The following is a 47747-nucleotide window of genomic DNA, read 5'->3' as shown; positions in this document are numbered from 1 at the left end:
GGCATGGGCATGCCCAAGGTGATCTCCGCGCAGGTGGAAGAGATGGTCAACGCGGCCAACCTGTCCTTCGGCCTCTACCCGATGCTGACCGCCGGCGCCTGCCTGTCGCTCAACGCCCATGCCAGCGACGAGCTGAAGGAAAAGTACCTGCCGAACATGTACGCGGGTGTCTGGGCCGGGTCCATGTGCCTGACCGAACCCCATGCCGGCACCGACCTCGGCATCATCCGCACCAAGGCCGAACCCCAGGCCGACGGCAGCTACAAGATCAGCGGCACCAAGATCTTCATCACCGGCGGCGAGCACGACCTGACCGAGAACATCATCCACCTGGTGCTGGCCAAGCTGCCGGACGCCCCGGCCGGTCCGAAGGGCATCTCGCTGTTCCTGGTGCCCAAGGTGATGGTCAACGCCGACGGCTCGCTGGGCGAGCAGAACGCGGTGTCCTGCGGCTCCATCGAGCACAAGATGGGCATCAAGGCCTCGGCCACCTGCGTGATGAACTTCGACGGCGCCACCGGCTACATCGTCGATGCGCCGAACAAGGGCCTGGCCGCCATGTTCACCATGATGAACTACGAGCGCCTGGGCGTCGGCATCCAGGGCCTGGCCTCCGGCGAGCGCTCCTACCAGAGCGCCGTGGAATACGCCCGCGAGCGCATCCAGAGCCGGGCGCCGACCGGCCCGGTCGCCAAGGACAAGGCCGCCGACCCGATCATCGTGCACCCCGATGTACGCCGCATGCTGCTGACCATGAAAGCCGCCAACGAGGGCGGCCGCGCCTTCTCCAGCTACGTCGCCATGCAGCTGGACACCGCCAAGTTCAGCGAGGACGCCGCGGTGCGCAAGCGCGCCGAGGAAATGGTCGCCCTGCTGACCCCGGTGGCCAAGGCCTTCCTCACCGACCTCGGCCTGGAAACCACCGTCCACGGCCAGCAGGTCTTCGGCGGCCACGGCTTCATCCGTGAGTGGGGCCAGGAGCAACTGGTGCGCGACGTGCGCATCACCCAGATCTACGAAGGCACCAACGGCATCCAGGCCCTCGACCTGATGGGCCGCAAGGTGGTGGGCAGCGGCGGCGCGTTCTACCAGCACTTCGCCGACGAGATCAAAGCCTTCGCCAGTGGCGCCTCCGCCGAGCTGAGCGAATTCGTCGAGCCGCTGAAGGCCGCCATCGCCAATCTCGACGAGCTGACCGCCTGGGTCCTGGACCGCGCCAAGACCAACCCCAACGAGATCGGCGCCGCCTCGGTGGAATACCTCCACGTGTTCGGCTACACCGCCTATGCCTACATGTGGGCGCTGATGGCCCGCGCGGCCCTGGGCAAGGAAGTCCAGGACGAGTTCTACGCCAGCAAGCTCGGCACGGCGCGCTTCTACTTCGCCCGCCTGCTGCCGCGCATCCACTCCCTGACCGCCTCGGTCAAGGCCGGCAGCGAGTCGCTCTACCTGCTGGACGCCGCGCAGTTCTAAGCGGCACTCCAGACACACAAAGCCCCGCATCTGCGGGGCTTTGTGTTTTGGGGGGCGCTCCTACAAGGGCAGAGTGCCTGCATTGATGCGCTGAATTACCATGTGCCATCACACAAGGAGGTTGGCTCAATGGCGCGGGTGCTGATTCTGGGCGGGTACGGCAATTTCGGTAAGCGGATCGCCGAGAACCTGGGCAAGGCCCATCCGGGGTTGGCGATCATCATCGCCGGACGCAGCCTGGAGCGCGCAGCCAGGCGTTGCGCCGATCTGGCGTCAAGCGCTGCCCCAGGTGCCCGTTTCGAACCGGCGCGACTGGATATCGATTCTCCCGGCTTTCCCGCCGACCTGGCCGCCCTCGCGCCCACCGTCGTCATCCACACCAGCGGTCCTTTTCAGGGGCAGGACTACCGCGTTCCGCGTGCCTGCATCCAGGCCGGCGCCCACTACATCGATCTGGCTGACGGCCGTCGCTATGTCTGCGATATCCGCAGACTGGATGCAGAAGCCAGGGAGCGGGATGTGTTGGTGGTCAGTGGCGCCAGCTCGGTGCCGGGCTTGTCGTCCACGCTGATCGACCACTTTCGGGACGAGTTCTCCCAACTGGAGTCCATCGACTTCGCCATCGCCCCCGGCAACAAGGCCGAGGTGGGAGAAGCCACCCTCAAGGGCATTCTCAGCTACACCGGCCATCCCTTCCCGGCGCTGGAGAACGGCCATTGGCGTGACCGCCGTGGCTGGATGGACGCGCGGCGCGTGGATTTTGGCGGGCCAGTGGGCCGGCGCTGGCTGGCCAATGTCGACATCCCCGACCTGGAACTCTTCCCCGAGCGTTATGCCGGCGTGCGCACGGTGCATTTCCAGGCGGGCCTGGAGTTGCCGCTGCTGCATCACTTCATGGTGGCGATGGCTGGCCTGGCCAAAGCTGGCCTGGTGGCCGACTGGTCGCCCTGGGCTGCGGCCATGCTCAAGGCTCGGCAACCGTTGGTGGCCTTTGGCACGGATATTGGCGGCATGCGTATCGAGCTGACCGGCGACGGGCACGACGGCCGGCCGAAGCGCCTGACTTGGAGCCTCTACGCCGAGAATGGCATCGGTCCCTACATTCCGACGCTGTCGGCGATCATCCTTGCCGGCAAACTGCTGCGTGGTGAGCTGGCGGAGCGGGGCGCAGTGCCCTGCCTGGGACTCTTCAGCCTGGCGGATTTCGATGTCGAAGCGGCGCCGCTGGGCATCTACCACCGGGTGAGCCAATGAGTGCCTACCTGCTGCCGAAGTTCTTCCACGTGCTGGGCGCCACTGTGCTGATCGGTACCGGCGCCGGCATCGCCTTCTTCATGCTGCTGGCCTCGCGCAGCGGCGACTCGCGCCTCGTGGCAGGCACTGCACGGCTGGTGGTGATTGCCGACTGGGTGTTCACCGCGCCGGCGGTGCTGTTGCAGTTCGCTACCGGCATCGCGCTGATGGAGATCACCGGCTATGGCTACGGCTCGCCCTGGTTCCTGGCCGCCCTGGCGCTGTTCCTCTTCATTGGCGCCTGTTGGCTGCCGGTGGTGGTGATTCAGTACCGCCTGCGCCGGGTCGCCCATGCGATGGTCGCTGGCGAGCCGGCAATCGAGTTCCACAAGTTGATGCGCCGCTGGGTCCTCCTGGGTATCCCGGCGTTCAGCGCCATCCTGCTGCTGCTCTGGCTGATGGTGGCCAAGCCCTTGCCCGTGGTCTGACGCCATGCATGCCTGGACCTTCGCCCGTCTCGCCCTGGTCGCACTCTGGCTGGCCACGGCCCTGGTCTCGGTCTCCAGCGGTCGGCAGATTGGCTACGACATTCTCGCGGGTGGGCATATCGAGGGCGTCCTCGCAGATCTCTGCATTTACGGGGGCGCCGCGCTTGATCTGCTCCTGGGGCTCTGGCTCCTCAGCGACAGGGCAACGCTGGCCTGCCTGAGGGTGCAAGGCGCGGTGGTGCTGCTCTACAGCCTGCTGCTAAGCCTGATCGACCCGAGCTACTGGGGACATCCCTTCGGGCCCCTCACCAAGAACCTGCCGGTGCTGGCGCTGATCCTGCTGCTGCACCAGCGTCAGGCACGTGGCTCATTGGCGGAATGATGGGATTACCCTGCTCGACGCAGCCTGCGAATTTCCACCCTACGCAAGGTGCCGTGACCTGTAGGGTGGAAAACGCTTTTCTTTCCACCTTGGGGAGTGCCATGGGATTACAACGCTCCACCCGCGACGGATTGTTGCGGGTGTTCCTCGTCCTCCATCGGCTTCCGGCCAGCGCGAGTAATAAGCCGGTCAGTACTCATTGCCAAATCGTGTAGGCATTGGCTTACACGCCCTGGTGTCTATGGCTCCTACCGGGCCCGAGCGGCGATGGCTAATCTTCACCTCATTGGACGTCGCGCAGGAAGCGCACTGCAAAACAGGGATACGCCGGATTTCCGCCAGGATGGCGGTCGGATCAGGGATGTCGGGACACAGTCTGCAAAACCTCGCTTCGGCGGGGTTTTTCTTTTTCCGGTGTTCGGTTGCGAAAGCTACGGTGAAGCGCCTGGTAGGAGCGAGCTTGCTCGCGAACGGGGCGGCATTCGCCGGCAAGCCGGCTCCTACAGCAGCACGTCCTTCTTCGGACTCACCACCCCTTCCAGTACCGAGCGCAGCAAATCCAGCGTCGCCTGCTGGCGCTGCGCATCGCGAAACACCAACCCGACCTTCAACGGCACGCGCGGCTCGCTGAGCGGCTTCCACAGCAGCCCCTGGTTGGCGTGCATCTGCCGCGCGCGGCCGGGCAGCACGGTGGCCAGCATGGTGTGCGGCAGGCTGTCGAGGATGCCGGCCATATGGTTCAGCTCCGCCTGCACATGGGGGCGGCGGCCGAGCAGGGCGAGCTGTTCCTGCCAGATCTGCCGCACGCGGAACTCCTCGCCCAACATCAGCATCGGCAACTCGGCGGCCTGGCCCAGGGAGACTTTCTTGAACTCCTTCAGCGGGTGCTCGGTGGGGATCACCAGCTGCAACTCATCCTCGTAGAGCAACTGGCTGTGCAACCCTGGCTGGCGCGGCGGCAGGAAGCCGATACCGATATCCAGGTTGCCGGTGAGCAGGCGCCGCTCGATATCCAGCCCGGACAGCTCGTAGATCTGCACCACCAGTTGCGGCTGCGCCTCGCGCAAGCGCTCCAGCAGCATCGGCACCAATGCCGCGTTCACCGTCTGCAATACGCCGATGGCCAGGCTGCGCGGGGCTTGGCCACGGAAGCTGCGCAAGGCCTCGCGGGCGCGCTCCAGACCGTCCAGCAGCGGCAGGGCGTGGTTGTACAGAGTGTGCGCGGCCAGCGTCGGCAGCAGGCGCTTGCCGCTGCGCTGGAAAAGGCTCACGTCCAGGTTCTGCTCCAGCTGGCGGATCTGCTGGGAGAGTGCCGGTTGCGACAGATTCAGGCGCTCGGCGGCGCGGCCCACATGGCCTTCCTCGTAGAGCGCGACGAAGTAGCGGAGCTGGCGAAAATCCATAAGCATCTCTTATCGAAAAAGCTGGAAAATCGAAATGGCCACGGTTTCTTGTAGCCCATAGCCTATGCCGCGTAGAGACTGTTTATCGCGCTGGAGAGGGCGAATGTCCGGGTTAGTGGTCCATGGTGTTTTCATAGGTAAAGCTGAAGATATAGGTGGCGGCTTGTGCAGTGCAATCGACAAGCAGCCGGTCGACCGCCGCCTCTGGCTCTGGCCCCAGGGCCTGGGCAGCGACGAGCAGGGCGACCCGCGCTTCCACGGCGGTCCCGAACGTGCGCTGCACCATTACCCGGCCGAGCATTACAGCCACTGGCGCAAGCATTTCCGGCACCTGGACTGGAAGGCGCCGAGCTTTGGCGAAAACCTGTCCACCTTTGGCCTGACCGAAGACCAGGTGTGCATCGGCGACATCTTCCGCTGGGGCCAGGCCTTCATCCAGGTCAGCCAGCCGCGTTCGCCCTGCTATCGGCTGAGCCGCCGCTGGGACATGCCCGGCCTGCCCGAGCAGGTGCAGGAGAGCGGCCGCTGCGGCTGGTTCTACCGAGTCATCCGCCCCGGCTTCGTCAGTCGCGAAGACAGCCTGGAACTGATCCAGCGCAGCTATCCCGGCCTGACCGTCGCCCACGCCATCCAGAGCTTCTTCCACTACCCGCTGGAACATGCCGGACTACAGCAATTGCAGCAGTGCGAGGCGCTGTCCAGCCGCTGGCGCGACACCGCCGCGCGCCGTCTGGCCACCCAGCAGGTGGAAGACTGGACCGCCCGACTGTTGGGCCTGCCGCTGGAGGGCATGCGCGCATGAGCGACTACCGGATCAGCCTGCATCGCGACCAGATACTGCTCGCCGAACTCAGCGTCAGCCAGGCGCGCTACGTCGAGATGGCCCGTGAGCTGCGCGAGCGCTTCCCCCGCGAGGAGGGCTTCAGCCTGCATATCCAGCGCCGCCGCGAGCTGCGCCGGATCCTCGAACAGGGTCCGGAAGGCCTGCGCCTGCTGGGTATCGAGTACCGCCACGAAGAGGTCCCCGAGCATGCGTGACCCTCTCCCCAGCCTGCGTCTGATGAAGGCCGTGGAGCGCCATCATCACGCCCTGCAGGAAGGGCTGCTGCGCAACGCACCGCAGCTGTGCTGCCAGCGCTTCACCCCGGCGCTGACCGTGAGTCGCGCTAATGTCGATGAGATGCTCAAGCGCCTTAGCCGCGCCTTCGCCCTGGCCAAAAGCAAACCCCTGGAGAGTGCCTGACATGCGCGTTGCCATCCTGCAGCATGCCCCCTTCGAAGGCCCCGGCCGCATCAGCCAGTGGCTCGACCTGCGCGCCGCGCGGGTGCGGACCTACCCCCTGTACGCCAACGCCCGCCTGCCCAGGGTGGATGACCTGGACCTGCTGATCGTCATGGGCGGCCCGATGAGTGTCCATGACGAGGCCGAACTGCCCTGGCTCAAGGCTGAGAAGCGGCTGATCCGCAAGGTGCTGGATGCCGGCAAGAGGGTGCTCGGCATCTGTCTCGGCGGCCAGCTGCTGGCCCAGGCCCTGGGAGCGGAAGTGCGCAAGGGCGAAGCGGAAATCGGCTGGTGGCCGATGGAGAAACGCGTCGAGGCGGATCGCTCACCCCTGGGGCGGATGCTGCCCCAGCGTTTGCTGGCGATGCATTGGCACGGCGAAACCTTCGACCTGCCGCTAGGCGCCATTCCGCTCTACGGCTCGGCGGCCTGTGCCAACCAGGGTTTTGTCTGGGAAGAGCGCGCCATTGGCCTGCAGTGCCATCTGGAGAGCACGCCGGACAGCATCGAGGCGATGCTGGAAGCCTGCGCGGCGGACCTGGAAATGCCGGGCTCGGTGGAGGACGCAGCGGCCATCCGCGACGGCTTCCCCCAGTGCAGCGCCCTGGTGCCGACGCTGTTCCGTTTGCTGGATTACCTCACCGGGCCGCATGCGGCGTTGACCTGATTTTCCCACCGCAACGTTGGGTCTCGTTCCTCGACGCCAACCTACGGCAGGACTTCGTCCTGCATGGCGAATGAATTCGCCCCTACACGCCAGGCTCGAGGTCGCGCGGCGTCGACGTAGGTTGTGGTAGAGCGAAGCGAAACCCAACATTCAGGCAGGGCGAAATGTTGGGAATCGTTCCTCGACACCACCCTGCGGGGCGGCCTAGCCGCTCATTCGTGAATGAATTCGCCCCGACAGGATTCCGGCCCAATTACAGCAGCGGCCGGTACAACTCCGCCCGCCGATCCTGAAGGTAGGTAATGCTCGCGCGCGACTTCTCCAGCAGGTCACGACGCAGGTCGGCAAAGGCCAGGGTCTCCTCACGGCCGCACACCGCCGCCTGACTGCCATCCGGCGCGCTGACGCTGGAGAGGCCGCAGTAGCGGATCTCCCCCTCGCCACCGCAATAGTTGGCGTAGGCCAGGTAGCACTGGTTCTCGAAGGCGCGGGCACGCACCAGCACTTCGCAGACGAAGTCGTAGGGCTCCATATTGGCCGTCGGCACCAGCACCAGGTCGGCGCCGGCCAGGGCCAGGCGGCGCACGTTCTCGGGGAACTCCACGTCGTAGCAGATCAGCATCCCCAGCTTCCAGCCGGCCAGCTCCAGCAGCGGGAAGTCGTCGCCGCCAGCGCTGAACATGCTGTTGTCCAGTTCGCCGAAGAGGTGGGTCTTGCGGTAGTGGCCCAGGCGTTGGCCGTGGGAATCGACCAACTGCACCGAGTTGAAGATCGCCCCTTCAGCGCTGCGCTCCGGATAGCCGTAGAGGATGGCGATGCCGTTCTCGCGGGCGATTTCCGCCACCCGCGCGGCCCAGGGGCCGTCGCGGGGCTCGGCCAGGGCGCTGACCGCGTCCAGGCCGATGTTGTAGCCGCTGAGGTACATCTCCGGGCTGACCAGCAAGTCCGCGCCGCGTTTGGCCGCTTCGCTCGCCCGCTGCTGCAGGCGTTCGAGGTTGGCCGCCGGTTCCAGCGGCAGGGGCGGGCACTGGTAGAGGGCGATGCGCATGGAGATCTCCTGGCTCAGTCCGGCAGGGCGATGGGGCCGAGTTCGGCGAACAGGTCGCCGGGGCCTGGGTTCTGCGCCGACGTCTTGCCGCCGAAGTGCTTCATGATGCCCCACACCGCGTTGAGCGAGGTCTGCACCGCGCCTTCCACCCAGGCGGGGGTCCAGGAAACGTCGTCACCGGCGATGAAGATGCCGCGCTGCTCGGCAGGCATTTCGTCCTGCATGAAGTGCGCGTACATCCGCTGGTTGTAGCGGTAGTGGCCCGGCAGAGCGCCCTTGAAGGCACCGAGGAAGTGCGGGTCGGACTCCCAGGAGATGGTGATGGGGTCGCCGATGATGTGGCCGGCGATGTCCACGTCCGGGTAGATCTTCTTCAGCGCGTCCAGGGCCAGTTTCACGCGCTTCTCCACCGGGTGCGGCAGCATCTTCAGCGCATCGCTCATCCAGGAGTAGGACAGGCAGATCACCCCCGGCTTGTCGTCGCCGTTGTCGAACAGGTAGGTGCCACGGGTGAGGCGGTCGGTCAGGGTCATGCTCAGGGTGTCGCGGCCGGTCTGCGGGTCCTTGTCCTTCCAGAAGGGCCGGTCGACCATCACGAAGGTCTTGGACGACTGCATATAGCGGGTGCGGTCCAGCGCCATCCACATCTTCTGCGAGAAGAGCGATTCCTCGCACTCGATCTGGGTGGTCAGCAGCCAGCTCTGGCAGGTGGTGAGCACCGCCGCGTAGTGGCGGGTGTCGCCCCAGTTGTCGGTGACCGCCAGGCGGCCATCTGCGGCGCGGGCGATACGCTTGACGCCAGGACGCGGTGCGCCGCTGTGCAGGGATGCCAGGCTGGTGCCGGCCGGCCAGTGCACGCAGCGCTCGGGCTGGTGGCGCCAGATGCCCAGCGGCACTTGCTGCACGCCGCCGACGACCAGGTGCTGGTTGTCGTCGCAGGCGGTCATCACCACGCGGAAGATTTCCAGCATCGAGTTGGGGAAGTCCGAGTCCCAGCCGCCGGTACCGAAGCCCACCTGACCAAACACCTCGCGGTGGTGGAAGGACAGCTCGGCAAAGGCCTTGGAGCTGGCCACGAAGTCGTAGAAGGTGCGGTCGTCCCAGAGCGGTACCAGGCTGTTCCACAGCTCCTTTAGGCGCTTCACGTCGCGGTCGCGGATGGCTTGCTGGATATCGCCGAAGCGGGCGCCGTCTTCCAGGGCGTCGGCCCAGGCATCGGCCACTTCCTGGAACAGCGCCGGCAGGTCGGAAAGCTTCTCGGCGTAGTAGGTCTTGCCCTCGATATCGATCACCGTGCTGCCCGAGGCCGGGGTCAGCGGGTTGGGGAACGGCTTGGTCTCCAGGCCGAGCATGTCCACGTAGTGGTAGAAGGCGGTGGAAGAGGCGGGGAAGCGCATGCCGCCAAGTTCGGCGGTGATGCCGTCGGTGCCTTCAAAGGTTTGCGAACGCAGGCGGCCGCCCATCTTCGAGGCTTCGTACACCACGGGCTTGAGGCCCAGCTTCATCAGCTCGTAGGCCGCGACCAGGCCGGCGATGCCGGCGCCGACGATCGCCACCTCGGCGCCGTGATGCTCGGCGGGAATGCTGCCGAGGCCAGCCGGGTGCTGGATCCAGTCATCGAAGGCGAAGGGGAAGTCCGGACCGAAGATGGTGATGGGTTTCTTGCCGTCGGCGGGGTGGCGATTGTTGTTGTTCATGACTGATGGACCTTGATGGCGGAAGCGAATGAAGCTGCCAGCGCTGGGCAGTGGTGGGGCCATTCTAGGGAGCGCCGATTTCGTCCATAAGACGCAGAGTGTCGTCATTTGGCAGTCTTGCCATGCAAAACGACGAAGATTATTTGCAGAGTGACGAATGTGCCGTGAACTGGACTATCCATCAGCGTAGCGCGCGTTTGTTCCGTGATGCAGAACTGCAGGTTGGGCTGAGTTCCGCCAAGCCCAACGATCCCTCTGCGTAGATGTTGGGCTTCGCTCCGCTCAGCGCCAACCTACGGGGCGCTTGGTGCCAGCGGCTGCCCGCGGTCGAGCTTGCAGCTGAGGATGATCGAGGTGGTGGTCTTCTCCACCCCGTCGACGCCGCCGATCAGGTCCAGCAGCTGATCCAGCCGTTCCGGCGAGTCGGCGCGCAGCCAGGCCACGTAGTCGAACTCGCCGCTCACCGCGCAGAGCACCTGGACCTCGGCCATGCCGGTGAGGCGCCGCAGCACTTCCTTGCCGCTGCGCGGCTTCACCGTGATCCCCACATAGGCCTGCAGGCCGCCATCGGCCACGCGCTGGCTCAGGCGCACGCCGTAGCCGGTGATCACCTGGGCCTTCTCCAGCCGCGCCAGGCGCGAGGTCACAGTGGTGCGCGCGATGCCCAGGCGTCGTGCCAGCATGGCCACGCTCTCGCGGGCGTTGATCTGCAGGGCGGCGATCAACTGGCGGTCGATTTCGTCGAGGGCGGCGGGGTGCAGGTCGGACATGGACAGGCTCGGTGCTGAGTAGTGCTAAGAGGTTAGCGGGTGCGCAAGGCTACCTGAAGGACGTCGCCCGGATGAACCCCGATACCCACTGGTCGGCAGTTGGACCGAGCCGTTCGCGGGCGACCAGACTGAACAGAACATGGCAGGCGCCGCGCCAGCCACAGCCCACTCATCCATTCGAGAGTCGCACCATGAGCATTTCCTCCTCCTGCCGCTGGGCGTTGCTCGGCTCACTCGTCTGCCTGCCGGCCCTTGCCGAAACCGTCGTGCCCCTGCAGGGCCAGACGTCACAACAAGTCCAGCAGGACATCGCCAACTGCCAGGCCCAGGCCGGCAGCACCACGACCACCACCACGCCACAGACTGGCGGCCGTGTCCGGGGCGCCGCCACGGGCGCCGTGGCAGGCGCCGCAGTCGCGCAGTCGCGCAGCAACGACTTTGACCGGATCGATGACGACGTGCAGCAGGAATACCGGCAGGAGCGTGCCAAGGACGCCGCGGTCGCCGGCGCCGTGGTCGGTGGTTCACGCCAGCGCCAGGAGCGCCGGCAGGACCGTCGCGCCAACGAGCAGACCAGCAGCTCCGCGTCTTCGGCCTACACCAGCTGCCTGCAGCAGCGCGGGTACCAGGTCACGCCCTGAGCTACCAGCTCAACGCGAAGCTATGCCCCGACCCCGGCTGCAGGCTGCAGCCGCGGTTGGCGCATTCCCGTCCGAGGGTCTCGAACAACCAGCGGCGCTCTTCCCGCCCGGCGTGGCCTAGCTGGAAGCGGTGGATGTGCGTGGGCACCAGGTCGAGGGCGAGCAGGCGCCCTTCGGCGTCGAGGGTGGGGAAGTAGAGCAGGCCGAGTTCGCCGTGGTAGACGCCGTAGTCCTGGATGCCTTCGTAATCGTTCAGCAGGTCGCCGCAGCCATAGAGGATCAGGTGCTCGTGGTACAGCTCCAGGCCCTTGATGTGGTGCGAGGAGTGCCCGTGTACCAGGTCGACGCCGGCCTGGTCGATCAGTCCGTGGGCGAAGCGCACTTGCTCCTGCGGGATTTCGAAACCCCAGTTGCCGCCCCAGTGGATGGACACTATCACCCGGTCCCCGGGACGCTTGTGCGCGCGGATGCGTTCGGCCAGCCCATCCAGGCTCTGCACCGACAGGTCAGGCAAGTGCGCGACGCCTGATCGCCGCGCCAAGGCTGCCCAGCTGGCTGGCGCGCCGCAGTCAGGCGTACAGAGGCCGAATACCAGCAGGCGGGTGCCATCGGCCAGGGGGAGTACGGCGGGCGCCTCGGCGGCCTGCCGGTCACGCCCGGCGCCGGCGCAGGCGATGCCGCTGCGCGCCAGGGTCGCCAGGGTGTCGGCGAGACCTTCCCGGCCCCAGTCCAGCACATGGTTGTTGGCCAGTACGCAGCAATCGATACCCGCCGCGAGGATGGCCGGGAAGTTCGCGGGATTCATGCGGTAGTTGATGCCCTTGGCTTCCGGCCGACCGCGCCGGGTCACGGCGGTTTCCAGGTTGATCAGTCGCACCTGGGGTCGGCGCCGTTCCAGATCCTCCAGCGCATCGCCCCAGATGTAGGCGTAATCGACCGGGCGGGGCAGGGGGCCGTGCAGCCGCTCGGCCAGCCGCACATAGCCGCCGGCATCCTTGAGGTAGGGCTCGTGCAGCCGCGGGTCGCCGGGATGCGGCAACACCGCGTCTATGCCGCGTGCGGTCATCACGTCGCCGGCGAGAAACAGCTTGAGGCTCTGGGCTGCAGCGGGCATCGGCCACCTCCCGGGTATCAGCAACAGCCTAATCCCGGGATGGCGTGCTTGGCAGCATCCGCTAGGCGGTTCCGCCCCTGGCCCGCAGCAGCTGTTCGGGCAGATCACTGGTGTTCATGGCAGAACCCTCTCCTGGCGGCCGTCGTACGGTCTGGGAGCGATAGACCGGGTGAGGCGCCCGGGCATGACCGTCGGGCTGGCGGAGATTGTTGCATTCGACGGAAAGGCCCTTTCAGCAAAGCGGTCTTTTTCGCCCGCCGCGTCTGGAGTCTCATGTGCACCAAGGGCCCTGAATGCATCGCCAGCCGATGCCCTGGCCTCCCGAACGAACAGAGGAGCACTTCCATGAAACGCACGATCGCCACTACCGCCCTGTTGCTCGCCGGCCTGGCCAGCACGGGCGCTTTCGCCGCCAAGTCGGCAGAAGCGGTTCCCTACCGCTACGGCATGCCGCTGGATGTCGCCCGCGTCATCTCCATCGACGAGCCCAACTCGTTCACCTGCGAAACCGTGCAGGCGAAGATGACCTACATCGATTCCAACGGCACAGAGAAGTCCGTGACCTACCTGAAGGAATCCAGCGCCTGCGCCAATAGCTGACGCAGGTCGCTTCGCGGCAGTTTTCCTACCCCACCACCTCCGCCACGAAATCCTCGAATGACGTCGCCGTGGTATTTCCCGGCCGCCGCCCCTCCAGGGATTTCACCGTGCCTTCGTTGATGCCTCGGGCCAGCTCCGCATAGCGCCCGGCCAGATCGGCGGAGAAGCCCGCCTCCTGCAGCACCCCGGCCATTTCCTCGTAGGGCAGCTGCACATAGGGCAGCTCAGGCCGGCCCAGGCGTTCGCCGAGGATGCGCGTGCACTCGGCATAGCTGATATCGCGCTGGCCCAGCAGTTCGCGTACCTGTACGCCCTGCCAGTCGCGGGCGAGCAGGGCGGCGATAGCGGCGTCGGCGATGTCCTTCGAGGCGATCATCGGCACCGGCACATCCGGTCCCACGCCATCGGCCACCAGGCCGTGTTCCTCGATCATGTACAGGGCCGGCAGCAGGTTCTCGAAGAAGGCGCCGGCGCGCAGGATCAGCAGGTCGATGCCGGGCAGATCGCGCAGGCGCAGTTCCTGCTCATGCATGCTGGCGATAGGGCCATTGCCTGAGGCCAGTTCGGCGCCGACGCTGCTCAGCGCCACCACGCGGCGCACGCCGCTGTCGCGGATGGCCTGGACTACCGCCTCGCCCACCGCCGCCTGTTGCGCCATGTAGTCGGCCACCGAAGGATCGTAGGGCAGCAGGGTGTAGACCGCCTTGGCACCGCGGAACGCCTCGGTGAGATAGGCCGCATCGTTCGGTTCGCCGGCCAGCACGTCGACGCCGGCGCGCTGCAGTTCCGCCAGCCGCTCGGCCGAACGGCCCAGCGCGCGGACGCGCTCACCGGCCTGCAGCAGTTGCTCGACGATTCGTTTCCCGGTGTGCCCGGTGGCGCCCATTACAGTGATCATCTCGTCCTCCTGTCGTCGCGCTTGTCGGTCCGGCACATGCCTGCGCGCTTGAGTCCATTTTTGTTCGAGATGTCTGGACGGACAATGATTGGAAGTCGACGATTCATGATCATTCGTCCGGGAACGCTGGACGATCGGTTTCCCGCAGGCGCAGAGTGCCTTCCATGGACCCGAATCAAGCCTGGATTTCCCGCGACCCCCTCGGCGAAGCGCTGCACCTGCTGCGCATGAGCGGCACCCTCTATTGCGCCTCCGAATTCACCGCGCCCTGGGGCCTCGGGCTGCCGGCGATGGACGATTGCCTGATGTTCCATGTGGTGACCGCCGGGGAGTGTTGGCTGGAGGTGGGCGGGCAGGAGCCTCTGCTGCTGCGCGGCGGCGACCTGGCGCTGGTGCCCCATGGTCATGGGCACAACCTGCTCAGCGCGCCGGGTGTGAGCGCCGTGCAGCTGTTCGACCTGCCGCGGGAATGCTTGAGCGAACGCTACGAAATCATTCGCCATGGCGGTGGCGGCGCGCCTGCCAGCCTGGTCTGCGGCGCGGTGCGCTTCGAGCATCCGGTGGCGCGGCAACTGGTGCGGCTGTTGCCGCCGTTGCTGCACGTTGAAGCGGCCAGCGCCGAGCACGGCGACTGGCTGCAAGGCACCCTGCGGTTCATGCGTGATGAGGCGCGCGCCATGCGCCCCGGGGGCGAAACCGTGGTGACGCGTCTGGCCGACATCCTGGTGATCCAGGCCATCCGCGCCTGGATCGAGCGCGACCCCGCGGCGCAGACCGGCTGGCTCGGCGCCCTGCAGGACCGCCAGATCGGCCGCGCCATCGGCCTGATCCACCGCGATCCGGCGCGAGACTGGAGCCTGGTGTCCCTGGCCGAGGCGGCCGCCATGTCACGCTCGGCCTTCGCCGCGCGCTTCACCGCCCTGGTGGGCGAGCCGGCCATGCAGTACCTGACCCGCTGGCGGATGAACATGGCCCTGAGCTGGTTGCAGGAAGACGAAGTGGCCATCGCCGCCCTGGCCGAACGCCTTGGCTACCAGTCGGAGGCGGCCTTCAGCCGGGCCTTCAAGCGTTGCCACGGGTTTTCGCCGGGGGCTGTTCGGCGTGTCTGACGGCCATTTCTGAACGGCGCAAACGAATCTAAATAAGAATTTGTCAGTATTCCCTTAAATATTGAGAATTGTTACCATTTGATTCTTATTCGAATAAGGAGCTCATGGTGGCAATCTCGCGTATCAATCCGGCATCGCTGCCGATGCTGGGCATGCTGGTTATCCCGGTCGTACAGGCAGAAACCAAGGACGTAATGGCCATTCCGGCGACCGCCGTTACCAGCTCCTATGAACAGCAGAGCTACAAGGCCACCGAGAGCAAGAGCGCGCTGAAGATCGACGCGCCCCTGCGCGATATCCCGCAGACAGTCAACGTGGTGCCCGCGAGCGTGATCAAGGATCAGGGCGCCCAGTCCATGGAAGACGTGCTGAAGAACGTGCCCGGCGTCGGCCTGTCCAACGGCGACGGCCAGCGCGACCAGGTCACCATCCGCGGCTTCAGCGCCATCGGCGACATGTTCATCGACGGCATGCGCGATGACGCCCTGTACTTCCGCGACCTCTCCAACATCGAGCGGGTCGAGGTGATCAAGGGCCCGGCGGCCGTGCTCTATGGCCGTGGTTCCTCCGGCGGCCTGATCAACAGTGTGAGCAAGAAGCCCGGCTTCGATCCCAAGCACGAGGTCGGCGTCAGCTTCGACAGCGAAGGCAAGCGTCGCACCCAGTTCGATGCCGGCTGGGCCGATGAGCAGCAGCGCGACAAGGCTTTCCGTGTCACCGGCGCATACGAGGACAGTGATACCTTCCGCGACGACGGCTACATCGACCGCAAGGCCATCGCGCCTTCGGCCTACTTCCGTCTGTCCGACGACCTGGAACTCAACCTGGGTGCCACCTACCTCTATGACAAGCGCCTGATCGACTTCGGCATTCCCGCCCTCGGCGATCGCCCCGTGCACGTCGATCGCGAGAAGCGCTTCGGCTCCGGCGACGAGGACCAGGACTACGCCCGCAGCGAGGTGTTCTCCTTCACCGCGAGCCTGGACTACCGGATCAACGACGATCTGACCCTGACCAACGCCACCCGCTACTACCACTACGATCTGGACCGCAATAACACCCTGGCCGACAGCAGCCCGACCCGCTTCGTCACCGCACCCAATGGTGAATTGCTGGTGAAGCTGAACCGCGGCAACGTCGCCCGCGACGAATACGGCGTGTTCAACCAGACTGACCTGAAGCAGCAACTCCAACTGGCCGGCATGCAGCACAACCTGCTCTACGGCATGGAGCTGGGTTACCAGGACAAGTACCAGCGGACGTTCAACCAGAACAACGTAGCCCAGGTGCCGGTGTACCGCGACGGCCTGGTGCCGGTTCCGGAGCATGCCAACACCCTGAGCGCCAAGGGCACCAACTACCAGGAAACCGCTGGTTTCTACGTGCAGGACCTGATCGAACTGACTTCCCAGTGGAAGGCGCTGCTCGGCGTGCGCTATGACATCTTCGGCCAGGAGTTCGACGACAGGCGCGTGCAGAACGTCGACCTCGACCGCACCGACAAGACCTGGAGCCCGCGTGCCGGCCTGGTGTATCAGCCGGACCAGATCCAGTCCTACTACGTCTCGGTCAGCCGTAGCTACCAGCCCTCGGCCGAAGTGTTCCAGCTCAGTCCGGCTACCGAGAATCTGGAGCCGGAAAAAACCACCAACTACGAGGTGGGTGCCAAGTGGGACCTGCTGGACAGTCGCCTGTCGGTGACCGCGGCGATATTCCGCCTCGAGCGCACCAACATGAAAACCGCCGACCCGGCCAACCCGAGCCTCACAGTGCTCGCCGGCGAGCAGCGCACCGATGGCTTCGAGGCCACCTTCAGCGGCCAGCTCACCGACAAGTGGCAAGTCTACGGTGGCTACGCCTACCTGGATGCAGAGATCACGAAGTCCAACAGCAAGACCAACGGCGTGCCCAACGAAGGCCAGGTGCCGACTCTGACCCCGCGCAACAGCGCCAACCTCTGGGTCGTGCGTTCCCTGACCCCGGAATGGCGTCTGGGCATGGGCGCCAACTACGTGGATGACCGCTACACCGCCCTGGACAACAAGGTGGTGATGCCCAGCTACACCACCTTCGATGCGGCGCTGCTCTACAACGTGCCGCAATGGGACATGGCGCTGCGCCTGCACAACATGTTCGATCGCAACTACTACGCTTCGGCCCACGGCTCGGTGGACCTGATCACCCCCGGCGCGCCGCGCACCCTGGAGCTCAGCGCCAACTACAGGTTCTGACCTCTGCTCCAACGCAAAACGCCCGGCAGTGCCGGGCGTTTACGTTTCAGGGGGCAAGCATTTGTGGGGGCGACTTCAGTCGCTAAGCAGACCGCAGGTCTGCCCTTTGCCGGCCGAGGGGGCAGCTGCGCTGACCTTGGCGAATGAATTCGCCCCCACAAGAACCTGATCGCACACGAATGCGCCCGGAATCCGCTCAATTCGCCGGCAGCCGCTTCAGCGCTTCGCAGCTCGCCGCGTACTGCTTGTCGCAGGCACTCTGGAACAGCGCGCGGGCCTGGTAGGGATCGCGCGGCACGCCTTCCACGCCCTGGGCGTACATGCTGCCGAGCACGTGCTGGGCCATGGCGTTGCCGGCGGCGGCCGACTGGTTGAGGTACTTGAGCATGGCGCGCTGGTCGGCGAATGCCGGATCGGCGCGGCCGGTGTAGAGGAATGCCAGGCTCACCGCCGCCTGGGCGTGGCCCTTGTCAGCGGCCTGTTTCCACCAGTACTCGGCCTGCTTGAGGTCCTTCTGCGGCTTGCCGACGAAGTAGCGGCCGCCGAGCTGGAACTGGCTCTCGAGATCGCCGCGCAGGGCCTGTTCGCGGAGCTTGTCCAGTTCGCTGGCTTCCGGGGCAGGCTGGGTGGGGGCGCTGGGCGCCTGGGGCTGGCCGGCCGGCGACGTGGTGGCTGGCTGTTGCTGCTGGACGCAGGCCCCGAGCAGGGCCAGCGCAGCGATGCAGAGCAAGCGCGGAATGGCGCGTGGAGTGAACATGGGCTGGGCTCTTCCTGGCAGATCAGGGAGGAGGGTAGTTGCATACGCCTGCCCCGTCACCAGGCGTGGTGATGGTGGAGGGGGCGCATTCACCCAGGGTACCCTCCGTGGCGCCTGACGGTGGATCGGTGAAGCGTGATCCACCCTACGCAGCGGAGGTAGTCAGTGCGTAGGGTGGATGTCGCCTTTTACATCCACCATTCGAGGGTGGGCACTCAATCCCAGTTCGGCGCGAAGTCCGGATTGGCCAGGCGCTCGCCGCGATCAAGCGTGGCGATTGCTGCCATCTCCGCTTCGGACAGAGACAGGTCCAGTGCCAGCTGGTTGCTCGCCAGGTTCTCGCGACGGGTGGACGACGGAATCACCGCGAAGCCCTGCTGCAGCAGCCACGCCAGGGCCACCTGGGCCGGGGTGGCGTCGTGGGCGGCGGCGATGCCCTGGATCACCGGGTCCTGCATTACCTTGCCGTAGGCCAGCGGCATGTAGGCAGTGAGGTGGATACCGCGGCTGCGGGCGAAGTCCACCAGCGTGCGATTCTGCAGGAAGGGATGGATTTCCACCTGGTTGGTGGCGATCTCGTCCGCGCCGACCGTATCGATGGCCTGTTGCATATGGGCGATGGTGAAATTGGATATACCGATCTGCCGGGTCAAACCGCGGCGCTTGGCCTGCAGCAGGGCGGTCATGTACTCGGCCACCGGGATGGCGTCGTCGGGGCTGGGCCAGTGGATCAGGGCAAGGTCCAGCTGCTCCAGGCCGAGCTTGGCCAGGCTTTCTTCGAGGCTGGGGATCAGCCGGTCGGCGACGAGGTGTTCGGTCCACACCTTGGTGGTGACGAACAGCTGGTCACGGGCCACGCCGCTTTCGGCGATGGCCTGGCCGACCTCGGCCTCGTTGCCGTAGATCTGTGCGGTGTCGATATGGCGGTAGCCCAGTTCCAGGCCGTTGCGGATCGAGTCCATGACCTGTTGGTCCTTGAGGCGGAAAGTGCCGAGGCCGAGTGCGGGAATGCGCATGGGTAATCTCCTGTTCAGTCGAAAGTCAGTGGCCGACAACGAGGGTGGCGCCACCGCTCATGTCCAGCTCGGGGTTGTTGCGATCGAGGCGGCCGCTCCAGGCGGTCAAGGCGACGGCGACCAGTACCACCAGGGCACCGATCCAGGCGGTGTGGATCAGCCCCAGGTGGGCGACGATCTGCCCGCCCAGCCAGGCGCCGCCGGCGATGCCGAGGTTGAAGGCGGCGATGTTCAGGCCCGAGGCCACGTCCACCGCATGGGGCGTGTGGTGCTCGGCCTGGCGCACCACGTAGACCTGCAGGCCGGGCACGTTGCCGAAGGCCACAGCACCCCACACCAGCACGGTGGCCAGGGCCAGCCAGGGGTTGGCGGCGGTGAAGGCGAGGGTGAAGAGCACCGCGGCCAGCAGCAGGAATATCAGGATCAGGGCGCGGATCGGGCCGCGCTGGTCGGCCAGCTTGCCGCCCCAGATATTGCCCACCGCCACCGACACGCCATAGACCAGCAGTACCAGGCTCACGGTGCCGGCACTGAAGCCGGTGATGTCCTGCAGGATGGGGGCGAGGAAGGTGAAGGCGATGAAGCTGCCGCCGTAGCCCACCGCGGTCATCGCGTAGACCAGCAGCAAGCGCGGCTCCTTCAGCACCTTGACCTGCTGCAGCAGCGAGGCTGGCTTGCCGTGGGCGATGTTCGCAGGCACGAACAGCAGGCTGCCGATGAAGGCGATCACGCCCAGGGCGGAGACGGCGAGGAAGGTTTCGCGCCAGCCGAAGTGCTGGCCGATGAAGGTACCCAGCGGCACGCCGGTGACCAGGGCCACGGTCAGGCCGGTGAACATGATGGCGATCGCGCTGGCGGCTTTTTCCTTCGGCACCAGGCTGGTGGCGATGGTCGAGCCGATGGAGAAGAACACCCCGTGGGCGAGGCCCGTGACCAGCCGCGCGGCGATCAGCGACTCATAGCCCGGCGCCTGCCAGGCCAGCAGGTTGCCGAGGGTGAAGAGCACCATCAGCGACAGCAGCAGCCACTTGCGCGGCAGTTTGCCGGTGAGGGCGGTGAGCACCGGCGCACCGACGGCGACGCCCAGGGCGTAGAGGCTGACCAGCAGGCCCGCCGAGGGCAGGCTGACGCCGAGGTCGGCGGCGATGGTGGGGATCAGGCCGACGATGACGAACTCCGTCGTGCCGATGGCGAAGGCGCTCAAGGTCAGCGCCAGCAGGGCAAGGGGCATGGTGGGTGGCTCCGCTAGAGTTTGGATGGCGCACAGTGTGGCCACTCGACTCATGCGGAAAAACCGGGTATCAAGCCAAAGATATTTGCCCTGGAGTCATGAATGAAGACTACGCTGGATGAACTGCAGGCCTTCACTGCGGTGGTGGACACCGGCTCCATCACCGCTGCCGCCGAGCAGCTGGCGCAGACTGCCTCGGGTGTCAGCCGCGCCCTCAGCCGGCTGGAGGACAAGCTCGACGTCACCCTGCTGCGCCGCACCACCCGGCGCCTGGAGCTGACCGAAGAGGGTGAGGCCTTCCTTGCCCAGGCGCGACGCATCCTCGCTCAAGTCGAAGAGGCCGAAGAGCAGATGGCCCTGCGCCGGCAGAAACCCGCCGGCCGGCTGCGGGTCAACGCCGCCTCGCCCTTCATGCTGCATGTGCTGGTGCCGCTGGTGGCGGGCTTTCGCCAGCGCTACCCGGAGATCGAACTGGAACTGCACAGCAGCGAGCAGATCATCGACCTGATCGAGCATCGCACCGATGTCGCCATCCGTATCGGCACCCTGCGCGACTCCACCCTGCACGCCAGGCCGCTCGGCAGCAGCCGCATCCGCGTGCTGGCCAGCCCGGCCTACCTCAAGGCTCAGGGCACGCCGAATCAGGCGGAGGACCTGCAAGGCCATAGCCTGCTCGGCTTCACTCAGCCGGAAAGCCTTAACCACTGGCCCTTGCGCCATGCCCTGGGCGACAGCCTGCAGATCGAGCCGGTGATCAAGGCCACCAGCGGCGAAACCTTGCGCCAGCTGGCCCTGGCCGGTGCAGGCGTGGTCTGTCTGTCGGACTTCATGACCCAGGCCGACCGCGCCGCTGGGGAGCTGGTGCAGATCCTCGCCGGCGACACCGTGGAAGTGAGCCAGCCAATCCACGCCGTGTACTACCGCAATACCGCCCTGGCTTCGCGGATCGCCTGTTTCCTCGATTACGTGGCGGGGTGCTTGAAGGAACAGGCCTGGGCGGAGCGGAAACGCTGAGGCCGGCACCGGCGCCACCCTGTGGGGGCGAGTTCATTCGCTGAGTCACGTAGGTTGGGGCAGAGCGCAGCGAAGCCCAACATTTTGCCGGCGACCTTTTTGTTGGGCTTCGCGTCGCTCTGCCCAACCTACACAAGCTCATCATTACCAAGCAGCTCCCAGGGCTGCCCGTCTGTCCGTAATTTCATTCACCTTGACTCCGTTCTGGCCGCTCTCCATGCGGGCTTATGCTGTTTCTGTTGTTTATTTCAAACATTCAGGCTTGGCGGCGTGAATTATTTCATGTATTTTTTCATGAAATTTCAAAATGAAAAATTCACGAGGCTCCCATGTTCAAGCAGTCCGCCCAGCATGTCGGCACCTACTACGCCCAGACCTACCCCGGCAGCATCCCGCTGCGGCAGACCCAGGCGGGGAGTGAAGACACCGATATCCTGATCATCGGCGCCGGTTTCAGCGGCCTGCATACCGGCTTGCGCCTGGCCCTGGCCGGCAAGCGGGTGACGCTCCTGGAAGCCAGCCGGGTGGCCTGGGCCGCATCCGGACGCAATGGCGGTCAGGCGCTGCTGGGTTGGTCCTGCGATATGCCGCCGCTGGAAAAGGCCCTGGGCCTGGAACGCACCCGCCGTCTCTGGGAGAGCATGCGCTGGGCCGCCGAGGAGATGCGCGCCTTACCGCAGCGCCATGGCTTCGACGTGGACTACCGGGTCGGCAGTCTCTGGACCGCGGTGCAGGAGCGTCGCGTGAAGCTGCTGGAAGAGGCCCAGGAAGACGCCATCCACAAATGGGGCTACGACCAGATGCGCCTGATCGGCCGCGACGAGCTGCCCGAGTGGATCGCCAGCCCGCGTTACCAGGCCGCCCTCTACGACCCGGAGGCCGCCCACCTCAACCCGCTGAAGCTGGCCCAGGGCCTGGCCGCCGCCATCGAGGCCGCCGGTGGACGCATCTACGAACAGAGCCAGGTGCTGGACTACCGCGAAACCCCGCACGGCTTCGTGGCCCGCACCGCCAAGGGCGAAGTGCGCGGCGAGGTGCTGGTGCTGGCCTGCAACGCCTATGTCGACCGCCTCGATCGCCAGCTTTCCAGCCGTCTGCTGCCGGTGGGCTCCTACCAGGTGGCCACCGCGCCCCTGGACCCGGAACTGGCCCGCTCGCTGCTGCCGAAGAACAGCTGCGTAATCGACAACCAGTTCGTCCCCGACTACTTCCGCCTCACCCCCGACCACCGCCTGCTGTTCGGTGGCGGCTGCACCTACCTGGGCGGCCTGCCCAAGGACGTGCCGGCGGCCACCCGGCCCTACCTGGAGCGAGTCTTCCCGCAGCTCGAAGGCGTGGAGATCGAGTTCGGCTGGGGTGGCCATATCGACGTCAGCATGAAGCGTACCCCGGACATCGGTCGCAGCGGTGCGCGCTACTGGCTGCAAGGCTTCTCCGGCCACGGCGTGCTGCCCACCCTGGCCGGCGCCAAGGCGGTGAGCGACGCAATCCTTGGCAACGACGACCTGCTCAGCCTTTACCAGGCCATCGGCAATCCGCGCTTCCCCGGCGGCTCCCTGCTGGCCGCGCCCCTGGAGGCGGCCGGCAAGGCCTATTACCGGTTGCGGGATGTGATCTAAGGTCGCGCCTCTCGAGACCCGGAGCAGGAGATGCCCATGGACAAGCAAGATGAAATCGAAGGCCTCGCGATCCTGATTCGCGACCTGCGCAAGCACAAGAACGTGACCCTGGGCGACCTCGCCACCCGCATCGACCGTTCGGTGGGTTTCCTCTCCCAGGTGGAGCGCGGCCTGTCGCGCCCGACCGTGGCCGACCTCACCGCCATCAGCGAAGCCCTGGGCGTGCCCACCACCTATTTCTACAGCCTGAGCAAGCCTCGTGGGACTCCCTGGGTGACCCGCCCCGGCGAGCGCCGCACCCTGTATTACGCCGGCGGCATCACCGACGTGCTGGCCTCGCCCACCATGTCCGGCGGCTTCTCCATGCTGGAGAGCCATCTGGCGCCCGGCGCCACCAGCGGTGAGGGGCATCTGGACGACAGTTCCGAGCAGGGCGGCTTTGTGCTCGAAGGTGAACTGACAGTCTGGTACGGCGACGACGATGAGCCCGTGATCCTTTACCCCAATGACAGCTTCCAGCTGCCACCCCACGCCCAGTTCCGCTACGCCAATCTTTCCGACAAACCGACGCGGGTGCTTTGGGTATTCACCTGAAGCGAGAGCCCGCAGGACCGCAGTGATGACAACAACGACCCAGTACCCCGACCTGCTCAGCGAAGTGCGCGCCTTCCGTGCCCAGTACCCGGAAATCCGCTACATCGACCTGATCTGCCTGGACATTCCCGGCCACTTCTACGGCAAGCGTTACCCGGTGGCGATGGTGGAGAAAGTAGCCGCTGGCAGCCCGCTGAAAGTGCCGCAGAACTGCGTGCTGCTGGGCACCCAGGGCGGGCTCTACCCCATTGGCGACTACTGCTTCGCCGACGGCGACCCCGACGCACCGCGCCGCCTGGTGCCCGGCACCCTCAAGCCGGTGCGTTGGGAGAAGGAGCCCCTGGGGCAGATGCTGATCACCTCGGACGGCACCGAGGCGCCCATCGAATTCGAGCCGCGCGAGGTGCTGGCGCGCGTCCTGCAACGCCTGGAAAAGCGCGGCATCCGCCCGGTGGTGGCCTTCGAGCTGGAGTTCTACCTGTTCGACCGCAAGCTGCAGGACGGCCTGCCGCAGTTCCCCCGCGACCCGTTCTGCGAGGACGAAGACGACCAGCCGAACATGCACATCGAGCGCCTTTCGCGCTTCTCCAGCGTTTTGCATGAAATGGTCGACGCGGCCAATGAGCAGGGTGTCGCCGCCAACGTCATCACCGCCGAACTCGGCCCGGGTCAGTTCGAGATCAACTTCGGCCACTGCGACGACGGCCTCAAAGCTGCCGACTGGGCCGCCCTGTTCTGCCGCAGCACCCGTGGCGTGGCGCTTAAGCACGGCCACCGCGCCAGCTTCATGAGCAAGCCCTACCTGAATGCGCCGGGCAGTGGCATGCACGTGCACGTCAGCCTCTACGACCGGGACGGCAATAACCTGCTGGCCACTGACGAGCAGCGCCCGCTGCGCCACGCCGTGGCCGGCTGCCTGGACTTGCTGCCTCACTGCATGCCGATCTTCGCCGCCAACCACAACGCCTTCCGCCGCTACGGCGCCATGGTCAACGCCGCCAGCCGCGCCAGCTGGGGCTTCGAGGACCGCGATGCGTGCATCCGCATCCCCGAGTCCGATGGCCGCAATCTGCGCATCGAGCACCGCCTGGCTGGCGCCGACGCCAACCCCTACCTGGTGCTGGCTGCCATCCTCACCGGCATGGAACATGGCCTAGAAGCCGCCCGCGAGCCCATCGCGCCGCTCAATGATGACCGTACCAGCGGCATCGACTTCCCCACGGACATGCTCACCGCCGTGACCGCCATGCGCAGGCACCCGGCCGTGAACCAGGGCTTGGGCAGCGAGTTCGTGATGGTCTACTGCGAGAACAAGCGCCAGGAATACCTGGACTTCATGAACGAGGTCAGCGCGCGGGAGTATCGGTGGTACATGTGACAGTGGAGCCCTCGTAGGTTGGGCTGAGCTAAGCGAAGCGGAACGCCGCCCGGCCCAATGTTCACGGCCCACCCCCCTGTTGGGCTTCGCTGCGCTCAGCCCAACCTACAGGCTGCACCGAGTCGAAAGCCCGGATGGAATCCGGGGAAGAGGGTGGGGCGTCACGCCACGCCAAATGCTTCCAGCAAATCCTCCACAAATGCCACCTGCGCCTCGCTCGGCTGCCGCCCACGGTGTCGGCTGAGGTGGAACTGCACCCGATATCCCGTTTCCCCCGGCAAAAGCGCCCGCAATTGTCCTGCCGCCTCCCAAGGCGCGGCGATATGTTCGGGCAGGTAGCCGATATGCGCCCCCGAGAGGACGAACGCCAGGCTGCATTCCACCTGCTCGGTGCGGGCGCTGCTCGGGCCGCTCGGGAAAGGCTGCCGCGCTTCCTCGAAGCGATAGGGGTGGTGCACCAGGTCGCAGCCGGCCAGGTCGTCGAGGCTGACCTCGGCGCGCTCGAATAGCGGGTGTCCGGCACCACAGAACAACCGCTGCTGCTCGCTGAACAGCGGCTGGTAGTCCAGCGCCGCCTGGCCACCGGAGAAGTAGCCGATGGCGAGGTGCAACTGGTCCTGCAACAGGCGGCGTTCCAGTTCGGCGGGCATGGCGCTGATCAGCTCGAACTGCACCGCCTGGCTGCGCTGGCGGAAGCGCCCGATGGCCGCGCCCAGGCGCAGCAGCACCTGGTTGTCGAGGGATTCGGAGAGGCCGATGCGCAGCTCGCCGAGGAGCAGGTCGGCCATGCCCCGGGCTTCGCCCTTGAAGGTCTCGATGGCCCCGAACAGCTTGCGCGTGGCAGCCAGCACATGCTCGCCCTTCGGCGTCAGGCGGAAACCGGCCTTGCCGCGTTCGCAGAGACGAAAGCCCAGGCGCGTCTCCAGCTTGGCCATCTGCGTGCTGATGGTGGACTGGCCCACCCCCAACTCGCCCTGGGCGGCGCTGAAGCCACCGCTTTCCACCACGCAGACGAAAAGCCGCAGCAACTGGATATCGAGGTCGTGGAGCTGGCTGAGCATGGTGGCACCAAACATTGATGGCGGTAGATGCCAAAGTAGAACACTTCATATTTATCCAACGCAAAGCCGGGCTCAGCATGGCTCCACCTGCAATCCCCCAGGAGCCCACCATGCGTTTCCCCCTGTTGCTTGCCGCCCTGTTCGCCTGCGCCTTGCCGGTGCACGCCGAAGACAAGGCGCTGAACCTCTACAGCTGGTCCGCCTACATCCCCGAGAAGGCCCTGCAAGGCTTCAAGGCGCAGAGCGGCATCGAGGTGAAATACGACATCTTCGACAGCGCCGAGGCCCTGGACGCCAAGCTGCTCACCGGCGGCAGCGGCTACGACGTGGTCTTTCCCGCCAGCAGCGGCCTGGCCCGCGCCATCAAGGCCCAGGCGGTGCAGCCGCTGCAGCGCGAACGCCTGAAGAACTTCGCCAACCTCGACCCCGAGCTGCTGGCCAAGCTGGCCACGGTCGATCCGGACAATCGTTTCGGCGTGCCCTACACCTGGGGCACCGTGGGTCTGGGGATCAACAAGGACGCAGTGACCAAACGCATCCCCGACGCACCGCTGAACAGCCTCGACCTGCTGTTCAAGCCCGAGTACGCCAGCCGGCTGAAGGACTGCGGCATCGCCGTGATCGACTCGCCGCAGGAGGTGATCAGCATCGCCCTGCACTACCTCGGCAAGGACCCCTACAGCGCCGACAAGGCCGACCTCAAGGCAGTGCAGGAACTCTTCGCCCAATTGCAGCCGAACGTCCGCTACGTCGGCGCCGGCAAGCACATCAACGACCTGGCCAAGGGCGAGATCTGCCTGGCGCTGACCTACAACGGCGACGCTGCCATCGCCGCCGACCAGGCGCGCCAGGCGCAGATGCCCTTCGAGGTGATCTACCGCATTCCCCGCGAGGGCACCCTGATCTGGTTCGACACCATGGTCATCCCCGCCGACGCGCCGCACCCCGAGGCCGCCCACGCCTTCATCGACTACATGCTGCGCCCCGAGGCCATCGCCGAACTCACTAACACGCAGTTCTTCGCCAACGCCAACCAGGCCGCCAAGCCACTGTTGGCGCCCGAGGTGGCCGGCGACCCGGACATCTACCCGAGCAAGGAGGTGCGCGACCGCCTGTTCGGCGAGCAGATCCAGTCGCTCAAGGACCAACGCGCCCGCACCCGCCTCTGGACCAGCTTCCGTACCCAGTACTGATCAGCCTTCAGACCCTCACCCCCAGTCCCTCTCCCTGAAAGGGAGAGGGGAGCCAAATCGATGGAGCCCGAGATGGACCACGCCTACGACAACGACCAGGCCATCACCCGCGACAGCCTCTATGGCACCGCCGCCGAATCCACCTACGCCGGCATCACCAGCTTCATGCGCCGGCGCTACAGCCGCGACCTGCGCGGCGTCGACCTGGTGGTCAGCGGTGTGCCTTTCGACACCGCCACCACAAACCGCCCCGGCAGCCGCTTCGGGCCGCGCGCCATCCGCGCCGCCTCGGTCCAGATGGCCTGGGCCCGCCACTATCCCTGGGAGTTCGATCCCTTTGACCACCTGGCGGTGATCGACTACGGCGATTGCGCCTTCGACCACGGCGTGCCGCAGGACACCCCGGAGCTGATCCAGGCCCATGCTGCGCGCATCCTGGAGTCCGGAGCGGCCATGCTCACCCTGGGCGGCGACCACTTCATCAGCTACCCGCTGTTGAAAGCCCACGCCGCGAAGCATGGCCCGCTGTCGCTGATCCACTTCGATGCCCACAGTGACACCTGGCCGGACGAAGAGGTGAAACGCATCGACCACGGCACCATGTTCTACCACGCCGCCCGCGAGGGCCTGGTGGACCCGGCGCGCTCGGTGCAGGTGGGCCTGCGCACCACCAACGACGACGTGATGGGCTTCCAGGTGCTGGACGCCCGCGAAGTGCATCGACACACGCCGGAGCAGATCGCCGAGCGCATCCGTGCACGGGTGGGCGACAACCCGGTCTACCTGACCTTCGACATCGACTGCCTCGACCCGGCCTTCGCCCCCGGCACCGGCACCCCGGTTTGCGGCGGGCTGACCAGCCACCAGGCGCTGGAAATCCTCCGCGGCCTGCGCGGCATCAACCTGGTGGGCATGGACGTGGTGGAAGTGGCGCCGCCCTATGACAACGCCGAGGTCACCGCCCTGGCCGGCGCCACCCTGGCGATGGAGATGGTCTGCCTGTATGCGGCGCGGCATAAGTTGGGGATGCGCTGAAGGCCTGCAAGGGTGGAAATCGCTTTTCATTTCCACCATTCGGCGTCCGGCCGGGCCGCGAATGGTGGACCGGTAAAGCATGGTCCGCCCTACGATTATCCGGTGCGAACAAAAAAGACGCGGGCCCAGGACGGGCCCGCGTTTTCACGCACGAAACTCAATTACCGCCAATCAACCCACGCAGCCCGATCCGCCCCTCGCGGAACAGCCGCGCATCCATCAGCTTCGGCTCCCGCACTATGGGGCGGAAATCCATGCGCGCGAGGATGTCCCGCTCCAGGTCCACGCCCGGCGCAATCTCGATCAGCTCCAGACCATCGAGGGTCAGGCGGAACACGCAGCGTTCGGTGACATAGAGCACCGGCTTGGCGGATTCGGCCGCCAGCCGGCCGGCGAAGGTGCGGTGCTCCACCTGGGCTACGAACTTGCGCACCGCGCCGTCCTCGACGATGCGCAGGGCGCCGTCCTCAATGCGGATGTCCTGCTCGCCCGCGCTGAAGGTGCCGACGAAGACCACCGCCTTGGCGTTCTGGCTGATGTTGATGAAGCCGCCGGCGCCGGCCAGGCGCGCGCCGAACTTCGACACGTTGAGGTTGCCCTCGGCGTCGGCCTGGGCCAGGCCGAGAAAGGCGATATCCAGGCCGCCGCCGTCGTAGAAATCGAACTGGTAGGGCTGGTCGATCAGCGCGCTGTGGTTGCTCGCTGCACCGAAATCCAGGCCGGAGGCCGGCACGCCGCCGATCACGCCGGGCTCGGCGGTCAGCGTCAGCAGGTCGATCACCCCTTCCTCGGCGGCCACCGCCGCCACCCCTTCGGGCATGCCGATGCCCAGGTTGACCACCGCCCCCGGTGGCAGCTCCAGGGCGGCGCGGCGGGCGATCAGCTTGCGCAGGTCCAGCGGCATGGGCGCCAGGCTGTCAGTCGGTACCTTCACCTCGGCGGCGAAGGCCGCGTTGTAGGCCGTGGCGAAGGTCTGCTGATGGTTCTCCGGACGGGCCACCACCACGCAGTCGACCAGGATGCCGGGGATCTTCACCTCGCGCGGATTGAGCGAACCACGGGCCACCACCCGCTCCACTTGGGCGATCACCTGGCCGCCGGAATTGCGCGCGGCCATGGCGATGGCCAGGCTCTCGATGGTCAGTGCCTCGCGCTCCATGGACAGATTGCCGTCCTCGTCGGCACTGGTGGCGCGGATCACCCCGACATGGATCGGGAAGCTCTTGTAGAAGAGGTAGTTCTCGCCATCGATGGCCATGCGCCGCACCAGTTCTTCGGTGGTCCGCTCATTGAGCTTGCCGCCGCCGAACTCGGGGTCGACGAAGGTGCCCAGCCCCACCCTGGAGAGCTGTCCCGGCTTGCCGGCAGCGATGTCGCGGAACAGCTGAGAGATTACCCCCTGGGGCAGGTTGTAGGCCTCGATACGGTTCTCCACCGCCAGCTTTTGCAGGCCCGGCACCAGGCCCCAGTGGCCGCCGATCACCCGCTTCACCAGCCCTTCGTGGGCCAGATGGTTGAGGCCACGGCCCTTGCCGTCGCCCTGGCCTGCGGCATACACCAGGGTCAGGTCGCGCGGCGCCTGCTCGGCCTGGAAGCGTTGCTCCAGGGCGATGGCGATCTCCTCGGCGAAGCCGATGCCGACGAAGCCGCCGGTGGCCAGGTTGGCGTTGTCTGGAATCCGCGCCACAGCTTCGGCGGCGCTCATCACTTTGCTCATGGTTGTCCTCGAGCGATTGAATCTGAATTCGGGGGACCTGCTTTTCCTGTGGGGGCGATTTCAATCGCTAAGGGGCGCGCAGCGGCCCCATAAAAGAATACAAGGGCAGCCCTACGGTCTGCTTAGCGAATGAATTCGCCCCCACAAGAGCAGGTGCATGGCATTGGCGCCGGCGGTCAGAAGCTCCCCACCAGCGTACCCAGCACGATCACCAGCACCAGGGGCACTACCGGGAACAGGGCGCTGGTCATGAAGACGTACTTGTAGGAGTCGCGGTGGGTCAGCTTGCAGATCGCCAGCAAAGTGATCACCGCGCCGTTGTGCGGCAGGGTGTCGAGGCTGCCGGAGGCCAGTGCGGCGACCCGGTGCAGCAGCTCGGGGCTGATGCCGGCGGCGTTGGCCATTTCCAGGTATTGCGCGCCGAGGGCCTTGAGGGCGATGGACATGCCGCCCGAGGCCGAGCCGGTGATGCCGGCCAGGGCGCTGACGGTCAGGGCCTCGGACACCAGCGGGTTGCCCGGCGCGAGGTTGAGCAGCAGGTCGCGGATCACCACGAAGCCGGCCAGCGATGCGATCACGCTGCCGTAGCCCACTTCGGAGGCGGTGTTGAGGATCGGCAGCATGGCGCCGAAGGTGCCCTCGTTGACGCTCCTCTTCAGGTCCACCCAGCGCCGCCAGTGCATCACCACCAGCAGCAGGATGGCGGCGGACAGGGCGATGATGATCGCCCAGAGGCCGATCAGCGACTTGGCGTCCTGCAGGCCGCCGAACTCCGGCCTGGCCAGGTAGCTGGTGTCGACACCGGGCAGGTAGACCTTGGCCATCAGGAAGTTCAGCACGATGACCACCAGGATCGGCAGCAGCGCCACCCAGAAACCGGTACTCAGTTGGGCAGCCTCGCCGCGCGGGTCGTCAGCGTGGTCGCCGTAGCCTTCGCCGGCCGCTTGTAGTTTGCGGGCCTCGGCACTGAGCCACCAGGACCCCAGGGCAAAGATCACCACCCCGGCAAGCAGGCCCAGGCCCGGCGCGGCGAAGGTATCGGTGCCGAAGAAGGGGATCGGGATGGCGTTGGTGATGGCCGGCGTGCCGGGCAGGGCGGTCATGGTGAAGGTGAAGGAACCCAGGGCGATGGCGCCCGGCAGGATGCGCTTGGGAATCCCCGCTTCGCGGAACAGCGCCGCGCCGATGGGGTAGACGGCGAAGGCCACCACGAACAACGAGACGCCGCCGTAGGTGAGGATGCCGCAGGCGATGACGATGGCCAGCACGGCGCGCGAGCTGCCGATCTTGCTGACGATGCCGTGGGCGATGGCACGGGCCGAGCCGGAATCGTCCATCAGCTTGCCGAAGATGGCGCCGAGCAGGAACAGCGGGAAGAACTGGATCAGGTAGCCGCCGAGGGCTTTCATGAAGACCTGGGTGTAGGTCGGCAGCAGCAGCGCCACATCGCCGGCGAAGAGCACCGCGAGCAGGGCCAGCAGGGGCGCGAGGAGCAGGACGTTGATGCCTCGGTAGGCGAGGTACATCAGCAGAGCGAGTGAAACCAGGATACCTAGGGTGCCCATGGGGACTTCCTTCTTGTTGTTGTGTTCCGCCGCGTCGGGGCGGCTTGTGAAGGCGATAGAGCGAAAGCTGTGCCAGGAAGCGCTATGGAAGTGGCGAGAGGCTCTGGGGTGAGGGTTCAGGGGCTATTCAGCGGTTCGGGAGGGTTGAGTGGGGTGTCCAGGAACCTGGACGGGTGTCCGCGCGAATGGACAGTTAACTCTTTGGGTGTCCAGATTTGTGGACATGTCAGGCTGGCTCGATTCCTGTAGGGGCGAATTCATTTGCCAAGCAGACCGCAGGTCTGCCCAGGGGATTCCCGGGGGCCGCTTCGCGACCCTTGGCGAATGAATTCGCCCCTACAAAGTATTGCCCGACCGCAGCGTTGGGATCAGATCCCATGCACCTGTAGCTTGTTGTACAGGCTCGCCCGGGCGATGCGGAGGCGTTCGGCGGCCTGGGTGCGGTTGCCATTGCAGGCGGCCAGGGCGGCGAGGATGGCCTGGCGTTCGGCGGCGGCCAGGCTGTCGGCCAGGGGGCGGACTTCGCTGGTCGCAGGCAGTGCTTGCGGGGCGGGCAGCGGGGCGGATGCAGTCGCCGGCAGCGGGTCCACCAGCAGCGCGCGGATGGCACTGGCCGAGAGCGGGCCGGCTTCGCTGCTCATCTGCGCCCTTTCCAGGAGGTTACGCAGTTCGCGCACATTGCCCGGCCAGGACTGGGCCTGGAGCAACTGCAGGGCGCCCTCGGCCAGCTCCAGCGGCGGCTGGCCAGAGCGGCTGGCGATATCGTCCAGCAGGTGTTCGATCAGTGCCGGCAGGTCTTCTCGCCGTTCGCGCAGGGGCGGCAGGCGCAGGGCCAGGACATTGAGGCGGTAGTAGAGGTCCTCGCGAAACTGCCCGGCGGCCACCTTGGCTTCCAGGTCCACATGGGTGGCGGCGATCACCCGCACGTTGAGCGCCTTCACCTGGTTGGAGCCGAGCGGCTCCACTTCTTGCTCCTGCAGCACGCGGAGCATCTTCGCCTGCAGGGGCAGTGGCAGGTCGCCGATCTCGTCGAGGAACAGGGTGCCGCCGTCGGCCAGCTCGAACTTGCCGGCGCGGCCACGGCGGTCGGCGCCGGTGAAGGCGCCGGGCGCAGTGCCGAACAGCTCGGCTTCCACCAGGGACTCCGGGATGGCCGCGACGTTCACTGCAACGAAGGGGCCATTGGCGCGAAGCGACAGGTTGTGGATGCCCTGGGCCAGCAGCTCCTTGCCGGTACCGGTCTCGCCGCGCAGCAACACCGTGGCGTCCAGTTGCGCGGCACGCCTGGCCTGACGCTTGACCTCGCTGGCGGCGGCGCTGGCGCCGATGAAACCGGCGATGGTGTAGCGCGCGCGGCGGGCCCGGGCCAGTTCGCGCTGGGTGGCGGCCAGTTGGGTCTGCAGCTGGTTGTACTTGGCCATGACCGGCTGCAGGTGGCGCGCACGGTCGAAGAGCACGAAGCCCAGGGCGCCGACCAGGGTGCCGTCGGCATCGCGCAGGGGAATGCGGGTGACCACGAAGTGCTCGTCGCCGAAGGCCATCAGGTCGAGCATGCTCGGCTGGCCGTTCTGCACCACCTCGCGCAGACGGCTGGCCGGCAGCACTTCCTCGATCTCCTTGCCGAGCACGCTGCGCGGGTCGTGGATGCCGACCTTCTCGGCGTACTTGTCGTTGATCCAGACGATCCGCGCCTGGCGATTCACCGCGATGGTGCCTTCGCATTGGGCGTTCAGGTGGTCGAACAGCAGCGGCATGGCCACTTCGCGGAATCGCTCGGGGGACACGCCTATGACCAGGCCGTTCTGGTCGAGGTCTTCGCTGGCGATGGGCATGGCGGGGGCATCCGGCTGAAACATCGGGCAGCGATTATGGAGGCGCACTGCAATGAACGCCTAGTCTGTAGGAATGTCGGTTACTAGGCAGATGATTTTTCCCTCAAGGAGCTTGTACATGGACCTGATCCGCATCCTTATCGCCATCCTCCTGCCACCGCTCGGCGTATTCCTCCAGGTCGGCTTCGGCGGTGCCTTCTGGCTGAACATCCTGCTGACCCTGCTGGGCTACATCCCCGGTATCGTCCACGCGGTGTACATCATCGCCAAGCGCTAGGAACGGGCTCGATCTCCCGTAGGTTGGGTCGGGCGGCGTTTTGCGAGCGCAGCGAAGCCCAACATTTGGCGTGGCGTATCGTTGGGCTTCGCGTAGCTCAGCCACAACCTACGATCAGCCTGGCATCGTTCGGGGCTAATCCACCAGCTTGATCAGCAGGATGCCCGCGGTGACGACGCAGGCGGCGAGGATGCGGCGGATGCCGAAGGGCTCCTTGAACACCAGGCTGGCGATGACGGCGGCTATGATCACGCTGCTCTCGCGTAGGGCGGCGACTTTGGCCACGTTGTCCAGGGTCATGGCGAACAGCACCAGGCCGTACGCCACGCAGTAGTTGAAACCGCCGAACAGGCCGAGCCGCCAGTTGTCGCGGGCGAAGCGCAGCACCAGCGGGCCCCGGCGCATCCAGGCCAGCACGGGGATGGTCATGCTCTGCATCAGTGTCAGGTAGACCACGAACTGCAGCACGCTGTCAGCGCGGCGCACGCCCTGGGCATCGATCAGGGTGTAGAGCGCCACCCCGGCGCCGGCCAGGGCGGCACAGCCCAGGGCCTTGAGGGCGCGGGACTCCAGGCGGGTGTGGAGCAGGCTGAGGATGCCGGCGGAAATCAGCACGATGCCCAGCAGCATGGCGCCAGACATGTGTTCGCCGAACACCAGCCCGGCGCAAAGTGCCACCAGCAGTGGCGGCAGGCCGCGTACCACCGGGTAGACCTGGCCGAAGTCGCCGAACTGGTAGGCGCGGATCAACAGCAGCCGATAGAGCGTGTTCACCACCACCGACAGGCCGATCAAGCCCCAGACCACCAGTGGCGGCGGGCTGACCAGGGGCAGCAGGGCGATGCTGAAGCAGAAGGCCACGCCGTCCACCAGCGCCATGGACGAGAGGCGATCGCTGCCGGCCTTGATCACCGCATTCCAGCTGGCGTGCATCAGCGCGGAAAGCAGGACCACCAGGGTGGCGAGGTCGGTATCGGCGAGCACGGAGAACTCCAGGGGCGATGAAGCGGGGGGATGCGCGTAGCGTGCGGCGTCATCGTTCCATCATTCAAATCGTTTATCGTTATCCGTCGAATAAGTCCTGCTGATGGTATTGCGATGAATCTCTTCCAGCTCCGCGCCTTCGATGCGGTGGTCCGCGAGGGCAGTTTCACCCGCGCGGCCGAGCGTCTGTGCATCAGCCAGCCGGCGGTGACCGGGCATATCAAGGCCCTGGAGGAGCACTACCAGGTGCGCCTGTTGCGGCGCACCGCGCGCCAGGTCGAGCCCACCGAGCTGGGCCGGCGCCTGGCCGCCATCAGTCACGCGCTGTTCGCCCTGGCGGAACAGGCCGAGGACCTGCTGGACACCAGTTTGTCCCTGGAATCCGGCCGCCTGGACCTGGCCGCCGACAGCCCGCATCTGGTGATGCCACTGCTGGCGCGGATGCGCGAGCGCTATCCGGGGGTGAACATCAACCTGCGCCTGGGCAACACCCAGGAAACCCTGAGCGCGCTGAATGGCGAGCGGGTGGACCTGGCGGTGATCAGCGACATGAGCGAACGTCCAGGCCTGCACCTGCAGCCGCTCGGTGAAGCGCGCCTGTGCCTGCTGCTGCCGGCCGCCCACCCCTGGGTCGGCACGCGCGAGGAAGTGGCCCTGCATGAATTGCGCAGCGAAGTGCTGCTGCAACGCGAACCCGCCTCCCTGACCCGGCGCACCTTCGAGCGCGCCTGCAACGTACAGGGGCTGGAACTGCGCGCCGCGCTGGAGCTGAACAGCCGCGAGGCGGTGATCGAGGCTGTGGCGGCGGGGCTGGGGGTGAGCATCGTGTATTCGCTGGAAGTGCCGCGCGATCCGCGGGTGGTGGCAATGCCGCTGCAGGGCGAGGGGCTGGTCAGCCGGCACTTTCTCGCCTGCCTGGAGCGGCATGCGGAGTTGCGGGTGGTGAGGGCGTTCTTCGAGGTGGCAGGCAACGCCCTCTCCCCCGGCCCCTCTCCCTGAAGAGGAGAGGGGTGACTCGCGCTTGAACGAACGACGGCAGCCGGGGGCACGGAGTCATGCCAATTGAGCGGTCAATTTGCTGCACGGATTGGCTCCCCTCTCCCTTCAGGGAGAGGGGCTGGGGGAGAGGGCGGCGGTCGGTAACCCACCCTCCCCCTGCGTCTTACTGAATCAACTTGCTGACTTCGCCATCCGGGAAGTAGCTCTCGTAGATCTTCTGGTAGGTGCCATTGCGGCCGATATTGCCCAGGGCGTGGTTGAAGCGTCCCATCAGTGCGTCATTGCCCTTGCGGAAGGCGATGCCGGCGCCCTTGCCGAAGTATTCCTCCTCGTCATAGCTCGGGCCGTTGAACGCGAAGTCCTTGCCGCCCTCGCTCTTGAGAAAGTTCTCCTTGAGGTTGATGGCGTCGGCCATCATCGCGTCGACGCGGCCGGAAATCAGGTCCAGGTCGGCTTCCTGCTGCGAGCCGTACTGCACCATCTGCACGCCACGCGGTACGAGCTTCGCCTGGACGTAGCGGGCATGCACGCTGCCGCGCAGCACCGCCACGCGCAGGCCGTCGAGCGGACCTTGCGCAGTGATCTCCGGGCGATCCTTGCGGGTCACGAAGCGCGCCGGGGTCTTGTAGTAGCTGCGGCTGAAATCGACCACCTTGAGGCGTTCGCTGGTGACCGTCATGGACGACATGATGCCGTCGATCTTCTTCACCCGCAGTGCGGGGATCAGGCCGTCGAAGGGCTGTTCGACCCAGGTGCAGCGCACCTGCATGTCGGCGCAGAGGGCGTTGCCGATCTCGATCTCGAAACCGGCCAGGCTGCCGTCGGGTTTCTTGTAGGAGAAGGGCGGGTAGCTGGCCTCGACGCCAATACGCAAGGTTTCGGCATCCTGGGCCAGGACCTGGCCGCTGGCGAGCAGGGCCAGCAGGCTGGCGACAATCTGTTTTCTCATGGTGGTGAACCTCGGGTGTTGGAGTTCATTGGGTGAGGTAGCGACCGTCGCGGGCGACCAGTCGGCCCTTGCTGATCACGCTGCGGCGGTGACTGCGGGAAACCACGGCTTCGGCGATATTGCGCACCGGCATCAGCACGCCGCTGGCGTGGCAGCCGGGCTCGAGGCCGTAATGGGAAAGGCCCAGCGCTCGCGCTCCGTTGACGGTGGCTGCGCGCAGGCATTCGGCGATTTCATGGTCATTGCGCAGGTTGAAGCGGAAGGCCAGCAGCATGGCGCGTTCGAGCATGTCGCCGTTGCCCATGGGGGACCAGGAATCGCGGATGCCGTCGGAGCCGAGGCAGAGGTTCACGCCGCGCGCCGCGAGCGCCATGAAGGGGGGAACTTCGATGTCCGCCGGCGCGGTGCTGAGGATGGAAATCCGCTGGCTCGCCAGGCGCTCGGCAATGGCCTGCAGGCGTCCTGGCCCGGCTTGGCCGAGGCAGAACGCATGGCTGACCATGACCCGCCCTTGCAGTCGATAACGCTCGGTGAAATCGATGATGCGCTCGATCTGCCACAGGCCCAGTTCGCCTTCGTCGTGCAGGTGGATATCGACCCCGCGCTGGTGCGCGCTGGCCAGTTCGAACACCCGGGTCAGGTGGGCGATCGGGTCGTTGTCGATACCGCAGGGGTCGAGACCGCCGACGTTTTCCGCGCCTTGCAGCAGGGCCTGCTCGATGGCGTTGGTGGTGCCCGGATCACGCAGCAGGCCGGTCTGCGGGAAGGCGACGAACTGCATGTCGATCAGGTCGCCGAAGTCTTCGCGGACCCGCTGCATGGCCTGGAGGTGCTGCGTGCCGAGTTGCGCATCGACGTCCACATGGCAGCGGAAGTGCAGCGAGCCGTGGCCGATGCATTCACGGATCAGCGCACTGGCGCGCTCCTCGATCGGCGTGTCGATGCCGCGCAGGGTGGCGCGCTCGTTGTCGATGCGCTGGCTCAGGCTGTCGCCGGCCGTATGGCTGTGCCAAGCCTCGCCCCACAGGGTCTTGTCGAAATGCGCGTGGGCTTCCACCAGCGGCGGCAGCATGAGCTGCCCTTCGCCATCCAACAGCACGGCGTCGCTGGCGCGGTGAGCCGGCGGGCTCAGCTCGACGATCCGGCCGTCAGCGATGGCGATATCCACCAGCGCGCCGCCCCATGGGCGGACCTGGGTTATCCATTGGGTCATCTGGGTTCTCTCGAAAGGTGCTTCAGCGGGTTTGCGGCCACAGGCGTTCGCCGCCGTGCGGGTCGTCGCGCCAGGCCTGCAGCGAGCGCGTTTGCAGGTCGAAGTAGTCGCGCGTGCGCGCATAGCCGTGGCCGCCCATGCGGCCGATGGCGTCGAGGCCGAGCTGGTCGATGTAGAGGGTCTGCGGGTCGATCAGGTCTTCGCGGACGTGGGCCATCAGCACTTCGCCGAGGATGATTTCCCGCGACTGGCCGATGGACAGGCCCATCATCCGCCGGCATTCCAGGGCCACCGGCGCCTCGGCGATGCGCGGGCAGCCGACGCGGCTGCCGGGCAGGGCGCTGAGGCCGGCGGCGAGCAGTTCGTCGAAGCCGGGCTCGAAGGGCACGGCACAGACGTTCATCGCCTCCACCAGCGCATCGTTGACGATGTTCACGGTGAATTCCTGGTTCAGCAGGATGTTGCGCGTGGTGTCCTTGGGGCTGAGGTCGGCGTGGTTTTCCACCCCCAGGGCGAGGATCGGCGGGTCGGCGGAAAGGGCGTTGAAGAAGCTGAAGGGCGCGGCGTTGGCGCGGCCATTGGCATCGACCGTGGTCACCAGGGCGATGGGCCGGGGCACCACGCTGCCGATGAGGATCTTGTATTTCTCGCGGGGGCCCAGTTGGGCGAAGTCGAAGCTCAGCATGGTGATGTTCTCGTTATTGGTCGGGCGCGCTGGCGAGGGTGCAGAGGGGCCGCGCCTCGCTCCAGGCATCGGCGAAGGGAATGGCCGGCTGGAACAGGCCGCGCCAGTCGGGCTGGCCGAAGGCGCGATCGGCGTGGCTCTGCATCAGCTTGTGGAACTGCCGTTGGGCCTGGCGCTGGAGGCTGGCGTAGTCGACGCCGTTTACCTGGCCGTCGTGCATCACGCAGCGGCCGTCGATCCAGCTGGCGATGCAGTCGTCACCACGGCCGGCGAGGATGAGGTTCTTCAGCGGGTCGAACAGCGGCCCCAGGTGCAGGCCGTCGAGGCTGAACACCGTGATGTCGGCCTTGGCACCGGGCGCCAGGCGGCCGAGGTCGTCGCGGCCAAGCGCCTGGGCACCGCCCAGGGTGGCTGCGTTGTAGAGGTCGAGGGCGCTGGTCCGTTCGCTGCCGCCTTCCTTGAGGCGGGCGATGTTCAGGCCCTGGCGCATGTTGTCCAGCAGGTCCGCCGGCCAGGTGTCGGTGCCGAGGGCGAAGTTGACGCCCAGGGAGCGGTAACGGCCGAAGGAGTCCAGCGCTTCGCCGTCGCGGGCGAACACCACCGGGCAGTGCACCAGGCTGGCGCCGCTGTCGGCCAGGCGCGCGAGGTCGTCGTCGCCTTCGATGTAGATGCCGTGGGGCAGCACGGCTCGCGGGCCGAGCAGGTCCAGCTGTTCCAGCCAGGCGAGCGGCGCCGTGCCGCGCAGCTGCTTCACCAGCGCCACTTCATTCGGCCCCTGGCAGCAGTGCAGGCGCACCGGGGCGGCCAGTTCGCGGCTGAGGGCGGCGGTGCGTTGCAGCAGGGCGGGCGTGCAGGTCTGGATGCGGTCCGGCAGCAAGGCACCACGGATCAGGCCGTTGTGGGCACCGTCGAAGTTGCGGAAGAAGCGTTCGGCGGCTTCCAGCCCGGCCAGGCCGCGCGCCTCGTCCCAGTGCTCGGCGCGGCTGCCGTCGGCGCGCAGGTACTGCATGCCGCTCATGTAGCAGGGGCCGAGGTAGGTGCGCAGTCCCAGTTCGGCGGCGACCCCGGCCACGGCGGCGAATTCGTCGTAGGTTTCCGCCCACTTGCGGTAGTACATGGAGGTGATCGGCATGGCGGTGGTGATGCCATTGCGGATCAGCTGGGTGAAGGCGTAGCGGTACTTGAAGACTTCCTCATCGAAGCTGTAGCTCTCCCGCGGGCCTTCGGCGAGGTACTGCTCGGACCACATGCGGCCCATCCGGCGCTCGTCACCGTTGTCCAGGCAGAGCACGGTGGAGTCAAGGTCGCCAAGGGCGTCCAGGTCGATGAAACCGGGGCCGAGCAGGGCGTTGCCGTAGTCGATCCACTGGTCGACAGGGCCGGGGAAACCCCTGCCGACGAAGAGAATGCGTGCGCCTTCGATCACCACTTCGCCATCGCGCCAGAGCACGTGGCGCTGGCCATCGAAGCCGACCACGCAGCTGGCCTTGAGGCCGATGCGTGGAAGATTCACAGGCGGCTCTCCAGCAGGCGGCCCTGCGCGGCGATCAGTTTTCCGGCGCGATACACCTGGCGTGGCGGCCGCGCCACCACGGCTTCGCCGAGGCTCTGTGCCGGTATCAGCAGGAAATCGGCAGTGCCGCCGATGACCAGGCCATGCTCGGGCAGACCCAGGGCCTTCGCGCCATGGAGGCTGGCGGCGTCGAAGGCGGCAGCCAGTTCCTCGTCCTTGTTCAGGTCGAAGCGGAAGGCCAGGAGCATGGCGCGTTCCAGCATGTCGCCGTTGCCCATGGGCGACCAGGCGTCACGGATGCCGTCGGAACCCAGGCAGAGGTTCACGCCCGCCTCATGCAGGGCGAGGAAGGGCGGCACGGCGCAGTCGGCCGGTGCCGAGCTCATCAGCGAGATGTCGAGATCGGCCAAGCGGCGGGCCAGGGGTTCCACCTGACTCCAGGGCGCCATGCCCAGGCAGTAGGCGTGGCTGATCATCACCCGGCCCTGGCGGTTGAAACGCTCGGTGTAGTCGGCGATGCGGGCGATCTGCCAGAGGCCCAGTTCGCCCTTGTCATGCAGGTGGATATCCGCGCCCCGGTCGAATTCGGCGGCGAGATTGAAGACGATGTCGAGCTGGGCGATGGGGTCGTTGTCGATGCCACAGGGGTCGAGCCCGCCGACGTTCTCCACGCCCAGGCCAAGTGCCTCGCGCATCAGCTCGGCGGTGCCGGGGCGGCTGACCAGGCCGGTCTGCGGGAAGACCACCAGCTCCAGGTCGATCAGGTCGCGGTAGCGCTCGCGCAGGGCCTGCATGGCCTCCACGTGGCGCAGGCCGAATTCGGGGTCGATATCCACATGGCAGCGCATGGAAAGCGAGCCGCGGGCGATGCAGTTTTCCAGCAAGGCGCCGGCGCGCTCGGCGATGGGCGCGCTGACCTCGCGCAGCACGCGGCGCTCGTTGGCAATGTAGTCCTTGAGCGTCGGGCCTGCGCTGTTGGGGCGCCAGGGCTGGCCCCAGAGGGTCTTGTCCAGGTGGATATGGCTTTCCACCAGGGCGCAGGTCATCAGCTGGCCAGCGCCGTCCAGTTCGCCGGCGGCGAGCGGTGCGGCGCTGGCCGGGCGGCGCTCGGCGAAGCGGCCGTGCTGGATGAGAAAGTCTTCGGCCGCGCCGCCGAAGGGGCGGACGTTGCGCAGCCAGTAGGTGTCGGTCATGGGGACCTCGAAAGCAGTTCGAAAGGTGGAGTTCCCGTAGGAGCGAGCTTGCTCGCGAAGAGTCGGGCGCCGTTCGCGAGCAAGCTCGCTCCTACAGGAGACCGCTGCGCGGCCCTTGGCGAATGAATTCGCCCCTACAAGGGGACGGTATTCGTCCTCAGCCCTTGAGCTTGGACCAGATGCGGTCCTGCAGCTCGCGGGCCTGGTTACTGCACTCCTTCTCGGGGCGCAGGCGCTCGGCGTATTCGTTGGGCATGTTGATGGCGTCCATCACCTGCCATTTCTTGTCGAGCAACTGGTCGCTTTCGATGCCGTTGGCGTAGGCGATGGCGTTGGTCACTGCGGCGGCGTTTTCCGGCTTCATCATCCAGTCGATGAAGATCTTCGCGTTACCCGGGTGCGGGGCGCTCCTGGGCACGGCGAAGTTGTCCTGGAACATGGCCACGCCTTCGCGCGGGTAGACGTACTTGATGGTGCTCTTCTGCAGGGTGGCGCGGGCGGTGGAGCCGTTCCAGTTCTGCATCATGACGACTTCGCCCGAGGCCATGCGGTCGACGGTGTTGTCGGAGCTGTACATCTTCAGGAAGGGCTTCTGCTTCTGCAGCAATTCGAGGATGCGCTTGGCGTCCTGCGGGTTTTCGGTGCACTCGTTCACGCCCAGGTAATGGCTGGCGGCGTTGATCAGGCTGCTGGGGGTGTCCAGCGCGGCGAGTTTGCCTTGCAGTTCGGGGCGTGGCTCGAAGAATTCCTTCCAGGACTCGTCCAGCTTGCCGCCCGGGACCTGCGCGCTGTCATAGGAGAAGCCGGTGGTGCCCCAGAGGTAGGGCGCCGAATATTTGCGGCCGGGGTCGAAGTCGGGGTCGCGGAAGGCCGGTTTCACATGGGCGAAGTTCGGCAGGCTGGAGGCGTTGATCTCCTGCAGGTAGCCCTGCTCGATCAGGGTGCGCATGATCGAGTGCGACGGCACGATCACGTCGTAGGCGGCGCCACCGGCCTGCAGTTTGGCCAGCAGGGTTTCGTTGCTGTCGTAGCCGTCCATGGTGACCTTGATGCCGGTCTCCTTCTCGAATTTCGCCAACAGCTCCACTGGGTAGTAGTCGGTCCAGTTGTAGAAGAACAACTCCTTGGGCTCCTCCGCCTGGGCGAAGGTCGCGGCGAAACAGCTCAGGGCGAAACCGGCTACCCCATGACGCAATGCTTTCAACTTCATTGTTTTTCTCCGGGTTGAAGAACAGGTTGGGCAGTGGTGGAACGAGGTTCAGGCGGCGGGCTTGCCTCGCTGGCCGAGCCAGTAGGAGAGCACCACCAGGACGATCGAGATCACCAGCATCACCGTGGAGATGGCGTTGATCTCGGGGGTTACCCCGGCCTTGATGGCCGAGAAGATGTAGACGGGCAGCGTGGTCGAGCCGGGTCCGGCGACGAAGAAAGTCATGATGAAGTCGTCCAGGCTGACCACGAATGCCAGCACCGCACCGGACAGCACCGCCGGGAACAGCAGCGGCAGGGTCACCCGGCGGAAGGTGTGGAAGGGATTGGCGTAGAGGTCGTTGGCCGCTTCCAGCAGGCTCTTGTCCAGGTCGTTCAGCCGGGCGCGTATCGGCAGGTAGGCAAAGGGGATGCAGAAGCCGATGTGGGCGATGATCACCGTCAGCAGGCCCAGTTTGATGCCCAGGGCCATGAACAGCAGCAGGGTGGCCACCGCGGTGACGATCTCCGGCAGGATCAGCGGCAGGTTGATCCCGCCTTCCACCATCTTCTGCCCGTAAAAGGGCTTGTAGGTGGCCAGCGCCGCCAGCAGGGCGATGGCAGTGGCGCAGACGGTGGCGATGCCGGCGACGATGATCGAGTTCAGCGCCGCCGCCTGGATCGACGGGTTGGCCAGGATGCGCCCGTACCAGGCGAAGGAGAACTCGGTCCAGACGGTGGCGGTGCGGTTGGCGTTGAAGCTGTAGGCGATCAGCACCAGGATCGGCAGGTACAGGTAGGCCAGTACCAGCAGGCTGGTCTCGCGGGTCAGCGGCAGTTTCTTCAGGTGGTTGGCGATCATCAGCGGGCTCCCTGGCGGAAGGCCTTGGCGGCCTTGCGGGCATAGAGGGCGTAGAGCACCAGGGCCAGCAGCATCAGCCCGAGCAGGAGGAAGGACAGCGAGCTGCCCAGCGGCCAGTTGCGCGCGGTGCCGAACTGCTGCTGGATCAGGTTGCCGATCATCAGGGTCTTGCCGCCACCGAGGATGGCGGGGGTGATGAAGGCGCCCAGACTCGGCACGAACACCAGCAGGGAACCGGCCACCACGCCGGGCATGGACAGCGGCAGGATCACCCGGCGCAGCGCCTTCCAGCGGTTGGCGCCGAGGTCATAGGCGGCTTCCACCAGGCGCCAGTCGAGTTTCTCCAGGGTGGAGTAGATCGGCAGGATCATGAACGGCAGGAAGCTGTAGACCAGCCCGACCACCACGGCGAAATCGTTGTACAGCAGGGTGATGCCGCCGGCCTGGGGGAGCAGCGCGTTGAGGCTCTGGGCCAGCCAGCCGTGCTCGCGCAGGATGATCAGCCAGGCGTAGTTGCGGATGAGCAGGTTGGTCCAGAAGGGGATGGTGATCAGCAGCACCATGATGTTGCGCGAGCGCTCGCTGAGGCTGGTCATCCACAGGGCCACGGGGAAGCCGAAGAGGAAGCACAAGAGGGTATTGCCGCCGGCCTGCAGCACCGAGCGCAGCAGGGCCTGGGCATAAACCCAGTTGAGTTCCAGATTGCCGTCGAAATCCTCCTGGAAGAACAACTGCACGTAGCTCTGCCATTGCCAGTCGGCGCTCCAGTCAACGCCGCCGTAGAGATTGCGCGGCAGCAGGCTGATATAGCCCATGATGCCGAGCGGGATGGCGATCAGACCGAGCAGGGTGAGCAGCACCGGCGACAGCAGCAATAGCCGGTTGAGGCTGGGGGAGGTGGCGCTGACGCTCATCTCAGGCCTCCATCAGCAGGCAGGCGTGGGGCGGCAGGTGCACGGCCACGCTGGAGCCCACGGCACGGGCGCTGGTGGCGCCTTCGTTGCTTTCCCGCAGCATCACCTTCACATCGTTGGCCAGGCGGCACTGGTAGAGGGTGGCGGTGCCGACGTAGAGCACGGCTTCCACCACGCCGCGCAAGTGGTGCGGCTCGGACGGGTCCACCAGCTTCGAGCGCTCGGGGCGAAACGCCAGCTGGGCCGTGCCGGCGCGGGTGCCGGCGTCGGCGGTGCAGGGGATTTCCACCGGCAGACCATCGGGACGGAACAGGTTGCCGTTCTGCGGGCACTGGCGCAGCTGGCCGGGGAGGAAGTTGATGTCGCCGATGAAGTGGGCGACGAAACGGTGCTGCGGGCGCTCGTAAATCTCGTTGGGCGTGCCGATCTGCAGGATCTTGCCGCTGGACATCACCGCGATGCGGTCGGAGAGGGTCAGCGCTTCTTCCTGGTCGTGGGTGACGAAGATGAAGGTGATGCCCGCCTCCTGCTGCACGCGCTTGAGTTCGACCTGCATTTCCTTGCGCAGCTTCAGGTCCAGCGCCGACAGCGGTTCGTCCAGCAGCAGCACGTCCGGGCGCGGTGCCAGGGCGCGGGCCAGGGCCACCCGCTGCTGCTGGCCGCCGGACAGCTCGGCGGGGCGGCGGCGGGCCAGGTGTTCCATCTGTACCAGGGCCAGCATCTCCTTGACGCGCGCCGGAATGGCGTCGCGCTCCAGGCCCTGCATCTCCAGGCCGAAGGCGATATTCTCGGCCACGCTCATGTGCGGGAAGAGCGCGTAGCTCTGGAACACGGTATTGACCCGGCGCCGGTAGGGCGGCAGCTCGTCCACCCGCTGGCCGCCGATATGGATGCTGCCGGTGCTGACCTGCTCGAAGCCGGCGATGGAGCGCAGCAGGGTGGTCTTGCCGCAGCCCGAGGGGCCGAGGAGGGTGAAGAATTCGTTGTGGCGGATGCTGACCGAGACGTTGTCGAGCGCGGGCGCCACCTCGGGATCGGTGGTGTAGCGCTTGCTGACGCCTTGCACCTCGATGGAGGACGTGTGCTTCATAATGGTGCATTCCTCTTGTTTTTGTATGCAAAAATTGAATGCAATCTAGAAATACTCGGATTATGCTGACAACGCAACCGGGATTTGCCGCCCATTCGTTTCGGGCGGAATCAGCTTGCGAACGCATTTAGGAGTCACGAATGGCAGACAAGAAGCTGGAAACCACGGTGGACCGCGTCTACGAGGGGGTTTACCAGGCCATCAGCAACCGCTCGCTGCGGCCCGGCATGAAACTGGGCGAGTCGTCGCTGGCGGAGTTGTTCAACGTCAGCCGCACCTCGGTGCGGGCGGCGTTGAAGCAACTGGAGGCCGATGGCCTGGTCTCCACTGAACCGAACAAGGGCGCCTGGGTATCGCTGCCCAGCGACCAGGAGATCCGCTCGCTGTTCGAGACGCGGCGGCTGATCGAGATTGGCATCGTCACCGAACTCTGCCGGCGGCGGGACAGCGCGGCCATGCGGGACCTGCGCGAGCACCTGCTGCTGGAGGAACAGGCCCGCCGCAGCCACGACCACGAGCGGCTGATCCATTTGCTCGGCGAGTTCCACATCAAGCTGGCCCAGGCGCTGAACAACCCGGTGCTGCTGGACTGGTTCCGCAAGCTGATCTCCCGCGCCTCGCTCTACGTGGCGGCGCTGGACGACGAGCGCCACGACGCCTGCCGCGACGATGAGCACCTGCGCCTGATCGAGTTCATCGAGGCCGGCAACCAGAACGCCGCCATCGAGTTGACCTGCTTCCACCTGGCCGCCATCGAGACGGCCATCCTCGAGTCGGCCGGCAAGCTCAAGGCCAACTACCACCCGCTGAAACACCTGATCGAGACCTGACCTCGGCCATGAAGATCCAGCTGATCAACCCGAACACCAGCACCGCGATGACCGCCAGCCTGGCCGAGTCAGCGAGGCCCCTGCTGCGAGCCGGCAACCAGTTGCTGGCGGTGACCAACAGCGCGGGACCGGCCTCCATTGAAGGCCACTACGACGAGGCACTCAGCGTGCCCGGCCTGCTCCAGGCGATCCGCGACGGCGAGCGGGATGGCGCCGAGGGCCACGTGATCGCCTGCTTCGGCGACCCCGGCCTCTTGGCCGCGCGGGAAATCGCCCGGCACCCGGTGATCGGCATCGCCGAGGCGGCCATGCACCTGGCCACCTGGGTCGCGACCGGGTTCAGCATCGTCACCACCCTGGGCCGGACCAAGGTCATCGCCCGCCACCTGGTGGAGCGCTACGGCTTCCACCAGCACTGCCGGGGCATCCACGCCGTGGAGATTCCGGTGCTGGCGCTGGACCAGGACCCGCAAGGCCTGCAGCGCCTGATGCGCGCAGCCTGCCTGGAGGCGCTGGAGCGCGACGAGTCCGGTGCCATCGTCCTCGGCTGTGCAGGCATGAGCCATCTGGCGATCAGGCTGCAGGACGAACTGGGCGTACCCGTGATCGACGGCGTGAGCGCCGCGCTGAAGATGGTGGAGATGCTCGGGGAGTTGCGGCTCAGTACCAGCAAGCGGGGTGACCTGGACTTCCCACTGCCCAAGCGGTATGCGGGCTTTCTGCAGGGCTTCGCGGTTGGGGCCTGATCGCCGACGCCACGGGGGCTCTCCCGTGGGTGCCAGGTTGCCGGGCGGCGGATCCCCGTGGGCGGAATGTGGACGTTGAACGCTTCCAGAAGAGAGCTTCTGTCCAGTCAGAAAAACGCAAAAGCCGCGCAATGCGCGGCTTTTGATTTGGTGGGCCCACACGGACTCGAACCGTGGACCAAAGGATTATGAGTCCTCTGCTCTAACCGACTGAGCTATAGGCCCCAGAAGGCCGGCGGATTATACAGGCGCTTTTTTCTGGGCGCCAATCGCGGGGAGCGGGCTGAGGAATTTTCTCGCGAAGGCCTCGGCTGGTAAGGCTGAGCTGACGATGAAGCCTTGAATCTGGTCGCAGCCTTCAGCCGCGAGGAAGTTCTCCTGGGCCTTGGTTTCGACACCTTCGGCGATGACGGTGAGCTGCATGCTGCGGCCGAGGGCGATGATGGCGCGGCTGATGGCGGCGTCGTTGGGGTCGTCGGGCAGGCCGCGGACGAAGGATTTGTCGATCTTCAGCACGTCCAGCGGCAGGCGCTTGAGGTAGCTCAGGGACGAATAGCCGGTGCCGAAGTCGTCGATGGCCAGCTGCACGCCGAGCGTCTTGAGGCTGTGGAGCACGCTGAGAGCTTCTTCGGCCTGGCTCATGATGAAGCCTTCGGTAATTTCCAGCTGCAGGCGCTGGGCTTCCAGGCCCAGGCCCCGGATCAGCTGCTGCAGGCGCTCCACCAGCAGCGGCTGGCGCAGTTGGGCGCCGGCGAGGTTGACCGAGAGCGGACCGAAGGGGGCGTGCTGTTCCTGCCATTGCTGCATCTGCCGGCAGGCGTGCTGCAGCACCCAGTCGCCAAGGAGCAGGATGAGGCCGGTTTCTTCTGCGAGCGGGATGAAGCGCTCTGGGGGGATTTCGCCGAACCGCGGATGGTGCCAGCGCACCAGGGCCTCGGCGCCCACCAGGCTCTGGTGCTGCAGGCTGAGCTTGGGCTGGTAGCACAAGGACAGTTCGTTGCGCTCCAGCGCGCGGCGCAGCTCGGTCTCCAGGGCCATGCGCTCGGTGGCCTGGCTGGTCAGGTCGCGGGTGTAGAACTCGATGCGGTTGCGGCCGCGGGCCTTGGCCCGGTACATGGCGGCGTCGGCGTTCTTCACCAGGGTGGCGACGTCCAGGCCGTGTTCCGGGAAGAGGCTGATGCCGATGCTGGCGCTCATGAAGAACTCGTGCTGGCCAGCGGGGAAAGGCACCACGAAGCAGGCCAGCAATTTGTTGG

At 66.2% G+C, this 47747-nt stretch carries 45 protein-coding genes, 1 tRNA gene and 1 pseudogene (1 of these 47 cut by a window edge); 22 read left to right on the top strand and 25 right to left on the bottom strand.

Features of this window, described 5'->3' with window-relative positions; translation table 11 throughout:
• From E8F12_RS04320 to E8F12_RS04305, 4 genes are all read left to right on the top strand, one after another.
• The coding region (locus E8F12_RS04320; RefSeq protein WP_280323468.1) for an acyl-CoA dehydrogenase C-terminal domain-containing protein at window positions 1-1473 on the top strand (1473 nt) is incomplete at its 5' end.
• A gap of 129 nt (window positions 1474-1602) precedes the next feature.
• The gene (locus E8F12_RS04315) at window positions 1603-2727 is read left to right on the top strand and encodes a saccharopine dehydrogenase NADP-binding domain-containing protein (protein ID WP_280324062.1); all 1125 of its coding nucleotides are present in this window, start codon (window positions 1603-1605) and stop codon (window positions 2725-2727) included.
• The gene (locus E8F12_RS04310; RefSeq protein ID WP_280324061.1) at window positions 2724-3194 is read left to right on the top strand and encodes a DUF2269 domain-containing protein; all 471 of its coding nucleotides are present in this window, start codon (window positions 2724-2726) and stop codon (window positions 3192-3194) included. Before E8F12_RS04315 ends, E8F12_RS04310 begins: the two co-directional genes overlap by 4 nt.
• 4 nt (window positions 3195-3198) lie before the next feature.
• Window positions 3199-3576, top strand: a complete 378-nt coding sequence (locus tag E8F12_RS04305; protein ID WP_280324060.1) for a DoxX-like family protein — start codon at window positions 3199-3201, stop codon at window positions 3574-3576.
• A 500-nt stretch (window positions 3577-4076) separates the two neighbouring features.
• On the opposite strand, the gene E8F12_RS04300 is transcribed toward E8F12_RS04305, so the two are convergent.
• The gene (locus E8F12_RS04300) at window positions 4077-4979 is read right to left on the bottom strand and encodes a LysR substrate-binding domain-containing protein (RefSeq protein ID WP_280324059.1); all 903 of its coding nucleotides are present in this window, start codon (window positions 4977-4979) and stop codon (window positions 4077-4079) included.
• 103 nt (window positions 4980-5082) lie between these two features.
• Here E8F12_RS04300 and E8F12_RS04295 point away from each other — a divergent pair, with 103 nt between their 5' ends.
• The 4 genes and pseudogenes from E8F12_RS04295 to E8F12_RS04280 all read left to right on the top strand — a co-directional run bounded on the left by E8F12_RS04295 (window position 5083) and on the right by E8F12_RS04280 (window position 6928).
• Window positions 5083-5781 carry an MOSC domain-containing protein gene (locus E8F12_RS04295; RefSeq protein ID WP_280324058.1) on the top strand — a complete coding sequence of 233 codons (699 nt, stop codon included), beginning with the start codon at window positions 5083-5085 and terminating at the stop codon, window positions 5779-5781.
• Window positions 5778-6017, top strand: a complete 240-nt coding sequence (locus E8F12_RS04290; RefSeq protein ID WP_280324057.1) for a hypothetical protein — start codon at window positions 5778-5780, stop codon at window positions 6015-6017. The genes E8F12_RS04295 and E8F12_RS04290 overlap by 4 nt, the downstream gene beginning before the upstream one ends.
• A gap of 58 nt (window positions 6018-6075) precedes the next feature.
• Window positions 6076-6222 (top strand): annotated as a pseudogene (locus E8F12_RS04285) (aspartate aminotransferase family protein); the annotation flags it as partial.
• Window position 6223: 1 nt separating this feature from the next.
• Window positions 6224-6928: a type 1 glutamine amidotransferase gene (locus E8F12_RS04280; protein ID WP_280324056.1), complete on the top strand. Its 705-nt coding sequence runs from the start codon at window positions 6224-6226 to the stop codon at window positions 6926-6928.
• A gap of 253 nt (window positions 6929-7181) precedes the next feature.
• On the opposite strand, the gene E8F12_RS04275 is transcribed toward E8F12_RS04280, so the two are convergent.
• The 3 genes from E8F12_RS04275 to E8F12_RS04265 all read right to left on the bottom strand — a co-directional run bounded on the left by E8F12_RS04275 (window position 7182) and on the right by E8F12_RS04265 (window position 10443).
• A complete protein-coding gene (locus E8F12_RS04275) occupies window positions 7182-7976 on the bottom strand; it encodes a carbon-nitrogen hydrolase family protein (protein WP_280324055.1) in 795 nt (264 codons plus the stop codon).
• A gap of 14 nt (window positions 7977-7990) precedes the next feature.
• A complete protein-coding gene (locus tag E8F12_RS04270) occupies window positions 7991-9673 on the bottom strand; it encodes an NAD(P)/FAD-dependent oxidoreductase (RefSeq protein ID WP_280324054.1) in 1683 nt (560 codons plus the stop codon).
• Between the two features lie 293 nt (window positions 9674-9966).
• Window positions 9967-10443, bottom strand: a complete 477-nt coding sequence (locus tag E8F12_RS04265; RefSeq protein ID WP_280324053.1) for an Lrp/AsnC family transcriptional regulator — start codon at window positions 10441-10443, stop codon at window positions 9967-9969.
• A gap of 191 nt (window positions 10444-10634) precedes the next feature.
• On the opposite strand from E8F12_RS04265, the gene E8F12_RS04260 reads away from it, so the two are divergent.
• Window positions 10635-11084: a hypothetical protein gene (locus E8F12_RS04260; protein WP_280324052.1), complete on the top strand. Its 450-nt coding sequence runs from the start codon at window positions 10635-10637 to the stop codon at window positions 11082-11084.
• 1 nt (window position 11085) lies between these two features.
• Here the strand turns inward: E8F12_RS04260 and E8F12_RS04255 are convergent, their stop codons facing one another.
• Window positions 11086-12198: a CapA family protein gene (locus E8F12_RS04255; RefSeq protein ID WP_280324051.1), complete on the bottom strand. Its 1113-nt coding sequence runs from the start codon at window positions 12196-12198 to the stop codon at window positions 11086-11088.
• 345 nt (window positions 12199-12543) lie between these two features.
• Between E8F12_RS04255 and E8F12_RS04250 the strand changes: the two genes are divergently transcribed.
• Window positions 12544-12798 carry a DUF2790 domain-containing protein gene (locus E8F12_RS04250; RefSeq protein ID WP_280324050.1) on the top strand — a complete coding sequence of 85 codons (255 nt, stop codon included), beginning with the start codon at window positions 12544-12546 and terminating at the stop codon, window positions 12796-12798.
• A gap of 25 nt (window positions 12799-12823) precedes the next feature.
• Here the strand turns inward: E8F12_RS04250 and E8F12_RS04245 are convergent, their stop codons facing one another.
• Entirely contained in the window at window positions 12824-13696 is an 873-nt protein-coding gene (locus tag E8F12_RS04245) for an NmrA family NAD(P)-binding protein (RefSeq protein WP_280324049.1), read from the bottom strand.
• A 164-nt stretch (window positions 13697-13860) separates the two neighbouring features.
• Here E8F12_RS04245 and E8F12_RS04240 point away from each other — a divergent pair, with 164 nt between their 5' ends.
• Together E8F12_RS04240 and E8F12_RS04235 are read left to right on the top strand one after the other, a co-directional pair.
• Window positions 13861-14805, top strand: coding sequence for an AraC family transcriptional regulator (locus E8F12_RS04240; protein WP_280324048.1), 945 nt, complete (start codon window positions 13861-13863; stop codon window positions 14803-14805).
• A gap of 104 nt (window positions 14806-14909) precedes the next feature.
• Window positions 14910-17036: a TonB-dependent siderophore receptor gene (locus E8F12_RS04235; protein ID WP_280324047.1), complete on the top strand. Its 2127-nt coding sequence runs from the start codon at window positions 14910-14912 to the stop codon at window positions 17034-17036.
• Window positions 17037-17232: 196 nt separating this feature from the next.
• Here E8F12_RS04235 and E8F12_RS04230 read toward each other — a convergent pair whose 3' ends face one another.
• From E8F12_RS04230 to E8F12_RS04220, 3 genes are all read right to left on the bottom strand, one after another.
• On the bottom strand, window positions 17233-17793 hold the full coding sequence (locus tag E8F12_RS04230; RefSeq protein WP_280324046.1) for a tetratricopeptide repeat protein: 561 nt from the start codon (window positions 17791-17793) through the stop codon (window positions 17233-17235).
• A gap of 215 nt (window positions 17794-18008) precedes the next feature.
• Entirely contained in the window at window positions 18009-18809 is an 801-nt protein-coding gene (gene dkgB, locus E8F12_RS04225; RefSeq protein WP_280324045.1) for a 2,5-didehydrogluconate reductase DkgB, read from the bottom strand.
• Window positions 18810-18834: 25 nt separating this feature from the next.
• Window positions 18835-20040, bottom strand: a complete 1206-nt coding sequence (locus tag E8F12_RS04220; RefSeq protein WP_280324044.1) for an MFS transporter — start codon at window positions 20038-20040, stop codon at window positions 18835-18837.
• Window positions 20041-20142: 102 nt separating this feature from the next.
• Here E8F12_RS04220 and E8F12_RS04215 point away from each other — a divergent pair, with 102 nt between their 5' ends.
• From E8F12_RS04215 to E8F12_RS04200, 4 genes are all read left to right on the top strand, one after another.
• Window positions 20143-21054: a LysR family transcriptional regulator gene (locus E8F12_RS04215; protein WP_280324043.1), complete on the top strand. Its 912-nt coding sequence runs from the start codon at window positions 20143-20145 to the stop codon at window positions 21052-21054.
• Window positions 21055-21383: 329 nt separating this feature from the next.
• The gene (locus E8F12_RS04210; protein ID WP_280324042.1) at window positions 21384-22673 is read left to right on the top strand and encodes an FAD-binding oxidoreductase; all 1290 of its coding nucleotides are present in this window, start codon (window positions 21384-21386) and stop codon (window positions 22671-22673) included.
• A 36-nt stretch (window positions 22674-22709) separates the two neighbouring features.
• Entirely contained in the window at window positions 22710-23267 is a 558-nt protein-coding gene (locus E8F12_RS04205) for an XRE family transcriptional regulator (RefSeq protein ID WP_280324041.1), read from the top strand.
• Between the two features lie 25 nt (window positions 23268-23292).
• A complete protein-coding gene (locus E8F12_RS04200) occupies window positions 23293-24645 on the top strand; it encodes a glutamine synthetase family protein (protein ID WP_280324040.1) in 1353 nt (450 codons plus the stop codon).
• 161 nt (window positions 24646-24806) lie between these two features.
• Here the strand turns inward: E8F12_RS04200 and E8F12_RS04195 are convergent, their stop codons facing one another.
• Window positions 24807-25706 (bottom strand): LysR family transcriptional regulator, encoded by a 900-nt coding sequence (locus tag E8F12_RS04195; protein ID WP_280324039.1) that lies wholly within the window; start codon window positions 25704-25706, stop codon window positions 24807-24809.
• A gap of 110 nt (window positions 25707-25816) precedes the next feature.
• Here E8F12_RS04195 and E8F12_RS04190 point away from each other — a divergent pair, with 110 nt between their 5' ends.
• Window positions 25817-26899, top strand: coding sequence for a polyamine ABC transporter substrate-binding protein (locus tag E8F12_RS04190; protein WP_280324038.1), 1083 nt, complete (start codon window positions 25817-25819; stop codon window positions 26897-26899).
• A gap of 72 nt (window positions 26900-26971) precedes the next feature.
• Window positions 26972-27934 carry an agmatinase gene (speB, locus tag E8F12_RS04185; RefSeq protein ID WP_280288532.1) on the top strand — a complete coding sequence of 321 codons (963 nt, stop codon included), beginning with the start codon at window positions 26972-26974 and terminating at the stop codon, window positions 27932-27934.
• A gap of 157 nt (window positions 27935-28091) precedes the next feature.
• On the opposite strand, the gene E8F12_RS04180 is transcribed toward speB, so the two are convergent.
• The 3 genes from E8F12_RS04180 to E8F12_RS04170 all read right to left on the bottom strand — a co-directional run bounded on the left by E8F12_RS04180 (window position 28092) and on the right by E8F12_RS04170 (window position 33048).
• The gene (locus E8F12_RS04180) at window positions 28092-29651 is read right to left on the bottom strand and encodes an acyl CoA:acetate/3-ketoacid CoA transferase (protein WP_280324037.1); all 1560 of its coding nucleotides are present in this window, start codon (window positions 29649-29651) and stop codon (window positions 28092-28094) included.
• A 176-nt stretch (window positions 29652-29827) separates the two neighbouring features.
• The gene (locus E8F12_RS04175) at window positions 29828-31216 is read right to left on the bottom strand and encodes a GntP family permease (protein WP_280324036.1); all 1389 of its coding nucleotides are present in this window, start codon (window positions 31214-31216) and stop codon (window positions 29828-29830) included.
• 368 nt (window positions 31217-31584) lie between these two features.
• The gene (locus E8F12_RS04170) at window positions 31585-33048 is read right to left on the bottom strand and encodes a sigma 54-interacting transcriptional regulator (RefSeq protein WP_280324035.1); all 1464 of its coding nucleotides are present in this window, start codon (window positions 33046-33048) and stop codon (window positions 31585-31587) included.
• A gap of 118 nt (window positions 33049-33166) precedes the next feature.
• On the opposite strand from E8F12_RS04170, the gene E8F12_RS04165 reads away from it, so the two are divergent.
• On the top strand, window positions 33167-33325 hold the full coding sequence (locus tag E8F12_RS04165; RefSeq protein WP_003084988.1) for a YqaE/Pmp3 family membrane protein: 159 nt from the start codon (window positions 33167-33169) through the stop codon (window positions 33323-33325).
• A gap of 135 nt (window positions 33326-33460) precedes the next feature.
• Here E8F12_RS04165 and E8F12_RS04160 read toward each other — a convergent pair whose 3' ends face one another.
• A complete protein-coding gene (locus E8F12_RS04160; RefSeq protein ID WP_280324034.1) occupies window positions 33461-34309 on the bottom strand; it encodes an EamA family transporter in 849 nt (282 codons plus the stop codon).
• 114 nt (window positions 34310-34423) lie between these two features.
• Here E8F12_RS04160 and E8F12_RS04155 point away from each other — a divergent pair, with 114 nt between their 5' ends.
• On the top strand, window positions 34424-35308 hold the full coding sequence (locus tag E8F12_RS04155) for a LysR substrate-binding domain-containing protein (RefSeq protein ID WP_280324033.1): 885 nt from the start codon (window positions 34424-34426) through the stop codon (window positions 35306-35308).
• 163 nt (window positions 35309-35471) lie between these two features.
• Here the strand turns inward: E8F12_RS04155 and E8F12_RS04150 are convergent, their stop codons facing one another.
• The 9 genes from E8F12_RS04150 to E8F12_RS04110 all read right to left on the bottom strand — a co-directional run bounded on the left by E8F12_RS04150 (window position 35472) and on the right by E8F12_RS04110 (window position 44915).
• On the bottom strand, window positions 35472-36257 hold the full coding sequence (locus tag E8F12_RS04150; protein ID WP_280324032.1) for a lysine/arginine/ornithine ABC transporter substrate-binding protein: 786 nt from the start codon (window positions 36255-36257) through the stop codon (window positions 35472-35474).
• 25 nt (window positions 36258-36282) lie between these two features.
• A complete protein-coding gene (locus tag E8F12_RS04145) occupies window positions 36283-37470 on the bottom strand; it encodes an amidohydrolase family protein (RefSeq protein ID WP_280324031.1) in 1188 nt (395 codons plus the stop codon).
• A 22-nt stretch (window positions 37471-37492) separates the two neighbouring features.
• Window positions 37493-38155, bottom strand: coding sequence for a flavin reductase family protein (locus tag E8F12_RS04140; protein ID WP_280324030.1), 663 nt, complete (start codon window positions 38153-38155; stop codon window positions 37493-37495).
• A 13-nt stretch (window positions 38156-38168) separates the two neighbouring features.
• Window positions 38169-39668, bottom strand: a complete 1500-nt coding sequence (locus tag E8F12_RS04135) for an amidohydrolase family protein (RefSeq protein ID WP_280324029.1) — start codon at window positions 39666-39668, stop codon at window positions 38169-38171.
• Window positions 39665-40861, bottom strand: a complete 1197-nt coding sequence (locus tag E8F12_RS04130) for an amidohydrolase family protein (protein WP_280324028.1) — start codon at window positions 40859-40861, stop codon at window positions 39665-39667. Before E8F12_RS04130 ends, E8F12_RS04135 begins: the two co-directional genes overlap by 4 nt.
• 157 nt (window positions 40862-41018) lie before the next feature.
• Window positions 41019-42071 (bottom strand): extracellular solute-binding protein, encoded by a 1053-nt coding sequence (locus E8F12_RS04125; RefSeq protein WP_280324027.1) that lies wholly within the window; start codon window positions 42069-42071, stop codon window positions 41019-41021.
• 48 nt (window positions 42072-42119) lie between these two features.
• Complete coding sequence (locus tag E8F12_RS04120; protein WP_280324026.1) at window positions 42120-42911, bottom strand: ABC transporter permease; 792 nt, start codon at window positions 42909-42911, stop codon at window positions 42120-42122.
• Window positions 42911-43825, bottom strand: a complete 915-nt coding sequence (locus tag E8F12_RS04115) for an ABC transporter permease (RefSeq protein WP_280324025.1) — start codon at window positions 43823-43825, stop codon at window positions 42911-42913. The genes E8F12_RS04120 and E8F12_RS04115 overlap by 1 nt, the downstream gene beginning before the upstream one ends.
• Before the next feature lies 1 nt (window position 43826).
• Window positions 43827-44915, bottom strand: coding sequence for an ABC transporter ATP-binding protein (locus tag E8F12_RS04110; RefSeq protein ID WP_280324024.1), 1089 nt, complete (start codon window positions 44913-44915; stop codon window positions 43827-43829).
• 140 nt (window positions 44916-45055) lie between these two features.
• Here E8F12_RS04110 and E8F12_RS04105 point away from each other — a divergent pair, with 140 nt between their 5' ends.
• Together E8F12_RS04105 and E8F12_RS04100 are read left to right on the top strand one after the other, a co-directional pair.
• A complete protein-coding gene (locus E8F12_RS04105; RefSeq protein ID WP_280324023.1) occupies window positions 45056-45745 on the top strand; it encodes a GntR family transcriptional regulator in 690 nt (229 codons plus the stop codon).
• Window positions 45746-45753: 8 nt separating this feature from the next.
• Window positions 45754-46491, top strand: coding sequence for an aspartate/glutamate racemase family protein (locus E8F12_RS04100; RefSeq protein WP_280324022.1), 738 nt, complete (start codon window positions 45754-45756; stop codon window positions 46489-46491).
• A 148-nt stretch (window positions 46492-46639) separates the two neighbouring features.
• Here the strand turns inward: E8F12_RS04100 and E8F12_RS04095 are convergent.
• Together E8F12_RS04095 and E8F12_RS04090 are read right to left on the bottom strand one after the other, a co-directional pair.
• Window positions 46640-46716: transfer RNA gene (locus E8F12_RS04095), tRNA-Ile, on the bottom strand.
• Between the two features lie 15 nt (window positions 46717-46731).
• Window positions 46732-47747 carry the final stretch of an EAL domain-containing protein gene (locus E8F12_RS04090; RefSeq protein WP_280324021.1) on the bottom strand. 2722 nt of this gene lie beyond the right edge of the window, so 1016 of the gene's 3738 nt are visible here — the last part of the coding sequence; its start codon lies beyond the right edge, outside the window — the gene reads right to left on this strand; the stop codon is at window positions 46732-46734.

It is taken from the genome of Pseudomonas sp. BN102, assembly GCF_029871245.1.
Classification (GTDB): domain Bacteria; phylum Pseudomonadota; class Gammaproteobacteria; order Pseudomonadales; family Pseudomonadaceae; genus Metapseudomonas.
Note: the sequence above shows the minus strand (reverse complement) of the source record. Positions and strands in the feature narration are given on the sequence as shown.

Bases quoted from the DNA above. Each gene is read 5' to 3' on its own strand.
- E8F12_RS04315 (WP_280324062.1), top strand. From the start codon at position 1,603: ATGGCGCGGGTGCTGATTCTGGGCGGGTACGGCAATTTCGGTAAGCGG.
- E8F12_RS04310 (WP_280324061.1), top strand. From the start codon at position 2,724: ATGAGTGCCTACCTGCTGCCGAAGTTCTTCCACGTGCTGGGCGCCACT.
- E8F12_RS04305 (WP_280324060.1), top strand. From the start codon at position 3,199: ATGCATGCCTGGACCTTCGCCCGTCTCGCCCTGGTCGCACTCTGGCTG.
- E8F12_RS04300 (WP_280324059.1), bottom strand. From the start codon at position 4,979: ATGGATTTTCGCCAGCTCCGCTACTTCGTCGCGCTCTACGAGGAAGGC.
- E8F12_RS04295 (WP_280324058.1), top strand. From the start codon at position 5,083: ATGTCCGGGTTAGTGGTCCATGGTGTTTTCATAGGTAAAGCTGAAGAT.
- E8F12_RS04290 (WP_280324057.1), top strand. From the start codon at position 5,778: ATGAGCGACTACCGGATCAGCCTGCATCGCGACCAGATACTGCTCGCC.
- E8F12_RS04280 (WP_280324056.1), top strand. From the start codon at position 6,224: ATGCGCGTTGCCATCCTGCAGCATGCCCCCTTCGAAGGCCCCGGCCGC.
- E8F12_RS04275 (WP_280324055.1), bottom strand. From the start codon at position 7,976: ATGCGCATCGCCCTCTACCAGTGCCCGCCCCTGCCGCTGGAACCGGCG.
- E8F12_RS04270 (WP_280324054.1), bottom strand. From the start codon at position 9,673: ATGAACAACAACAATCGCCACCCCGCCGACGGCAAGAAACCCATCACC.
- E8F12_RS04265 (WP_280324053.1), bottom strand. From the start codon at position 10,443: ATGTCCGACCTGCACCCCGCCGCCCTCGACGAAATCGACCGCCAGTTG.
- E8F12_RS04260 (WP_280324052.1), top strand. From the start codon at position 10,635: ATGAGCATTTCCTCCTCCTGCCGCTGGGCGTTGCTCGGCTCACTCGTC.
- E8F12_RS04255 (WP_280324051.1), bottom strand. From the start codon at position 12,198: ATGCCCGCTGCAGCCCAGAGCCTCAAGCTGTTTCTCGCCGGCGACGTG.
- E8F12_RS04250 (WP_280324050.1), top strand. From the start codon at position 12,544: ATGAAACGCACGATCGCCACTACCGCCCTGTTGCTCGCCGGCCTGGCC.
- E8F12_RS04245 (WP_280324049.1), bottom strand. From the start codon at position 13,696: ATGATCACTGTAATGGGCGCCACCGGGCACACCGGGAAACGAATCGTC.
- E8F12_RS04240 (WP_280324048.1), top strand. From the start codon at position 13,861: ATGGACCCGAATCAAGCCTGGATTTCCCGCGACCCCCTCGGCGAAGCG.
- E8F12_RS04235 (WP_280324047.1), top strand. From the start codon at position 14,910: ATGGTGGCAATCTCGCGTATCAATCCGGCATCGCTGCCGATGCTGGGC.
- E8F12_RS04230 (WP_280324046.1), bottom strand. From the start codon at position 17,793: ATGTTCACTCCACGCGCCATTCCGCGCTTGCTCTGCATCGCTGCGCTG.
- dkgB (WP_280324045.1), bottom strand. From the start codon at position 18,809: ATGCGCATTCCCGCACTCGGCCTCGGCACTTTCCGCCTCAAGGACCAA.
- E8F12_RS04220 (WP_280324044.1), bottom strand. From the start codon at position 20,040: ATGCCCCTTGCCCTGCTGGCGCTGACCTTGAGCGCCTTCGCCATCGGC.
- E8F12_RS04215 (WP_280324043.1), top strand. From the start codon at position 20,143: ATGAAGACTACGCTGGATGAACTGCAGGCCTTCACTGCGGTGGTGGAC.
- E8F12_RS04210 (WP_280324042.1), top strand. From the start codon at position 21,384: ATGTTCAAGCAGTCCGCCCAGCATGTCGGCACCTACTACGCCCAGACC.
- E8F12_RS04205 (WP_280324041.1), top strand. From the start codon at position 22,710: ATGGACAAGCAAGATGAAATCGAAGGCCTCGCGATCCTGATTCGCGAC.
- E8F12_RS04200 (WP_280324040.1), top strand. From the start codon at position 23,293: ATGACAACAACGACCCAGTACCCCGACCTGCTCAGCGAAGTGCGCGCC.
- E8F12_RS04195 (WP_280324039.1), bottom strand. From the start codon at position 25,706: ATGCTCAGCCAGCTCCACGACCTCGATATCCAGTTGCTGCGGCTTTTC.
- E8F12_RS04190 (WP_280324038.1), top strand. From the start codon at position 25,817: ATGCGTTTCCCCCTGTTGCTTGCCGCCCTGTTCGCCTGCGCCTTGCCG.
- speB (WP_280288532.1), top strand. From the start codon at position 26,972: ATGGACCACGCCTACGACAACGACCAGGCCATCACCCGCGACAGCCTC.
- E8F12_RS04180 (WP_280324037.1), bottom strand. From the start codon at position 29,651: ATGAGCAAAGTGATGAGCGCCGCCGAAGCTGTGGCGCGGATTCCAGAC.
- E8F12_RS04175 (WP_280324036.1), bottom strand. From the start codon at position 31,216: ATGGGCACCCTAGGTATCCTGGTTTCACTCGCTCTGCTGATGTACCTC.
- E8F12_RS04170 (WP_280324035.1), bottom strand. From the start codon at position 33,048: ATGCCCATCGCCAGCGAAGACCTCGACCAGAACGGCCTGGTCATAGGC.
- E8F12_RS04165 (WP_003084988.1), top strand. From the start codon at position 33,167: ATGGACCTGATCCGCATCCTTATCGCCATCCTCCTGCCACCGCTCGGC.
- E8F12_RS04155 (WP_280324033.1), top strand. From the start codon at position 34,424: ATGAATCTCTTCCAGCTCCGCGCCTTCGATGCGGTGGTCCGCGAGGGC.
- E8F12_RS04150 (WP_280324032.1), bottom strand. From the start codon at position 36,257: ATGAGAAAACAGATTGTCGCCAGCCTGCTGGCCCTGCTCGCCAGCGGC.
- E8F12_RS04145 (WP_280324031.1), bottom strand. From the start codon at position 37,470: ATGACCCAATGGATAACCCAGGTCCGCCCATGGGGCGGCGCGCTGGTG.
- E8F12_RS04140 (WP_280324030.1), bottom strand. From the start codon at position 38,155: ATGCTGAGCTTCGACTTCGCCCAACTGGGCCCCCGCGAGAAATACAAG.
- E8F12_RS04130 (WP_280324028.1), bottom strand. From the start codon at position 40,861: ATGACCGACACCTACTGGCTGCGCAACGTCCGCCCCTTCGGCGGCGCG.
- E8F12_RS04125 (WP_280324027.1), bottom strand. From the start codon at position 42,071: ATGAAGTTGAAAGCATTGCGTCATGGGGTAGCCGGTTTCGCCCTGAGC.
- E8F12_RS04120 (WP_280324026.1), bottom strand. From the start codon at position 42,911: ATGATCGCCAACCACCTGAAGAAACTGCCGCTGACCCGCGAGACCAGC.
- E8F12_RS04115 (WP_280324025.1), bottom strand. From the start codon at position 43,825: ATGAGCGTCAGCGCCACCTCCCCCAGCCTCAACCGGCTATTGCTGCTG.
- E8F12_RS04110 (WP_280324024.1), bottom strand. From the start codon at position 44,915: ATGAAGCACACGTCCTCCATCGAGGTGCAAGGCGTCAGCAAGCGCTAC.
- E8F12_RS04105 (WP_280324023.1), top strand. From the start codon at position 45,056: ATGGCAGACAAGAAGCTGGAAACCACGGTGGACCGCGTCTACGAGGGG.
- E8F12_RS04100 (WP_280324022.1), top strand. From the start codon at position 45,754: ATGAAGATCCAGCTGATCAACCCGAACACCAGCACCGCGATGACCGCC.